16 protein-coding genes, 11 tRNA genes and 2 rRNA genes (1 of these 29 only partly in view) are annotated in these 42,687 nt (G+C 50.9%); 27 read left to right on the top strand and 2 right to left on the bottom strand.

Annotated features, from left to right (window positions below):
• The 20 genes from MMB75_RS19785 to glmS form a co-directional block, all read left to right on the top strand.
• A 23S ribosomal RNA gene (locus MMB75_RS19785) occupies window positions 1–126 on the top strand; the annotation flags it as partial.
• 150 nt (window positions 127–276) lie between these two features.
• Window positions 277–393: ribosomal RNA gene (gene rrf, locus MMB75_RS19780) — 5S ribosomal RNA — on the top strand.
• A gap of 18 nt (window positions 394–411) precedes the next feature.
• Window positions 412–487: transfer RNA gene (locus tag MMB75_RS19775), tRNA-Asn, on the top strand.
• Between the two features lie 3 nt (window positions 488–490).
• A tRNA-Thr gene (locus MMB75_RS19770) sits at window positions 491–563 on the top strand.
• An 11-nt stretch (window positions 564–574) separates the two neighbouring features.
• Window positions 575–646 (top strand) — tRNA-Glu (locus MMB75_RS19765).
• Window positions 647–657: 11 nt separating this feature from the next.
• A tRNA-Val gene (locus MMB75_RS19760) sits at window positions 658–733 on the top strand.
• A 55-nt stretch (window positions 734–788) separates the two neighbouring features.
• Window positions 789–863: transfer RNA gene (locus MMB75_RS19755), tRNA-Gln, on the top strand.
• A 4-nt stretch (window positions 864–867) separates the two neighbouring features.
• A tRNA-Lys gene (locus MMB75_RS19750) sits at window positions 868–943 on the top strand.
• 12 nt (window positions 944–955) lie between these two features.
• Window positions 956–1,036: transfer RNA gene (locus tag MMB75_RS19745), tRNA-Leu, on the top strand.
• Window positions 1,037–1,046: 10 nt separating this feature from the next.
• A tRNA-Gly gene (locus MMB75_RS19740) sits at window positions 1,047–1,121 on the top strand.
• Window positions 1,122–1,125: 4 nt separating this feature from the next.
• Window positions 1,126–1,202: transfer RNA gene (locus MMB75_RS19735), tRNA-Arg, on the top strand.
• Window positions 1,203–1,224: 22 nt separating this feature from the next.
• A tRNA-Pro gene (locus MMB75_RS19730) sits at window positions 1,225–1,298 on the top strand.
• 9 nt (window positions 1,299–1,307) lie between these two features.
• Window positions 1,308–1,378: transfer RNA gene (locus MMB75_RS19725), tRNA-Gly, on the top strand.
• Between the two features lie 727 nt (window positions 1,379–2,105).
• On the top strand, window positions 2,106–4,898 hold the full coding sequence (gene ppc / locus MMB75_RS19720) for a phosphoenolpyruvate carboxylase (protein WP_045245419.1): 2,793 nt from the start codon (window positions 2,106–2,108) through the stop codon (window positions 4,896–4,898).
• 190 nt (window positions 4,899–5,088) lie between these two features.
• On the top strand, window positions 5,089–5,655 hold the full coding sequence (gene sigW, locus MMB75_RS19715; RefSeq protein ID WP_013373239.1) for an RNA polymerase sigma factor SigW: 567 nt from the start codon (window positions 5,089–5,091) through the stop codon (window positions 5,653–5,655).
• A gap of 150 nt (window positions 5,656–5,805) precedes the next feature.
• Window positions 5,806–6,429: an anti-sigma factor gene (locus MMB75_RS19710; RefSeq protein WP_045245420.1), complete on the top strand. Its 624-nt coding sequence runs from the start codon at window positions 5,806–5,808 to the stop codon at window positions 6,427–6,429.
• Window positions 6,430–6,650: 221 nt separating this feature from the next.
• On the top strand, window positions 6,651–7,484 hold the full coding sequence (gene cdaA / locus MMB75_RS19705; RefSeq protein ID WP_013373237.1) for a diadenylate cyclase CdaA: 834 nt from the start codon (window positions 6,651–6,653) through the stop codon (window positions 7,482–7,484).
• The gene (locus tag MMB75_RS19700; RefSeq protein ID WP_025365925.1) at window positions 7,481–8,950 is read left to right on the top strand and encodes a CdaR family protein; all 1,470 of its coding nucleotides are present in this window, start codon (window positions 7,481–7,483) and stop codon (window positions 8,948–8,950) included. Before cdaA ends, MMB75_RS19700 begins: the two co-directional genes overlap by 4 nt.
• A gap of 59 nt (window positions 8,951–9,009) precedes the next feature.
• The gene (gene glmM / locus MMB75_RS19695) at window positions 9,010–10,350 is read left to right on the top strand and encodes a phosphoglucosamine mutase (RefSeq protein WP_045245421.1); all 1,341 of its coding nucleotides are present in this window, start codon (window positions 9,010–9,012) and stop codon (window positions 10,348–10,350) included.
• A 631-nt stretch (window positions 10,351–10,981) separates the two neighbouring features.
• On the top strand, window positions 10,982–12,814 hold the full coding sequence (glmS, locus tag MMB75_RS19690) for a glutamine--fructose-6-phosphate transaminase (isomerizing) (protein WP_016818743.1): 1,833 nt from the start codon (window positions 10,982–10,984) through the stop codon (window positions 12,812–12,814).
• Between the two features lie 1,553 nt (window positions 12,815–14,367).
• Here glmS and MMB75_RS19685 read toward each other — a convergent pair.
• A complete protein-coding gene (locus MMB75_RS19685) occupies window positions 14,368–15,246 on the bottom strand; it encodes a hypothetical protein (protein ID WP_016818710.1) in 879 nt (292 codons plus the stop codon).
• Between the two features lie 121 nt (window positions 15,247–15,367).
• Between MMB75_RS19685 and MMB75_RS19680 the strand changes: the two genes are divergently transcribed.
• Window positions 15,368–16,309 carry a zinc-binding dehydrogenase gene (locus tag MMB75_RS19680; RefSeq protein ID WP_045245422.1) on the top strand — a complete coding sequence of 314 codons (942 nt, stop codon included), beginning with the start codon at window positions 15,368–15,370 and terminating at the stop codon, window positions 16,307–16,309.
• Between the two features lie 376 nt (window positions 16,310–16,685).
• On the opposite strand, the gene MMB75_RS19675 is transcribed toward MMB75_RS19680, so the two are convergent.
• Window positions 16,686–16,988, bottom strand: a complete 303-nt coding sequence (locus tag MMB75_RS19675) for a helix-turn-helix domain-containing protein (protein WP_052679254.1) — start codon at window positions 16,986–16,988, stop codon at window positions 16,686–16,688.
• Window positions 16,989–18,361: 1,373 nt separating this feature from the next.
• Between MMB75_RS19675 and MMB75_RS19665 the strand changes: the two genes are divergently transcribed.
• The 6 genes from MMB75_RS19665 to MMB75_RS19640 all read left to right on the top strand — a co-directional run.
• Window positions 18,362–18,790, top strand: a complete 429-nt coding sequence (locus MMB75_RS19665) for a hypothetical protein (RefSeq protein ID WP_123797684.1) — start codon at window positions 18,362–18,364, stop codon at window positions 18,788–18,790.
• A gap of 140 nt (window positions 18,791–18,930) precedes the next feature.
• Window positions 18,931–33,912, top strand: coding sequence for a non-ribosomal peptide synthetase (locus MMB75_RS19660; RefSeq protein ID WP_103042597.1), 14,982 nt, complete (start codon window positions 18,931–18,933; stop codon window positions 33,910–33,912).
• Window positions 33,913–34,066: 154 nt separating this feature from the next.
• On the top strand, window positions 34,067–37,375 hold the full coding sequence (locus MMB75_RS19655) for a non-ribosomal peptide synthetase (protein ID WP_103042596.1): 3,309 nt from the start codon (window positions 34,067–34,069) through the stop codon (window positions 37,373–37,375).
• On the top strand, window positions 37,365–39,191 hold the full coding sequence (locus MMB75_RS19650) for an ABC transporter ATP-binding protein (RefSeq protein ID WP_045245424.1): 1,827 nt from the start codon (window positions 37,365–37,367) through the stop codon (window positions 39,189–39,191). Before MMB75_RS19655 ends, MMB75_RS19650 begins: the two co-directional genes overlap by 11 nt.
• Window positions 39,188–40,921: an ABC transporter ATP-binding protein gene (locus MMB75_RS19645; protein ID WP_277509964.1), complete on the top strand. Its 1,734-nt coding sequence runs from the start codon at window positions 39,188–39,190 to the stop codon at window positions 40,919–40,921. Before MMB75_RS19650 ends, MMB75_RS19645 begins: the two co-directional genes overlap by 4 nt.
• 230 nt (window positions 40,922–41,151) lie before the next feature.
• Window positions 41,152–42,687 carry the 5' portion of a non-ribosomal peptide synthetase gene (locus tag MMB75_RS19640; protein ID WP_277509962.1) on the top strand. 15,801 nt of this gene lie beyond the right edge of the window, so the window shows 1,536 of its 17,337 coding nt (coding positions 1–1,536); it begins with the start codon at window positions 41,152–41,154; the stop codon falls past the right edge of the window.

Below are 42,687 nucleotides of genomic sequence, written 5' to 3'. Positions count from 1 at the left end.
GCCCCCCTCAAGATGAGATTTCCCAATTAGTAAGACCCCTTGAAGACGACGAGGTAGATAGGTTGGGGGTGGAAGTGCAGTAATGCATGGAGCTGACCAATACTAATCGGTCGAGGGCTTATCCTAAGATAAGACGCAATGAAGTTTCGGATCCAGTTTTCAGGGTGTAACCTTGAAAGTATGTAGAAGTACATACAACAAGCGTATGGTGATTCATTCACAGAATCTGTGATGAACCGAATAACCTTACGAAGGAATTTGCGAGGCAAATTCATGTTTGGTGGCGATAGCGGAGGGGTTCCACACGTACCCATCCCGAACACGACCGTTAAGCCCTCCAGCGCCGATGGTACTTGGACCGCAGGGTCCTGGGAGAGTAGGACGCCGCCAAGCGAGTTTTATAATTATTATTCCCTGATAGCTCAGTTGGTAGAGCACTCGACTGTTAATCGAGTTGTCACAGGTTCGAGTCCTGTTCGGGGAGCCATTTGCTCTCATAGCTCAGTAGGTAGAGTGCATCCATGGTAAGGATGAGGTCACCGGTTCGATCCCGGTTGAGAGCTTGTTACAGGATGGCCCGTTGGTCAAGGGGTTAAGACACCTCCCTTTCACGGAGGTAACAGGGGTTCGAATCCCCTACGGGTCATAGGATAGTATGGAGGCTTAGCTCAGCTGGGAGAGCATCTGCCTTACAAGCAGAGGGTCGGGGGTTCGATCCCCTCAGCCTCCACCATATTTTGTTCTCTTACATGGATGAAATATAGGGGAATTGTGAATCATATGCATATTGGGGATTAGCCAAGCGGTAAGGCAACGGACTTTGACTCCGTCATGCATAGGTTCAAATCCTATATCCCCAGCCATTAAGAGCCATTAGCTCAGTTGGTAGAGCACCTGACTTTTAATCAGGGTGTCGAAGGTTCGAGTCCTTCATGGCTCACCATTATCATTGTATGCGCGTGTGGCGGAATTGGCAGACGCACTAGACTTAGGATCTAGCGTCTTTGACGTGGGGGTTCAAGTCCCTCCACGCGCATCTTGTTTTTGCGGACGTGGCTCAGCGGTAGAGCATCGCCTTGCCAAGGCGAGGGTCGCGGGTTCGATTCCCGTCGTCCGCTCCAATTTGCGCCCTTAGCTCAGCTGGATAGAGCGTTTGACTACGAATCAAAAGGCCGGGAGTTCGAATCTCTCAGGGCGCGCCATATTTTTAAAAAAATATAATATCGGGATGTAGCTCAGCTTGGTAGAGCACCTGGTTTGGGACCAGGGGGTCGCATGTTCAAATCGTGTCATCCCGATACTGATTTGCGGGTGTAGTTCAATGGTAGAACTTCAGCCTTCCAAGCTGATAGCGTGGGTTCGATTCCCATCACCCGCTTACCGATTACCTAGAAGCCGAAAGGCTTCTTTTTATTTTGTCCACAATATATTAACTTCTATGTATATAGACCATTAAATGATGTCTCTTGTCATGCACGGTTGGGGATGACTTGTGCATATCCTACATAGGCATTTATCACCTAGACCCGAATTTCCCCTCTTACGGCCCCCTTTTTCCTGTAGTAAGGCTAAATTCGTGATCAAATCCATTGAAAATAGGAATCCTATAATTATTATGTTACGAAATTCATGGGGATAACTTTACACCTGCTCCTTTTGTTCTACACACTCTGCTTTATTTATGTGGGTAACACGTAGGGATTAATGAGTAAACAGATTTAGAATACTGAGATTATGGCTTATTTGTGTATATCTTTGTGGATAGAGCGCAATGAATTTCACTTTGTCAACAAATAATAAACATATACACATCATGACACAAGAATTTGTACCTTTGGAAACACGCTTTTTAAAAGAGACTGTGCATAATGTTTCGCGCATTTTTAGCGTCTAAAATCAGTTTTATTTATTAATTTCATTTTTATGTATAAGTGACCAATATATTCTCCAAAAAAGTATTTCAAAAGCATGATTTTTTCCTGTAAATTTTGCAGCTTTTCATACGTTTTTATTGTATGATGTTAAGAAAGTGTCAAATTTCGTGTGTATACGTACCTTTGCTACAACTGAATATGGTGTGGAACAGATCAGATGGGGGGAAAAGCATGACTGAGCTTACGTTAACCGCTAACAAAAACCAATCCAACAATCTGCTGCGGCGGGACGTTCGTTTTCTAGGAAATATTCTTGGTGAGGTTTTGGTTCATCAAGGTGGCAACGAACTTTTGGATATCGTGGAGAAAATACGTGAGGCAAGTAAATCGTTACGTGCCGGGTATCAGCCGGAGTTATACGAGAATTTTAAACAAATGGTCAGTGGACTGGATACGGATATTCGTCACCAGGTTATTCGCGCGTTTGCGATTTACTTTCAGTTGGTGAATATCGCTGAGCAAAACCATCGTATTCGTCGTAAGCGGGATTATGAGCATTCCGCTGGTGAAGAGGTTCAACCCGGTTCTATCGAAAGTTCCGTTCAGGAGCTTAAACAAGGAGGCTTCTCCGCTGAGGACGTTAGCAACATGCTGAATGAACTCTCCTTGGAGCTGGTCATGACTGCACATCCTACAGAAGCAACACGACGAGTAATTCTGGATATCCACAAACGTATTTCTGAAGACGTCATGCTGCTGGATAATCCGATGCTTACCTTGCGTGAGCGAGAACAGGTACGGGAAAATCTGCTTAATGAAGTAATTACACTGTGGCAGACGGATGAACTGCGTGATCGAAAGCCAACTGTATTAGATGAAGTAAGAAATGGAATGTATTATTTTCATGAGACCTTGTTTCATGTATTGCCAGATGTATACCAAGAATTGGAGCGATGTTTGGATAAATATTATCCTGAGCAAAAATGGCACATTCCAACTTATTTGAGATTTGGTTCTTGGATCGGTGGAGACCGGGACGGGAATCCATCTGTTACAGCTCATGTGACTTGGGAAACGTTGTGTATGCAACGCAAGCTGGCTTTGAGAGAGTATCAGCACACGCTGAAGGAACTCATGGGTTACTTGAGCTTTAGTACCAGCATTGTGCGAGTTTCTGATGATTTGTTGGCTTCTATTGAAGAAGATCGCGCCCACATCACACTTAAAAAAATGGAAGTATGGCATAACGAAAAAGAGCCTTATCGCATCAAACTAGCATATATGATTGCTAAGGTGAATAACGTTTTGGATGAGAGCAAACAGGGTACTAAGGAACGCTATAGCTCCGCAGAAGAGCTTATTGCAGATCTGAATGTGATTGCCAGCAGCCTGCGTCATCATTTTGCTGATTATGTGGCAGACACGTATATTCAAAAGATGATTCGTCAGGTAGAGCTATTCGGCTTTCATACAGCTACGCTGGATGTACGTCAGCACAGTCAGGAGCATGAAAATGCGATGACTGAAATTCTTTCTAAAATGAATATTGTGTCAGATTACAGTAAGCTGTCAGAGGAAGAAAAAATAGATCTGCTGGAACAGCTGCTAAATGAACCCCGTCCGATTACTTCGCCATATTTGAAATATAGCGATAGCACACAGGAATGTCTTGATGTATATCGTACGATTTATTTGGCTCAGGAGGAATTTGGCAAGCAATCCATTACAAGCTACTTGATCAGTATGACTCAGGGTGCCAGTGATTTGCTTGAGGTTATGGTATTAGCCAAAGAGGTAGGCCTGTTCCGCATTGAGAAGGATGGCACTGTCATTAGTACGCTGCAATCCGTTCCTTTGTTTGAAACGATAGATGATTTGCATGCTGCACCTGATATTATGAGAAGATTGATGAACCTGCCTGTATATCGACAATCTGTAGCCGCGATGGATGAGCTTCAGGAGATCATGCTTGGCTACTCGGATAGTAATAAGGATGGCGGTGTGGTTACAGCGAACTGGGAACTTCGGGTCGCTATGAATAGCATTACGGAAGTAGTGAACGAGTATGGCGCAAAAGTGAAGTTTTTCCACGGACGTGGAGGAGCGCTGGGGCGCGGAGGAATGCCACTTAACCGCAGTATTCTAGCTCAGCCTCCTCATACCATTGGTGGAGGAATTAAGATTACGGAGCAAGGCGAAGTGCTATCATCCCGCTACTCGCTCAAGGGGATTGCATATCGGAGCTTGGAGCAGGCGACATCAGCGTTAATTACGGCTGCTGCGTATCATCGCTCAGGAAAGAAAGAAGTGTTCGAGGAAAGCTGGGAGGAGATTATTGCCCGTATTTCCGAAGTATCACTGGAGAAGTATCAGGATTTGATTTTCCGAGATCCAGATTTCTTCACTTTCTTTAAAGAATCTACACCGTTGCCTGAGGTAGGCGAGCTGAATATAGGCTCTCGTCCGTCCAAGCGTAAGAACAGTGAACGTTTTGAGGATTTGCGCGCTATTCCATGGGTCTTTGCGTGGACACAAAGTCGTTATTTGCTACCTGCTTGGTATGCGGCAGGAACAGGTTTGCAAAGCTACTATCAAAACAATGAAGATAACCTTAAAGTGCTGCAAACGATGTTTAGAGACTCTGCCTTCTTCCGGTCGCTTATTGATACACTCCAAATGGCAATCGCTAAAGCGGATTTGCTGATTGCAGAGGAGTATGCTGGTATGTCGGATAACGAAGAAGCACGGCAACGTATATTCGGGCAGATTTCTGCAGAGTTCAAGCTGACATCTGAATTGATTTTGAAAATAACCGGACAATCTGAGATTTTGGACGATGTACCTGTTATTCAGGAATCTATCCGGTTGCGTAATCCTTATGTCGATCCGTTAAGTTATTTGCAGGTTCAATTGCTGAGTGAGCTACGCGAGCTGCGTAATCAGAACGGTGATGACGCTGAAATGCTGCGTGAGGTACTGTTGACGATTAACGGAATTGCCGCAGGCTTGAGAAACACAGGCTGATATAGTTTGGCCGTATGATACAGGCAATCGGGTACTCATGGAGTGCCCGATTGTGCTGTGTTTATAGTAATGAAGCGCGAGTTTATTACTTGTGTCCACACTTCAGTTGATTTCTGGATAAAATTAAACTACGATGAATAATCATAAACATGTAATAAGTAACCCATCAGCAAGTCTGGGGGAGTATAGAGTGGATAATATGGAAAGCCGCTTGGTTAGGCTGGTGCAGAAAGGTGATCAGCGAGCTTTTGCGGAGTTAGTCGAGTTATATAAAGATCGGATTTTTCATCTTTCCTACCGGATGCTAGGTAATCGTCATGAGGCGGAGGATTTGGTGCAGGAAACTTTTTTGCGTGTGTATCGTAACCTGGAAAAGTATGACCATGGACAGAAGTTCTCAACCTGGATTTATCGGATTGCTACAAATCTGTGCATTGATCGTCTGCGAAGGAGAAAACCTACATACTCACTTGATGCTGAAATGAATGATCAAGAAGGTGTTGATGGGTACGCCATGCTTGCTAGTGAAGAGCTTACCCCTGAAGGGAGTACGCTGTTGTCGGAAACGCAAGCTTTAATTCATGACGCCATTGACAGCCTTCCGGATAAATACAAGACGATTATGGTTCTACGATATTTGCAGGAGCTTTCCTTACAGGAAATTAGCGATGTGCTCAATCTCCCAGTTACCACAATTAAGACAAGAGTACACAGGGGACGGGATTTTCTACGCAAAAAACTGGAGCACAAGCTATAAATGCTGTGCATACATTCTAGGAAAAGAGCCTGCGTAGATGTTTTTATGAAACATAATGTTCGTTGTAACGTATGTAAGATGAGCAAAGTTTCTAAGCCGGAGCATGTTATGTTGAGAAACACGGAAGAATATTAGAAAGGATTGGCTCATATGGATTGCAAACAAGCCGTCTCTTTTATGCATGACTATCTAGATGGCGACCTGTCTGAGCAGGACAAACATGAGTTGGAACAACACTTGTTAGTCTGCCCGGAATGCCGCATGCGTTTTAAAGAGCTGGAGCGGACGGATGCGATGCTTTACGGTACACGCTATCATCAAGTGCCGTGTGTATCGGATGAGCTGACATTTCGCATTATGAATGCTTTGCCGCCGCATAAACGACAGCCTGCGGTGCCTATGCTAGCTTGGGTGAAGAGGCATCCCGCTGTAACAGCCGCCGCCTTCTTCCTTATTGTGATATGCTCAAGTATGGCCAGCTTTTCTAGCACGGACCATCAATTAGTAGTCAAAGGAAGCAATCTAGATCAAGTTGTTATTCAGGGCGATACTGTAATTGTACCTGAAGGGAAATCCATTGCCGGAGATTTAACAGTACAGAATGGTGAGGCACGTGTATACGGTGATGTAGAAGGAAATCTTACTGTGATTGACGGCTCGTACTATCAAGCTTCAACCGCCCATATTGCAGGACAGGTTAAAAGTATCGATCAAACCTTGGACTGGATTTGGTACAAGGTTACCGATTTGTTCGGGGGACCGTCTTCTCGATAAAAGAAGCTTGAAATGGCAAGAACGATATCGAGCGCCTTTTTCCGCTGGAAAAGGCGTTTTTTTGTATCTAGGTCTGGCGAATTGTACTGTATTTTACTGATTTTGGCGATTCTTTTGTCGCACAGCTTGCAACGCGAGCCTGATCGTTATAACCTAGATAGAGAGAGCATACTGTGTACATATTACACCCACTCACTACAGAAAATTGCGGGGGCATGCGCATGTTGGATTATTTTGCGGACCTGACTTGGAAAGAGTCCATTAAAGATATTATCGACATTTTAATCGTAACCTATATTATGTATCAGCTTATTTTACTTGTTCGCGGAACGCGAGCAGTTCAATTGTTAAAAGGGATTCTGTTCCTGGTTGTTATTTGGGCGGTTAGTACCTGGTTTGATTTGTACACGCTCAAGTGGTTGATGAATCAGATGTTCACCTTTGGTGTAGTGGCTATTTTTATTATTTTTCAGCCTGAGTTACGTCGTGCTCTAGAGCAGTTGGGGCGTGGTAAACTATTTGGGCGTTCGTCAGTAGATGATGAAGAGATCAATAAGTTAATTGGAGAAATGATTAAGGCGCTGAATTATTTATCACGTAGAAAAATAGGAGCATTGGTCGTATTTGAGCGCGAGACAGGACTGAACGAATATACGGAGTCTGGTATCAAGACACAGGCCGTAGTTAGTTCTGAACTGCTAATTAACATCTTTATTCCCAATACGCCTTTGCATGATGGTGCAGTGATTATACAAAATAAACAGATTGCCTCTGCGGCCTGCTATTTGCCATTATCGGAAAATCCCTTCATTAGCAAGGAGTTGGGAACCCGTCATCGGGCTGCAATTGGGGTGAGTGAGGTAACGGATGCCGTAACTGTCGTGGTATCGGAGGAAACAGGGCAAATTTCGTTGGCTATCAATGGTCAGGTCGTGCGTGACATTAAGGAAGAATCCCTAATCTCCAAGCTGTATGAGGAGTTGCGGCCAACACCGTCTTTGAAGGAAAAACGCGGCTCATTCTGGAATCGGAGGGGAGGCCGTGGAAATTCATGATGGACAAATGGATTAACAATAATACGATTTCCAAGATATTGGCGCTTGCGGTTGCTATAATGCTGTGGGGAATGGTTCATCTGGATACAGGTACTCCTTCGTCTACATTGACCGTTTCCTACAATAATAAAATAATTGATAATGTGGCCATTCAGGCCAGTGGTCTGGATGATTCAAAATATGTGCTGTCTACGATGGACACTGATCATGTAAAGATGGAGGTCAGAGGACAGCGCTCTGTCCTGACTACTTTTTTCGCGGATAATTATCAGGCAAAATTAAACTTAAGCGGCTTAGGAGCAGGCACTAAAACATTGTCACTTGAACCGGATTTACCGGATGGGGTGGAATTGGTATCCATGACTCCTAACCGTGTTACAGTAACAATTGAGGAAAAACAAACGAAATCATTTAATGTATCTATAGTACCTAAGGGTAGTCCAGATGCGGGGCTACAGCTCGGTAAGCCTGTGATTGCTCCTCAAACAGTAAAGGTTACTTTACCCAAAAGCCAGCTGAATACCGTTACTGCGGTGCAAGGGGCTGTTAACACGGATGGCATCTCAGAAAAGTTTGAACAGAAACGGGTAAAGCTGAAGGCCTATAACAAAAAGGGGCAGGAACTCACAGGTGCGGTCATTGAGCCATCCACTGTGTCAGTTGAAATCCCGGTCACTCAGCAGGCGAAGTCTGTGCCTGTCAAAATAGTCTATTCCGGAGAGCTGCCAGACGGATTGGCGCTTTCTAAAGTAAACGCAAATGTGAAGGAAGCAGCGGTATATGCATCACAGGATGTATTAAGCAGCCTGAGCTCTTATGTCACGGCTACACTCGATCTGAGTCAATTTACAGAAGCGGGAACCCGTACAGTTCAAGCTAATTTGGCAGCTCCCTCAGGTTCTGATAAAATCGAGCCAGGGTTAATACAAATTCAGGTGACCGTCGTTCCTTCCAATGAAGTTACAGATACGGAACGGACGCTGTCAGGCATCCCAATCGTTTTACAAGGTGCAGGAGATGGAGCTAACGCGACTATTATAGCACCCGCAGGCAAGACGATGGATGTTACTGTGAAGGGCCCGCAGGATTTGGTAAACAATTTAACCAATGATGACGTTAGTTTGGTGGCAAATGTAAGTGGCCTCGCGACTGGTCAACACGAGGTTACCCTAAAAGTAGGCTTGCCTAAATACATTACGCAAGCCGGGAATGCCGGCCAACTAAAGGCAACGGTAAACATTGAGAGCCCTTCTACACCTGCTGTAACGAATCCGAATAGTGAGAATGAATCAAACCCCTCTGGTAGTGGTGATAAGGGGCAGGAGAGGCCACAGGAGGGGCAAGGCAATCAAGGTGGCAACTCTGACGCAAATACCGGGGACAACGCAGCTGCGGAGGATAAAACAAGTCCTCATAACGGCGCAGAATCTTCTGCGAATGGAACCTCGGAGAACGGTCAGCCATAACATGTTTTATCTGTAGTAAATGATCAAGATTATTAGACAAAAAAAGGGAGTCATTTTACATGGGGAAATATTTTGGTACAGATGGTGTACGAGGCGTTGCTAATCAGGAACTAACAGCCGAACTGGCATATAGCATTGGCCGCTGCGGCGGATATGTTTTAGCAGGTAATGTAGAGAAACCGACAGTTGTTATTGGTATGGATACACGGATATCTGGACTGATGTTGGAATCGGCACTGGTAGCCGGCTTGTTGTCTATTGGGGCTAATGTGGTTCGCCTAGGTATTGTTTCGACGCCTGGAGTGGCATATCTCACACGACAATTGAAAGCGGACGCTGGTGTCATGATCTCAGCATCTCACAATCCTGTTGAGGACAACGGGATTAAGTTTTTTGGCGGCGATGGGTTTAAATTAACCGATGAAACTGAATTGAAAATTGAAGAGCTCATGGATGCAAAAGAAGACCAATTGCCTCGTCCGATTGGCAGCGGGTTGGGTACGGTTGTTGTAGACGAGCATTCCCGCTACGATTATCTGGAATTTTTGAAAACAACAATTACTCATTCTTTTGAAGGTCTAAAAATTGTGCTGGACTGTGCAAACGGAGCAGCTTATGAGCTGGCGCCGAAGCTTTTTGCAGATTTGGGAGCTGAAGTGCACACGATCGGCGCGGAGCCAAACGGATTGAATATCAATGATCATTGCGGCTCGACTCATCCTGAAAAGCTGAAAGAGGAAGTGCGCCGCTTGAAAGCGGACATTGGTCTTGCCTTTGACGGCGATGCCGATCGCCTAATCGCAATTGATGAGAACGGGGAAGAGGTTGATGGAGACTACATTCTCTGTATTTGCGGAGATGCAATGAACCGGGCTGGAAAACTCAAGGACAGCACTATTGTGTCGACAGTAATGAGTAATATCGGTTTTTATAAAGCTACTGAAAAGCTAGCTCTCAAGACTGCAAAAACTGCGGTTGGAGACCGTTATGTGATGGAAGAAATGCGTCGGGGTGGATTTAATCTGGGTGGTGAGCAGTCTGGTCATGTTATTTTCCTTGATCACAATACGACAGGCGATGGCATGCTGACGGGGATTCAACTGGTAGATACCCTGAAAGCTTCTGGCAAGAAGATGAGCGAACTAAAATCGCTTATGAAACAATATCCACAAGTTCTTGTAAATGTACGTGTGCAGGACAAACGTAATTACGAGGGGAACCCTGCGATTGCAGAAGCGATTGAACAGGTGGAACAACAATTGGGCGATAATGGGCGTGTATTGGTCCGTGCTTCAGGTACAGAGTCACTTATTCGTGTGATGGCCGAAGGCCCGGATAAGGATGAGCTGGAGCAATTTGTCGGACAGATCGTAGATGTCGTGAAAAAAGAATTAGTTTAAAATTTTGTAAACGTGGGTTGCCTGTTAAACACAAGCAGGCAACCGCGTTTGCGGTTATTCACTAATGCTTTAATGCCTTTAGGGTGTAATTATGAATAAAGTGTCATTGCCAAATGATGCTCTGCTGAATATAATATAGGGATGCTGTGACTCAGATAGAGAAAGCGAGGGTTGTGAGGTAACGTATTACAAGCGCCAGAGCTTGATTTTGTGCGGGGGAACTTGGTGGAGAAGCAATAGATTCCGTTGAGATGATGTTGCTTGCAATCGGTTCACGACAAAGCAAGCTGACGAGGTGAAGGTGTTCGAAACATTCGGCGGGGACCTTCCGGTGAAGCATCAACCCGTAAACCGGCAGCGGAAAATGAACAGGCAACTGTTTACACAACGCACCGGTAGATGCCCTAATTATTTTATAACCTAAATTATAAGATTCATTTCATGAATGTGCGGCCATCATCATTGGCGTGCGCGGTTTGGGAATTTCGTTACATTCGTGAAGAGATGCCTGTAAATTCTATAGTTATCATTGACAACTTCATAGATGAATGAACTTTATTCCACAATCTACCGCACACGTTAGTCCTGTGATGAGTCGTCTTGTGAAATGATGATCGGGAGGATAACGAATATGTGTGGCATTGTAGGATATATTGGTAATCAGAATACGCAAGAGGTATTGATTGACGGACTGAAGAAGCTGGAGTACCGCGGGTATGACTCTGCGGGTATTGCCGTGTTTACAGATTCAGGACTGCAAGTAGCCAAGGCAAAAGGTCGTCTGGCGAACCTAGAAGCTAAACTGGATGGTACACCGTTGGTAGGTCATGCAGGCATCGGACATACACGTTGGGCAACGCATGGTAAGCCTTCTGATGAAAACTCCCATCCGCATTTGGATGAGAGCCAAAAGTTCTCTGTAGTTCACAACGGAATTATTGAGAACTATCTGGAACTGAAGGAACAGCTGATCAGCGAAGGTCATACCTTTATTTCCGAAACGGATACAGAAATCATTTCCCATCTGGTTGCGCGTGAGTATGAAGGAGATATTGTTAAAGCAGTACAAAAAGCAATTACCTTTATGCGCGGTGCTTTTGCACTGGGAGTGCTGACCGAGCACGAGCCTAATAAGCTGGTAGCTGTTCGTCAAGCAAGTCCGTTGGTTATTGGTGTGGGAGAAGGCGAGAACTTTATCGGTTCCGACATTCCGGCTATTCTGAAATATACACGCAATGTATTTATTTTGAACGATGGCGAAATGGCTGTTCTGACTAGTGATGCTGTCGAATTAATGACAATCGAAGGCCAATTTATTTCTCGGGAAATGATTCATGTCGAATGGGATGCTGTTACAGCGGAAAAAGGCGGCTATGAGCATTTCATGTTGAAAGAAATTCACGAACAGCCTAAGGCTTACCGTGACACGATGTTGGGTCGTATCGATAAAGATACTAAAAAAGTTGTTCTTCCAGAGCTGAAGCTGACAGAAGAACAAATTAAAAATATCCGCAACATTCAAATTGTAGCGTGTGGTACAGCTTACAATGCTGGTTTGATTGGCCGTACGGTTATTGAAAGTATGGCTCGTATTCCGGTAGAAAACGATGTAGCTTCCGAGTACCGCTACCGTTCTCCTATCGTAACACCAGAGACATTGGTGATCGTGGTGAGTCAATCCGGTGAAACTGCTGATACATTGGCAGCACTGCGTGAAGCACAAGCAAACGGGGCTCATGTACTGGCGATTACAAATGTAGTCGGCAGCTCTATCGCCCGTGATGCAGATGATGTGTTGGTTACACTGGCAGGACCGGAAATTGCCGTAGCCTCCACCAAAGCGTATTCTTCCCAGTTGATTGCATTTTATCTGTTGGGTCTGTATCTGGCTCAAGTACGTGGCACACAAACGGATGAGCAAGTAGCTCATGTGCTGGCTGCTATGGAATCACTGCCAGAGCAAGTAGAAGAGATGTTGGGTAAAGCAGATGCGATCAAAGCCTATGCTGAGCAAATTGCTAGCAACAAGCACTTATTCTTTATTGGTCGTGGTCAAGACTATGCTGTAGTACAGGAAGGTTCCCTGAAGCTCAAGGAAATCTCCTACATTCATTCCGAGGCATATGCTGCGGGTGAACTGAAGCATGGTACACTGGCATTGATCGAAGAGGGAATTCCAGTTATCGCTTTGGTAACACAGGAATCCGTGTTGGAAAAAACCGTGAGCAACATTAAGGAAGTCAAAGCTCGTGGCGGTGACGTGCTTGCAATCACATATGAAGAGCATGCTGTCGAGCTGTTGAAATCCGTAGATCAAGTATTTGCAATTCCAAAAACACTTCCGATTCTGTCGGCTGCCATTTCAGTTATAGCTCTCCAACTGTTGGCTTACTACGCATCGCTTGCACTAGGTCATGATGTTGATAAACCACGTAACCTGGCGAAAAGTGTTACTGTAGAATAAGCTTTAGTAAAATTCTAAATTCATTGTCTGGTGATAAAAAAAGTGTGGAACCAGTAAAAAAAGTCTGGAACTAGTCATTTTACAAACATCAAGAAAGATCCCGATGATATATCGGGATCTTTTTAGTTTAGGAGGGCAATTATGTCTACAATAGGCCAACGAATTCGAACGATTAGAAAAACAAACAACTTAAATCAAATAAAGTTTGCAAATATGATTTTGAATTTTTCAAGGAACGTTGAGTGAGCTGGAGCAAGATAAATACAGACCCTCTCTTGATATAATTATAGCAATTAAAGAAAACTTCAATTCCCATATAGAGTGGTTAATCGTTGGAGATACGCCTGTATCAAAGAACACTATTTTTAATTTAGCCATTGAAGCTCAGGAATTAGAACTTATTCTTTGTTTCGAAAACTTACTAAAGAAGATAGAGATGAAATTATTGATTTTATAAAACTGAAGATTGTTCGGTACTAATCTTTTACGGGAGTTCCTTAATAATATGTCTTAGAAATACTCATTTTAATCTTGGTACATAAAAGTCACGAATTATCCGTATACCAATTATTCCTGGCATTTATATATAAAAAAATTAACAATGACTATAATATGAATAGAGAAAGGAGTGTAATAATTCATATCCCTAAATTCACTTAGCATATTGCTTTTGTAACACCCCACGGTTTCTGTTTCAGCAGTTTTTTTATACTTGCTCAAGAGCCGTACGTGAGAAATGGTTAGAAAGAGCTTTGAAAGAAGGCGGTTCGAATCTCAGCATTAGATATATCCCAACTGATCTAAAATCAATTTACATAAGAAATGAATTTGAAGATTATGAAGAATGTAGATTGGTGGTAAAAGAATCATCAGCTATCACATAGTTAATTAAATTGTAAAAGAAGGTGTGAGGCGCTACTTCTTTAAGTGAACTAATGGGTACTAAAATTTTCCATTTACTATATCTTTTCTTTAAAGGAGAGACAGAAAATGCTCTATTAAAAAGGGTAATATTTTTACCGATTAGATTCAAATCTTGTTGTTCTAATACTGCTCATTTAATTCAATTCGAAAACCAGAATTTAGAAATGCTGTCTACAGACAATAAAGTTATATACTAAACAATAAAGTTGTGTACTAAATATTAAGGAAACATAATAAAAGAAATCACTTTTAGTAAAATCAAAAGCCTGATGAACAAGTGTCATCAGGCTTTGTTAAAATCAGGACAGCTGCTTTGGTTTAAATAGAGACCGATATTATGGTAAAGAAATATTAGAAAAGTTAATGACAGGTGTTCGGTGAAAATAAAGTATTAGACTAGAGTTGTTGATTTAGCGAGGTTTTTGAACTGAAGAATCGTCAGCTTTTGAAAAATGAGTTTTAGACTGAACAATTAATATAAAGCAGCGGCAGACCAAGACTTGATAAATAAAGCCTTAGACTGCCGCTGTTGTCATTCAACTAACGTTCCCCAATAGTTTAATAAACCACCTATTCTGAATTATCAGCTACCAATAACTTTTCGTTTCCATCTTCTTGTAAGTATCGGATTAGACAAATGTACAATCAGCTGGACATCCCAGGTTCTCGAAAACTGTGCGGGCGGCAGAATCTACCGGCAGGAAAACCTCAATTTGCGGATATAAGCGGCCGCCTGCGGAAATCGAAACCTGTCTGTAGCGTACGGGAATAAGGTCTCCGGAGCTTTCTATTCTGGCTAGAATTGTTTGTATTTGATCAACATTTCCCCCTACATCCGGCACACTTAGATATTCGCACGCGTTATATTTCTGAACTCTATCCAGCAATTTTTGATACCACGCATCATAACGCGAGAGCATGTGCTCACTCTTAAAGGCTTGTATTCCGTTTATGATGTGCTCCTCCCACTGCTTAAACGACGCCTTGTCAAACGTGGAGCGGGACCGGATAGGAAAACCAGAATTAAAATGTAAATCGACCCTATTCATTAAACCGTCATATGAACGGTCGAGAGGGATTTCGAACAATTGATGAAACGGCTCATTTAATCCCTTGATGTCCTGAGTATGTGTTACGACCATGGCGGGAAAAGGGATACTCCTCATCGTTTGCTGAGCCCACTCTAATGCACGCTCCAACGACCGTCCATACAATTCGGTCTGAATTGGAAGAAAGCCGGCTGCCAAAAGCAAATCGTTACGCTCGTCGGATGTACACTCAAGATATTCTGCAATATTTATTATCGTCTGGCGGGTCGGTATGCGGCGGGTACGTCCAACCAGCAGATTTTTATACGAAGGAAAAGCCTCGTCGTTCAGCTCTTGTTGAGTAAATCGTTTCAAGGAGGGTTGAGGTCGATCGACAAGCTTTTGCTGGCGTTTTATCCGCAGGGCTTCAATTTCTCCCATTACGATTCTATGTCTGGAATTCTCCGTATCTATATCCATCTTCTCTTCCCTTCTCTTATGAAGTGTAGTTCTGCACTTGGGCCGAACCTTTATTTAAAGTATACTCCTCATTGAAATGAAGGTCATCTAATGACCATAACCAACATGGAGGAAAACCGATATGATTCGTACTATTGTTGTTGATCCGCATGCCCCGTCTCATTTGGCCTTCAAGGAAGTTGACGCCCCGCAGCCTAAGCCATGGGAAGCGCTTGTGCAAGTGAAGGCCGTCTCACTCAACCGCGGTGAAGTGAGTGACGCTAAAAATCAGGAAATATCTAGCCGTCCTGGCTGGGATTTCGCCGGGATTGTCATCGAGCCGGCAGAGAACGGCGCAGGACCGCAAAAAGGGGCTAGGGTTGTTGGTTTGCTCCCGATGGGAGCCTGGAGCGAGCAAGTGGCTGCTCCCGTATCGTTGTTGGCCGAAATCCCAGACAAACTCACTTTTACGGAGGCGGCTACCCTCCCCGTAGCAGGGCTCACGGCTCTTTATGCACTTCGAAAAGGCGGCATGCTGCTTGGCAAACGGATTTTCATTACAGGCTCTAGCGGCGGAGTTGGGCTATTCGCCCATCAGCTTGCAGTCCAATCCGGCGCATACGTTGTAGGTACGGCAAGCACGGAAGAGAAGGCTGAGCTTGTTCGGGAGGTCGGATCCGACGAAGTGATCATTGGATATTCCGCAATTTCATCAGCCAGCAAATTTGGGCCGTACGATCTGATCATCGATTCAGTAGGCGGCAATGCACTGGCGGCGTTGCTGCCGCAGCTAGCGCCCCAAGGGATTTGCGTTGCGGTAGGATTTTCCTCTTCAAATACCGCAATGATCGATATGAAGAATATGGTGACCAGCGGAGGAAGAACCTTGTACAGCTTCTTTTTAGGTGAGGAACTCACTCGTCAATCAGCCGCGGACGATCTGAGTTTGCTGGCCCGGCTGGTCACAGATGACCGGTTAATCCCACGTATCCAAGTGGAGGCGCCTTGGACCGAAATTGACACCGTTGCCCGTAATCTTATGGAACGGAAATTCTCGGGCAAAGCCGTGCTTCACTTAGATTGATTATATAAGTTTGCAACTATAATCCCAGGAATCTAAAAACGAATCTGAAAAAGAAACGGCAGTAGTACACCCTTACTCGTTTTAGTGGGAGTACCGCTGCCTTTCAATGAACCCGGCTATTTGACCTTTATATTTCGTATAGTAATCCATCCAGCTTTAATAGCAACACAGTTATTCCTCTACCCTCAGTGGCACCGCTTTAAGAATGTTCATTTTCTCTCACTATTCTGCCAGTTGGCTTAATGAAGTGCTCACCAGTCTAATACTTTATTTTCTTCGGACAACAGGACAACATATTTATAAGGAATTAACGTTCATATTTTTAGAATTTTAATAAAAAATATAAATCACATATATTGGATTTTTGTACACAACTTTATTGTCCGAAGAGAAATGCTAAAAGATCAAAGGATTTTATGATTTTCTCGTTATTAAGGTCCGAATGAATTGTATCAATTGAGTCCACACAGTAGGGGAACGGCATTTGATTAGCAATACAGGGTAAATAATCGGTTGTAACATCAAAAACCTCTGCTAAAGATATTAAGTGATTAATTTCAGGCCGTGCTACATTTCGCTCCCAATTAGAAACAACCTGTTTAGTTACCCCGATTTTATTAGCAAGTTCCTCTTGTGTCCATTTATGGAGTAGTCTTAAATTTCTACATTGGTGTCCCAAAGTATTTATGAGTTCACCTCTATTGAGAATATCAAATAGGTTTTAACCCGACCCATATGCTTACTAATTTTGCCTACTTAATAGCCCATATTATAGCTTATTCATACCCTACGAGTAGCCTATGAATAGGCTACGAAGTAAAATATAGCTAAAAAATATTACTATGCTATTGTATAAAGCTGTGAGTTGTTATATTCTACATTTGTATTTTGAAGTAAACCTAAAATATATCTTAGGAGTAGATCTATAGCATCTATTCAACGGAAAATCAAAGAAGGAAGAGGTCAAGGCCACTTTTTGGAATATAAACCTTGGTTGACTGTACATGATGTACCTTCAATAGGGATAGTTACTCGAATTCTTGGTTGAAAAAGTGGTCGACTTCACCATTATCTGTCTAAACACTTTGAATTGACACATCATTACCAAATGGAGTGGTCAGAGCAAGTGATTGATATTCGCGAACAATTCCTTTATTACCCCTAGATAAAACCCTCTATATTGCACAAAAGTTAGGCATTAAACATCCAACTGACCCCAAGAATAAGCTTCCCATCATTATGAATACAGATATGTTACTTACAATAAAACAAGAAGAAAGTATAAAATTTATTGCATATTTTTTGCGAAAGTTACAAGAGAACAAGATGAATTATTTGGTTTACCAAGTGGGTACTGCATGCAAATCGTGAAATATTTAATAGCGAAGCGCTATTGGGTAGTGGATATGACTCATCTAATACAGCCTACTCTACAATCCATGATTATTTTAGAAAATGGCTTCCCATCGGGAGGTATCTCTTTTATCTGACGGAAGATACCTTGCGGGATTTTTCGCGGATTTTCCAGCAGAATATCTAGCTGACATCCAGTCACGTTTTCAGCTAGGCTTCCAGAAATTTGTTAGGTAATCATGTTAAGTTATCGCAAAGTGCAAGGATTCGGAGCACCGGCAGAGAATATCTACAGGGAAGATCTCCCAAATCGGCCGGCACCCCGTCTGAATGTCGACATTCGTCGAATTCCTCATTGATGGCAAACCATTCCCAGCGTTTCCTCTCCATTCGCTCTTTTTAGGCAAAATATTAACATCTTATGTTGGACAGACCAAATTTAACTGAAGTTTTACTATACATTCTTGGAAATTTTGATATAATTCTACATAGGTCAACTTTCCAATTATGATAGAAAATAGAATTTGATGGTTTTTATACCTATCCAAGCTGTGCGCGAGAGACCAGTCCACTGGCTACCCAGCAAGCCGGCATGCGGGGACCGACAATTGTGGAAAATGACAGCCGAGAGTATGTTGCTCCATGACGTCGGAAGGTTCAGAAAGGACAAATCCAACCTTATCCCAATTCCGATGGAGGATGAAGCGCGTGATCATTTTTGAAAAGCTGGAATTCTCCGCCAATCCAAGGGCTGTCCGGTTCATGCCATACGGAGCATTCTTTGAGCCTCATGCAGCACCATCGTCACATCTAATCGTCAGGAAAAGCTCACTACCCCGCAGCCGATCTTTACTTATCCACACCAGGCGGGGGAATACACAAATCGTACATAGAGTGTATCAATATCCCTTAAACATAGGCTTCGACAAAGGCAGCTCCGGTGCCGAATCCGGAGGTACGGCCGACTTCCTGCTGGCCAGCCGGAACCCTACAGCAAGCCTTACATCGATGGGAGGAACATCCCTTGTCCAACCCCCGAATCCAATTCCGAACCCATTGTTAAACCAAAGACCGTCTTCGGGCGGCTCGTCCGCAGCAAGCATAATGAAGCAGAGGAGCCGGAAGTAGCGCTTCTCTTGCGTAGAACGATGCTCTTTGTTGTCTTTCACGCATGGGAGCCGAGCAGCTGCTAGACAGAGGATTGCCGCATGCGATCAACCGGGCAAGCGAAGCGGTGACCTGGCGAAAGCCATTGACATTGTTGGCACATGTTTGAAAAGGCGGAGAGCGAGGCTGGAGCGTTGCTGCTGCATATGCTCCGCCGGATTGCTTTTACCGATGAAGAGAGGGGAACGATCCAGATGGCTTTTGAAAAAGAAACGTTGTTTTGGAACGAAAAATTCGGTAGCGACGATTATACCTTGACGCGGCTACCTTACAGCAAAGCTCCAAGCTCCCTGACGCCCATTATGACAACCGTCGGCGGGACGCTTTCGGAGGAAGTGGCGCAGCGCGTCCTTCAAATGAGCAAGGGCGCTCCGCTGGCCACTTTTATGATTTTGCTCGCAGGTGTTCAGTCACTCTTGTATAAATATACAGGCGCTTCTGACATTCTGGTCGGCATGCCGGTTGTACGGAAACCGAAGGAGACGCGCCGATCCGTTAATCATACGATCATTTTGAAAAACTCGCTTTCGGCGGGTGCGACTTTTAAAACGCTTCTGAGCGAGCTGAGGACTTCCTTGCCGGAAGCGATTCAGCATCAACATATTCCGTTCTTGAAAATGACGGAGAAGCTGGATCTGCAATATGCAGACGGGATACCCGTCGTCCATACGCTAGTATCCCTTAAGGAGCTGCACCTGGACGAAATTGGGCAAAACGTGGTCACGGATTGTTCCTTTGAATTCAGCTTAACGGGCGGGACGATACAGATAGCGTTGTCATATAACGAGCACTTATATGACTCCGAGTTCATGACTCGGGTCGTTGGCCATCTGAATCGCCTGTTGTCCGTGGGGCTTCACGAGTTGGAGCTGGAGATCGTGCGGGCGGACATGCTATCGGAGGAAGAGAAATTTCAATTGTTGCAAAGCTTTAACGATACCGAGAAGGACTATCCCCGTGATCGGACGATTCATCAACTCGTGGAGGAGCAGGCGAAGCGGGTGCCCGAAGCGACGGCGGTTGTCTTTGAGGGTCGGCGGCTTTCGTACGCGGAGTTGAACGAACGGGCGAACCGGCTGGCGCGGACGCTGCGATCGGTCGGTGTGCTGCCCAATCAGCTGGTAGGCTTGATGGCCAGGAGATCACTGGAGACGGTCGTTGGCATTCTGGCGGTTCTGAAAGCTGGCGGTGCCTACGTGCCGATCGACCCGGAATACCCGGAAGAACGCATCCGCTACATTCTGGAGAACTCGAACGCGCAGCTGCTGCTGACTCAAAGGGAGCTGCTGCAGCAGGTGCCGTTCGAAGGAACCGTGTTGGCGCTGGATGACGAGCAGGCCTACAACGACAATGGCTCGAACTTGGAGCCGGCCAGCGGTCCGAATGATCTGGCTTATGTCATCTATACGTCAGGTACAACGGGCAAACCCAAAGGGGTCATGCTGGAGCATCGCGGTTTGGTCAGCTTGAAGCTGATGTTCGCGGACAGGCTGGGCATCACGGAGCATGACCGGATCGTTCAATTCGCCAGCCTGTCGTTCGACGCGTCCTGCTGGGAAATGTTCAAAGCGCTCTATTTTGGCGCGGCTTTGTACATCCCGACGGCCGAGACGATTCTCGACACCCGCTTGTTCGAGAGTTATATGAACGAGCATGCGATTACGGCGGCGATTTTGCCTCCAACGTACAGCGCTTATTTGAACCCGGACCGCCTTCCCAGCTTAACGAAGCTCGTAACGGGAGGCTCTGCGGTATCGGCTGAATTCGTGCAGCAGTGGAAACCGAAGGTCCACTATTTCAATGCTTACGGCCCTACCGAAGCTTCGATTGTTACGACGCTTTGGGATGCGGATGAGGAGCAGTCGGAGCGCAGAGTTATTCCGATCGGGCGCCCGCTGGCCAATCACCAGATTTTTATTTTGGATGCCCACCTGCAGCTTGTGCCTCCGGGAGTGGACGGCGAGCTGTGCGTGGCAGGCGTGGGGCTTGCGAGAGGTTACCTGAACCATCCGGAGCTGACGGCAGAGAAGTTCGTGGAACATCCGTTTGCGCCGGGAGAACGCCTTTACCGGACGGGAGATCTCGCCCGCTGGCTGTCGGACGGAAATATTGAGTACTTGGGCCGGATCGATCATCAGGTGAAAATCCGTGGATTCCGGATCGAGATCGGCGAGATTGAAGAGCAGCTTCTGAAGATCGACTCCGTGCAGGAGACGATCGTAATCGCGCGGGAAGGCAAAAGTGGACAAGAACTGTGCGCTTACCTGGTCGCGGGCCACCCGCTTACGCTCGGCGAGTTGAGAAGCGCGCTGGCGCAAAAATTGCCGAATTACATGATTCCGGCGCATTTTGTTCAGCTTCCGCGGATGCCGCTCACGCCGAACGACAAAATCGACCGCAAGGCTTTGCCCGTCCCGGAAGGAAACGCACTGACCGGCGGCGCGTACGTAGCTCCCCGCAATGAAGCCGAGCGGACGCTTGCCGATGTGTGGCAGGCGGTATTGAACGCCGATCGCGTTGGGGTAACGGATCATTTCTTCGAGCTGGGCGGAGACTCGATCAAGTCCATTCAAGTATCTTCGCGGCTTCATCAAGCTGGGTACAAGCTGGAAATCCGGGATTTGTTCAAATATCCGACTATCTCACAGCTCAGCCTGCATGTGAAACCGATCGGACGTACCATCGATCAAGGCGAAATAACGGGTGAAACGGCGCTGACGCCGATTCAGCATTGGTTTTTCGAGAGCTCCTTTGCGGACCCGCATCATTTCAACCAGTCGGTGATACTGTACCGGAAGGAACGCTTCGACGAAGAGACGGTGCGTCAGGTGCTGCAAAAGCTGGCCGAGCATCATGACGCCTTGCGGATGGTGTTCCGCAAAACGGAACAAGGGTTTAGCGCGCGGAACCGTGCGATTCAAGAAGGCGGGCTGTTCACGCTGGACGTGTTCGACTTCAAGGATGCAGAGAATACCGCGCAGGCTGTGGAAGCGAAGGCAACGGACATTCAAGCGGGCATCGATCTGGAGAACGGGCCCCTCGTGAAGGCAGGACTGTTCCGATGCGCGGACGGCGATCATTTGCTGCTCGCGGTTCATCATGCCGTGGTGGACGGCGTGTCTTGGCGTATTTTGATGGAGGATTTCGCCCTGGGTTACGAGCAGGCCGGCAAAAGTGAGGAAATTCGTTTCCCGGCGAAAACGGATGCGTACCGCACTTGGTCCGAGCAGTTGGCCGCTTACGTGCAAAGCCCGGAGATGGCGAAGGAACGGGCCTATTGGCAGGCCGTGGAACAAATTGCGGTTCCGGCCGTGCCGAAGGATCTGGAGGCGGACGTTACGACGCAGCAGGACAGCGAATCGCTGTTCGTCTGTTTGACTCCCGAAGAAACGGAACTGCTGCTGAAGCGGGTTCACCGGGCCTACAACACCGAAATGAACGATATTTTGGTAACGGCGCTCGGCATAGCCATTCGCAAGTGGACGGGACACGAACGGGTGCGGATCAATCTCGAAGGACACGGACGCGAATCGATCGGAACGGATATCGACATCACGCGCACAGTCGGCTGGTTTACGACCAAGTTTCCGGTCGTCTTGGAGCCGGAAACCGACCGGGATTTGGCCTATCAGATTAAACAGGTTAAGGAAAGCTTGCGCCGCATTCCGAACAAAGGGCTTGGGTACGGCGTATGCCGCTATCTCTCCAAATCGGAGGATGGCTTTGTTTGGGGTGCAGAGCCGGAAATTAATTTTAACTACCTCGGCCAGTTCGACGATGATGTCAACCAGGACGAGATCGGCATATCTTCTTATTCCAGCGGCAGCCCGGCCAGCGACCGGCAGGCCCGCAGCTTTGTGCTGGATATCAACGGCATGGTGCTGGACGGCGCTTTATCGCTCGATCTCAGCTACAGCCGGAAGCAGTATCGCAAGGAAACGATGGAAGCCTTCGCTCAGCGGCTTGAGCAAAGTCTCCGAGAGCTCATTACCCACTGCGCAGGCAAAGAAAACACCGAATTGACGCCGAGCGACGTGCAATTTAAAGGCTTGACCATCGCAGAATTGGAGCAAATCGCTCAGCGCTCAGACCATCTCGAGGAAATCGAAAATATTTACTCGCTTACGCCGATGCAGAAGGGCATGTGGTTCCACAGCGCGCTTGACCGGCAGACGGCCGCTTACTTCGAGCAAACGCGGTTTACGATGCGGGGAGCACTCGACGTCCAGCTTTTCGAGAGGAGCTGGATGGAGCTTGCGAAACGTCACCTGGTGCTGCGGGCAAATTTTGTGAAAGGACCGGCGGGCGAGCCGCTGCAAATCATATACCGCGACAAGCCGGTCGGCTTTGAATATGAAGAGCTGCTCCATTTGCAGGCGGACGAGAAACAAGCGTATTTGGATAAAAAGGCCGAGGATGACAAGCTTCGCGGCTTCGACCTGGAACATGACGCGCTCGTTCGGGTTACGATCCTGCGCACCGAAGAGCAAAGCTATCATGTGCTGTGGAGTTTCCAGCATATTTTGATGGACGGCTGGTGCCTGCCGCAGCTGACGCAGGAGCTGTTTGAGACGTATTCGGCCTTGGCATCCGACAAGCAGCCAGCGGGAGATAAGGGATCGGATTATGGCGCTTATATCGAATGGTTGGAGAAACAGGACGATCAGGCGGCATCCGGCTATTGGACGGCATTCCTGGCAGGTTATGAAGGGCAAACCGTACTCCCAGGACAAAAGGAACCGGCGCCAAACGGCAGATTTACGGCTGATCACGTCACCGCCGAGCTCGGCAAGGACTTGAGCGAGCGAATGGACCGGGTGGCGAAACAGCGCCTGGTTACGGTCAATACGCTGCTGCAAGCCGCTTGGGGCGTGATGCTGCAAAAATATAACGGGACAAACGATGCCGTATTCGGCAGCGTCGTAGCCGGAAGACCGGCGGAAATCCCGGGCATCGAGTCCATGATCGGGCTGTTCATCAATACGGTGCCGGTCCGCGTCACGAGCGAAGCGGACACCGTGTTCGCCGACCTGATGGTGAAGCTCCAAGAGCGGGCGCTGGAGTCTGGGCGTTATGATTACTATCCGCTGTATGAAATTCAAGCCCGCAGCGTGCAAAAGCAGAACCTGATCAACCATATCATCGCTTTCGAGAACTATCCGGTGGACGAGCAGATGGAGCAGGCGGGCGACCAGCAGCACGGCGACCTGACGATCGCTGACGTTCAGATGGAGGAGCAGACGAACTATAACTTCAACGTGACCGTGGTGCCGGGAGACGAGATCGAAATTCGGTTCGACTTTAACGCAGAGGTGTTCGATAAAGACAGCATCGAGCGGCTCAAGGGGCATCTGGTCCATCTGCTGGAGCAGGTGACGGATAACCCGGAAATTACAGTAGGCGAGCTGGAACTTGTGACGGAGGCGGAAAAGGCCGACCTTCTCGGACGTTTTAACGACACTACCACGGAATTTCCGCGCGGGAAGACGCTCATTCAATTGTTCGAAGAGCAGGCGGAGCGCATCCCGGATGCAGCTGCCATCTCCTTGAATGAGCAAGAGCTGACCTACCGCGAGCTGAACGAACGCGTCAATCGCCTTGCCCGTACCTTGCGTAGCCACGGGATATCCAAAGGCCGTCTGGTCGCCATTATGGCTGAGCGTTCCATCGAAATGGTGGTGGGTATGCTGGCGGCACACAAAGCCGGAGCGGCTTACGTACCGATTGACCCGGAATATCCCGAGGAGCGTATCCGTTTCTTGATCGAGGATTCGGGAGCGCAGGTCATGCTGACGCAAAGCCGCTTGCGCGAGCGCCTAGCGGGTTCGGACTCCGTGATCTTACTGGATGACGAGTCCTTCTATCACGAGGACGGCACAAATCTTAATCCGGGCACCGAAGCGACAGATCTGGCCTGCGTCATCTATACGTCAGGTACAACGGGCAAGCCGAAAGGCAACCTTGTTTCGCACCGCAACATCGTGCGGATCGTGCGAAATACGAATTATATCGACATCACCGAGCGGGATCATGTCCTCCAGCTTTCAAGCTATTCGTTCGACGGAGCGATTTTCGATATTTTCGGCGCTTTGACCAATGGGGCGCGGCTGGTGCTGGTTCCCCGCGAGACTTTGCTGGAAATCGGCCGGCTGGCGGATCTCATCCAGCACGAGCGCATCTCGGTCATGCTGATTACGACGGCTTACTTCAACGTCCTTGTAGATGTGAACGTCGACTGCCTGCGGGATGTCCGGGCGATTTTGTTTGGAGGAGAGCGCGTGTCGGTCGGCCATGTGCGTCGAGCGCTCGCCCATATCGGACCGGGCAGGCTTAACCACCTGTACGGCCCGTCGGAAAGCACGGTTTATACCACGTACCTTCCGGTCGACTTTGTCGATGAGTCGGCGGTTACCGTACCCATCGGACGGCCGATCAGCAATACGACGGTGTATATCGTCGACAGCCGGAATAAGCTTCTGCCGATCGGCGTGGCTGGAGAGCTTTGCGTCGGCGGAGAAGGTTTGGTACGGGGCTACAACAACCGGCCGGAGTTGACGGCGGAGAAATTTGTCGACAATCCGTTTGTACCGGGAGAGCGCATGTACCGAACGGGGGATTTGGCCAAATGGCTGCCGGACGGCACGATCGAATACGTGGGACGGACGGACGACCAAGTGAAAATCCGCGGCTTCCGTATTGAACTGGGCGAGATCGAAGCTCAGCTTCAGAAAGTGGAGGGAATTCGGAAAACGACGGTATTCGCGAGGGAAAACGCCTTCGGCGAGAAGCAGCTTTGCGCCTATTATGAAGCGGACCGCGAGCTTCCAGCGGCCGAGTTGAAGAACGTGATTTCCCAGGAACTGCCGGCCTACATGATCCCGGCGTACCTGATCCAGTTGGAGCGGCTCCCGCTGACGGCGAACGGCAAGGTCGACCGCCGATCCCTTCCGACGCCGGAGGAGAGCTTGCAGCCGGGCGAAGGACGTACTCCGCCTCGGACTCCGCTGGAAGCCAGCTTGGCCGGAATTTGGAAAAGCGTACTCGGATTGGAGCACATCGGCGTTCATGACAACTTCTTCGACCTGGGCGGCCATTCCCTGCGGGCGACGACACTGGTGAGCAAGGTGCATCAGGAGCTGAACGTCGAGCTGCCTCTGCGCGACGTATTCCGCTACTCGACGATCGAAGAGATGGCTCTCGCCATCACCCGGATCGGAGAGCAGTCATTCTCGTCGATTCCGCTGGCAGGCGTAAGAGAATATTATCCGCTTTCCTCAGCTCAGAAGCGGCTGTTTATCCTGAATCAGCTAGAAGGGTCCGATCAGAGCTACAACATGCCGGGCGTGCTGCTGCTGGAAGGATCGATTGACCGGAGCCTGCTGGAGAAGGCTTTCCGCGGACTGATCGTACGGCACGAAACGCTACGAACCGGCTTTGAGATCGTACAAGGCGAAGCAGTACAGCGCATTTACGAGAGCGTCGACTTTGCCGTCGAGTACCGTCATGCGAGCGAGGAAGAAGCGCCTGAAGTCGTGCAGGCCTTCATCCGACCTTTCGACTTGGCGAAGCCTCCGCTGCTGCGGGTGGAGCTCGTAGAGCTCGCAACCGAACGTTATTTGCTGATGTTCGACATGCACCATATCGTCTCCGACGGGGTTTCGATGGACGTGTTAGTCGAGGAACTCGTTCGTCTGTACGGTGGCGAGTCATTAGAGCCTTTGCGCATTCAATACAAGGACTATGCGGTATGGCAGCAGTCGGACGAGCAAAAAGCGCAGTTGAAACGCGAGGAAGCTTACTGGCTGGACCGTTACCGGGGTGAACTGCCGGTTCTGGAAATGCCGACGGACTATCCGCGTCCTGCCGTGCAGAGCTTTGAGGGACAAACGCTGACGTCCTTCGTGGACGAGGCAACGAACGAAGGCTTGAAGCAACTGGCCGCTCAAAGAGGAACGACGCTGTATATGGTGCTGCTTGCGGCATATACCGTGCTTTTGCATAAATACACAGGTCAGGACGATTTGATCGTCGGAACGTCGATTGCGGGCAGAACGCACGGAGACACGCAGCCTTTGATCGGAATGTTCGTCAATACGCTGGCGCTCCGCAATTATCCGGCTTCGGAGAAGACCTTCCTGTCGTATCTGGAAGAAGTGAAAGAAACGACCTTAGGTGCTTACGAGCATCAGAATTATCCGTTCGAAGAGCTCGTCGATAAAGTGCAGGTCAGCCGGGATTTGAGCCGCAATCCGCTGTTTGACACGATGTTCTCCCTGCAAAACTTGGAGGATAAAGAGTTTGAGCTGGAAGGGCTGAAATTGTCCCCGTACCCTAGCGAATACGGTACGGCCAAGTTCGACCTGAGTGTGGATGTTACGGAAGAAAACGGCGGCCTGGAGTGCAGCTTTGAATTCGCAACGGCTCTTTATAAAGAAAGCACGATCCGGCGGTTGTCGACTCATTTCGGACATTTGCTTGCGGCGATCGTAAGCTGTCCGGATGCGAAGATTGCCGAGCTGAACTTGCTGACGGCAGAGGAAAAAGAACAAATTCTCGGCGCGTTTAACCCGGCGCAGCCGGAAGTGGCTCCTGCGGCCGCGTTCCACCGGCTGTTTGAGGAACAGGCGGAGCGCACGCCGGAAGAGACGGCCGTCGTGTACGAGAACGACCGGCTGACGTATGCGAAGCTGAACGAGCGGGCGAACCGCTTGGCGGCCACGCTGCGCGCAAGCGGCATCGGCCGGGAGACGATCGTCGGCATTCTCGCCGAGCGTTCGGTGGACTTGCTGGTGGCCGTGCTGGCCGTCTGGAAAGCAGGCGGGGCGTATGTGCCGCTTGACCCGGATTACCCGGCGGAGCGCGTGCGGTTCATGCTCGAAGACAGCGGAGCGAAGGTGCTGCTGACGCAAACGGCGCTGCGAGAGCGTGCCGAAGCCTGGCTCGGCGAAGAGGAGCTGGCGCTAGCGGCGGTGCTGTACCTGGACGACGAAGCGTCGTACAGCGAGGAGCGGGCGAATGCGCCGATTGTCTCCGGCATTTCCAGCAAGCTGACGGATGCTGTGGACGACGGTGATGAGAGCCCTCAGAATGTTGGCACCGACAGCTTCCATGAAGCCCGTCCGGAGGATCTGGCTTACGTAATCTACACGTCGGGAACGACGGGCAAGCCGAAGGGCGTGATGATCGAACACCGCAGCCTGGTGAACACGGCGGCGGGCTACCGGCGGGAATACCGGTTGGATCAGTTCCCAGTGCGGCTGCTGCAGCTCGCAAGCTTCTCGTTCGACGTGTTCGTGGGAGATATCGCGCGGACGCTGTACAACGGAGGCACGATGGTGATTGTGCCGAAGGACGACCGGATCGATCCGTCTCGTCTGCACCACTGGATTGAGCGGGAGCGGGTCACCATCTTCGAATCGACGCCAGCGCTGATCGTGCCGTTCATGGAGTACGTGCACGAGCAGCGGCTGGATATGAGCGGGATGGAGCTGTTGATCACGAGCTCGGACAGCTGCAGCGTGGGGGATTACCGGACCTTGAAGGAACGCTTCGGCTCGTTGTTCCGGATCATCAACGCATACGGCGTGACGGAAGCGGCGATCGACTCCAGCTTCTACGACGAGGAGCTAGCGAAGCTGCCGCAGACAGGCCATGTGCCGATCGGCAAAGCATGGCTGAACGCCAAGTTCTACATCGTGGACGTGCATCTGAACCCGGTGCCGGTCGGGGTGCTGGGCGAGCTGGTTATCGGCGGAGTCGGAGTGGCGCGCGGGTACTTGAACCGTCCGGAGTTGACGGAAGAGAAGTTCGTAGACAGCCCGTTCGCCGCGGGCGAGCGGTTGTACCGCACGGGAGACTTGGCGCGGTGGATGGAAGACGGCAACGTGGACTTCATCGGCCGGATCGACAACCAGGCGAAAATCCGGGGGTACCGGATCGAGACGGGCGAGATCGAGTCGCAGCTGCTGCGGGTGGAAGGCGTACGCGAAGCGGTGGTGCTGGTTCGAAGTGACGCGAACGGGCAGAAGGCGCTATGCGCGTATTACACGCCGGATACCGGAGCGGAGCTGGCAGTAAACGATCTGCGCAGCGCGCTGGCGCAGGAGTTGCCGGGGTACATGATCCCGTCGTACTTCGTGGAGCTGGAGCGCCTGCCTCTGACGCCGAACGGAAAGATTGACCGGAAGGCGCTGCCAGCGCCGGAAGGGGAAGCGGGAAGCGGAACGGAGTACGTCGCACCGCGCAATGAGCTGGAAACAAAGCTGGCGGCGATTTGGCAGGAGGTGCTGGGGCTTGCGAAGGAGATTGGCGTTCACGACAATTTCTTCGACATCGGCGGCCACTCCCTGCGGGCGACGACGCTGGTCAGCAAGATTCATAAAGAGTTGAACGTGGATCTGCCGCTGCGCGACGTGTTCCGCCATTCCACCATCGAGAGCATGGCGGCCGCCATTTCCCGGCTGGATGAGCAGACATTCGTTTCCATTCCGGTGGCGGATGACCGAGAGGTGTACCCGCAATCTTTTGCTCAAAAACGTCTCTTTATCCTGAATCAACTGGAAGGCGCGGAGCTTAGCTACAACATGCCGGAAGCGATGCTGCTGGAGGGTGCTTTGGACCGGGCAAGGTTCGAAGAAGCGTTCCGTAAGCTCGTGACGCGGCATGAAACGCTGCGCACCGGGTTCGAAATGGTGGATGGCGAAGCATCGCAGCGGATTTATCAGGACGTGAATGTTGCCGTGGAGTTTTATCGAGCGGATAAGCAAGAGGCCGAAGAGACGGTTCGTCGTTTCGTCCGTCCGTTTGACTTGGCGAAGCCTCCGCTGCTGAGGGTAGGCCTTGTCGAGCTGGCTCCGGAACGCCATATTCTAATGTACGACATGCATCATATTATTTCCGACGGCGTATCGATGGAAATCTTTGTTGAAGAATTCGTCCGCTTGTACGGCGGCGAGCAATTGGAGCCTCTGCGCATTCAGTACAAAGACTACACCGTTTGGCAGCATTCGCAGGAGCAGAAGGAACGGCTTCAGCGCCAGGAGGCATACTGGCTGGACATGTTCCAAGGCGAGCTTCCGGTGCTGGAAATGCCGACCGACTATCCGCGTCCGGCCGTGCAGAGCTACGAAGGCCAAACGCTGGAGTTTTTCTTCGACGCTTCGAAAACCGACGGCCTGAAGCAGCTGGCCTCGGAAACGGGCACGACGCTGTTTATGGTGCTGCTTGCGGCGTATAACGTCCTTTTGCATAAATATTCAGGTCAGGAAGACGTGATCGTCGGTACACCGATTGCTGGAAGGAATCATGGAGATGTACAGCCGTTGATCGGGATTTTCTTAAACACGCTGGCTATCCGCAGTTATCCGGCTTCGGAGAAGACATTCCTGTCATACCTGAACGAAGTCAAAGAAACGACCCTCCACGCCTTCGAGCATCAAAACTATCCGTTCGAAGAATTGGTGGACAAGGTGCAAGTCACCCGTGATTTAAGCCGCAATCCGCTCTTCGACACGCTGTTTACGATGCAGAATACGGAGAACGAGGAATTTGAGCTGGAAGGGCTTCGCCTGATTCCTTATCCGAGCGCACTGGATACCGCGAAGTTTGATATCAGCTTGGATGTGGGCGAGGAGAACGGCGGCTTGGATTACAGCTTCGAATATGCGACGGCTCTCTACAAAAGGGAGACGATCGAACGGCTGGCGAAACATTACGAACAGCTGCTCGTAACGATCGTAAGCCGTCCGGATGCGAAGATCGCCGAGCTGAACTTGCTGACGGCAGAGGAAAAAGAACAAATTCTCGGCGCGTTTAACCCGGCGCAGCCGGAAGTGGCTCCTGCGGCCGCGTTCCATCGGCTGTTCGAAGAACAAGCGGAGCGCACGCCGGAAGAGACGGCCGTTGTGTACGAGAACGACCGGCTGACGTATGCGGAGCTGAACGAGCGGGCAAACCGCTTGGCGACCACGGTGCGCGCAAGCGGCATCGGCCGGGAGACGATCGTCGGCATTCTCGCCGAGCGTTCGGTGGACTTGCTGGTGGCCGTGCTGGCCGTCTGGAAAGCGGGCGGGGCGTATGTGCCGCTCGACCCGGATTACCCGGCGGAGCGCGTGCGGTTCATGCTTGAAGACAGCGGAGCGAAGGTGCTGCTGACGCAAACGGCGCTGCGAGAGCGTGCCGAAGCCTGGCTCGGCGAAGAGGAGCTGGCGCTAGCGGCGGTGCTGTACCTGGACGACGAAGCGTCGTACAGCGAGGAGCGGGCGAATGCGCCGATGGTCTCCGGCAAGCTGACGGATGCTGTGGACGACGGCGATGAGAGCCCTCAGAATGTTGGCACCAACAGCTTCCATGAAGCCCGTCCGGAGGATCTGGCGTACGTGATCTACACGTCGGGAACGACGGGCAAGCCAAAGGGCGTGATGATCGAGCACCGCAGCCTGGTGAACACGGCGGCGGGCTACTGGCGGGAATACCAGTTGGATCAGTTTCCGGTTCGGCTGCTGCAGCTCGCAAGCTTCTCGTTTGACGTGTTCGTGGGAGATATCGCGCGGACGCTGTACAACGGAGGCACGATGGTGATTGTGCCGAAGGACGACCGGATTGATCCGTCTCGTCTGCACCACTGGATTGAGCAGGAGCGGGTCACCATCTTCGAATCGACGCCGGCGCTGATTGTGCCGTTCCTGGAGTACGTGCACGAGCAGCAACTGGATATGAGCCGGATGGAGCTGTTGATCACGAGCTCGGACAACTGCAGCGTGGGGGATTACCGGACCTTGCAGGAGCGCTTCGGCTCGTTGTTCCGGATCATCAACGCATACGGCGTGACGGAAGCGGCGATCGACTCCAGTTTCTACGACGAGGAGCTAGCGAAGCTGCCGCAGACAGGCAATGTGCCGATCGGCAAAGCGTGGCTGAATGCGAAATTCTACATCGTGGATGCGCATCTGAATCCGGTGCCGGTCGGGGTGTTGGGCGAGCTGGTCATCGGCGGAGTCGGAGTGGCGCGCGGGTACTTGAACCGTCCGGAGTTGACGGAAGAGAAGTTCGTAGACAGCCCGTTCGCCGCGGGCGAGCGGTTGTACCGCACGGGAGACTTGGCGCGGTGGATGGAAGACGGCAACGTGGACTTCATCGGCCGGATCGACAACCAGGCGAAAATCCGGGGGTACCGGATTGAGACGGGCGAGATCGAGTCGCAGCTGCTGCGGGTGAAAGGCGTGCGCGAAGCGGTGGTGCTGGTTCGAAGTGACGCGAACGGGCAGAAGGCGCTATGCGCGTATTACACGCTGGATACCGGAGCGGAGCTGGCGGTGAACGATTTGCGCAGCGCGCTGGCGCAGGAGCTGCCGGGGTACATGATCCCGTCGTACTTCGTGGAGCTGGAGCGCCTGCCTCTGACGCCGAACGGAAAGATTGACCGGAAGGCGCTGCCGGCGCCGGAAGGGGAAGCGGGAAGCGGAACGGAGTACGTCGCACCGCGCAATGAGCTGGAAACGAAGCTGGCGGCGATTTGGCAAGAGGTGCTGGGGCTTGCGAAGGAGATTGGCGTTCACGACAACTTCTTCGACATCGGCGGCCACTCCCTGCGGGCGACGACGCTGGCGGGCAAGGTATTTAAGGAATTAAACGTCAACCTGCCGCTGCGCGACGTATTCCGTCACTCGACGATTGCGGCGATGGCTGAGGCGATCGCCCGGATGGAACGGCGGGAGCATGAGGCCATTCCTCAAGCGGAGGAGAGAGAGTACTACCCTCTGTCCTCCGCGCAGAAACGGCTGTTCATTCAGCACACGCTGGATGGAGCGGATCAGCTTTACAACATGCCGGAGCTGGTGCAGGTGGAAGGCGAGTTTGATTTAGACCGGTTGGAAGCCGCCTTGCGGAAATTGATAACACGGCATGAATCGCTGCGCACCGGTTTTGAAATCGTGAAGGGCGAAGTGGTTCAGCGGATTTACCCGCAGGTCGGTTTTGCTATCGAGCATCATCAAGCGGATAAAGAGGATGCGGCTCAAATCGAGCAGATCGTCCGCAGCTTCATTCGACCGTTTGATCTCGGCAAGCCGCCGCTGCTGCGCGCCGGGGTCATCGAGCTGGAGCCGAACCTGCATATTCTCCTTTTCGACATGCACCATATGGTGTCTGACGGCGTATCGATGGCGATTGTGATCGATGAGTTCTCAAGTTTCTACGCCGGGGAAGAACTGCCGCCACTGCGCATTCAATACAAGGATTATGCCGTTTGGCAGCAGTCGAAGGCCCACCGAGAGCGGATCGGGCGGCAGGAAGCGTACTGGCTGCAAACCTTCGAAGGCGAGCTGCCGACGGCGGACCTGCCGATCGACTACGAACGGTCCGCGGCTCGCAGCTACGAAGGCGCGCATCTGGAGTTCAACGTCGAAGCTTCTCTCTCTGCGCGGCTGCGCGAATTGGCGGCCGAGCGTGAAAGCACACTGTTCATGGTGCTGCTTGCGGCTTATACCGTGCTGCTGTCCAAGTACAGCGGGCAGGAGGACTTGATCGTGGGCACCCCGGTGGCGGGAAGAACGAACGCCGATTTGGAACCGGTCATCGGGATGTTTGTCAATACGCTGGCGATCCGCAATCGTCCTTCGGGCGACAAGACGTTCTTGTCCTACCTGGAAGAAGTGAAGGAAACGGCTTTGGGTGCTTTCGAGAACCAGGATTATCCATTCGAGGAGCTCGTGGAGCGTTTGAATGTGAAGCGGGAGCCGGGCCGCTTCCCGCTGTTCGATGCCGTTTTCGACTTGCAAAATATCGAAGAACGAGACGCCGAGCTGGAAGGGGTCAGCCTGAAGACTTACGAGCTTGACCATTTAGAAGAAGCGAAGTTCGATCTGACACTGTTTATGTATGAAAACAACGGGGCGCTGAGTGGGGGCTTCTTCTACGCCACCAAGCTGTTCAAAGAAGCGATGATCCGCACCTTGACCGAGGATTACCTGCGGGTACTGTCTCAAATTGCGAAAAATCCACAACTCGAGCTAAGCCGGATTGAATGCCATAAACCGGCGGCAGGCGCAAAGAGTGCCGTCGATACGATCGAATTCGCGTTCTAATCCTACAAGCGCGCCTCCGCCGTCAAACGAAAGCGGCGCGCATCCCAAGGAAGACGGCGAACAACGTCCAAGCCCGTAAACGCGCAGGCCGAAAGCAAGCTTTTTCGGACCTGCGCCGGGGCATGCGGTCACTTCATTTTTAGGGGAGGTACGAATGAAATCTTTGTTTGAAAAGGAAGAACGGTACTGGAGCGGCAAGTTTGACGCCGATGACAGCCTGAGCTTCCTTCCCTACAGTCAATCCTCCAAATTATCGGCCGACGGGGAAGCTGCGGCCGAGCCGGGTTTGCTTCACCGTACTCTGCCGAGCGAAATCTCGGAGAGAATCATTTGCCTTGCCAACGGTTCGGATTTGGCTTTGTACATGATTGTTTTAGCAGGAGTAAAAAGCCTGCTGTTCAAATATACCGGGCGGGACCAAGTGCTGGTCGGGATGCCTTCTTATAGCGCAGACCCCGACGGGACTCCGCCGCCGCATGACATCTTGGTGATCAAGACGTCCGTAAGCCGCGAGACTACGCTTAGAACGCTGCTCGGGGGCATCAAAGCCTCCATCGGCGAGGCGCTGGAGCATCAGCACCTGCCTTTTCGGAAAATGGTGGAGCCGCTCCATCTGGACTATACGGGGGACGGTCTCCCGGTCGTCAACACCGTCGCATCCTTCGCCCCGATTCATCCGGAACCGCTGGGTAACCGGGTGGCGGCCGATACGGTTTTTCGCTTCGACCGCCAAAACCACTCCATCGAGCTGGAAATAAGCTTTGACGGGCAGCGGTACGAGCGGGCATTTGTAGAACAGGCGGCCGACCATCTTGTTCGGCTGCTGTCCGTGCTTTTATTTCAGCCGGATCTGGAGCTTGGACAAGCCGATGTGCTGTCCCCAGACGAGAGGGAGACGCTGCTGAAGCGATTTAATGACACCGAAACCGGGTTCGAGCGGGGGAAAACGATTTACGGCTTGTTCGAAGAACAGGCGGAGCTTTACCCGGACAACGTGGCCGCCGTCATGAACGAGCGGCAGCTGACCTACCGCGAGCTGAACGAGCGATCCAACCGCCTTGCGCGGAAGCTGCGGGAGACGGGAGTAGAAGCGGACCAGCTGGTAGCGATTCTGGCCGAACGCTCGCTCGATATGGTCGTCGGCATTCTGGCGATTCTCAAAGCGGGCGGAGCATACGTGCCTGTCGATCCCGACTACCCGGAGGAGCGCATCCGCTTCATGATCGAGGATTCGGGTGCGCCGTTATTGCTGATTCAAAAGCATCTGCACGAGAAGACCGACTTCGCAGGAACGCGCCTCGAATTGGACGATTTCGTTTGGGGCGACAGAGGGGCGGACTCCGAAGGTGCGCTGGACGCTTCGAACCTAGAGCCGATTTCCGGGCCGCTCAACCTGGCTTATGTCATCTACACGTCGGGAACGACCGGCAGACCGAAAGGAACGCTGATTGAGCATAAGAACGTCGTGCGCCTCCTGTTCAACGACAAGAATCTGTTCGACTTCGGGCCGTCCGACACGTGGACGCTGTTCCACTCGTTCTGCTTCGATTTCTCCGTCTGGGAAATGTACGGAGCGCTGCTGAACGGAGGCAAGCTGGTCATCGTACCGCCGCTCACAGCGAAAAATCCAGCCGATTTCCTGGCGCTGCTGGGCCGCGAACAGGTCACGATTTTGAACCAGACGCCAACGTACTTCTACCAGCTGCTGCGTAAGGTCTTGGCGGACCATCCGTACGATCTGCGGATTCGCAACGTCATCTTCGGGGGCGAAGCGCTGAGTCCGCTGCTGCTCAAGGGCTTCAAGACGAAGTACCCGGAGACGAAGCTGATCAATATGTACGGCATTACCGAGACGACGGTTCACGTTACATATAAGGAAATCACGTGGGTCGAAATGGAGGCGGCGAAAAGCAATATCGGCAAGCCGATCCCGACGCTGAGGGTGTACGTCCTTGATGAAAGCCGCCGCCCTGTGCCGATCGGTGTAGCGGGCGAAATGTACGTGGCCGGGGAAGGCCTTGCGAGAGGATACCTGAACCGTCCGGATCTGACGGCGGAGAAGTTCGTCGATTCCCCGTTTGCGGAGGGGGAGAAACTGTACCGCTCGGGCGACTTGGCGGCTTGGCTGCCGGACGGCAACATCGAATACCTGGGCCGGATCGATCATCAGGTGAAAATCCGCGGGTACCGGATCGAGCTGGACGAAATCGAGACGCAGTTGCTGAAGATCGCCGCCGTGCAAGAAGCCAAGGTGCTCGACCGCGACGACGCGAACGGCCAAAAGCAGCTTGTCGCTTACTACGTTGCGGAAACGAGGCTGGCGGTGCATGAACTCAAGGAGGAGCTCGCCAAGCAGCTTCCCGGGTATATGATTCCTTCGCACCTCGTGCAGCTTTCGCGGATGCCGCTGACGCCGAATGGGAAAATCGACCGCAAAGCGCTGCCCGCGCCGGAGGAAGCCGCGGCCCGAGGAACGGAATATGTCGCGCCGAGAACGCTGCTCGAAATGAAGATCGCCCGCGTCTGGCAGGATACGCTTGGCGTTCCGCAGGTCGGCGTAAAGGATAACTTTTTTGAGTTGGGTGGCAATTCGTTAAGTCTGATGAGGCTCGTTCAAGCCGTTTACGATGAAACGGGCATCGAGATACCGCTGAACCGCCAATTCCACAATGTAACAGTTGAAGCCATGGCTTTCGGAGAGGGGGATCTGGGCCTGGATAAAGGGGGAGACTCCTTCATTAAGCTGAATAAAGTAGGAAATCTGAACGTGTTCTGCTTCCCTCCGGGCAGCGGCTTCGGCATCGGTTACCGAGAGCTCGCAAGCAGGCTCGACGGTCGGTCCGTGCTCTACGGCATTGATTTTATCGACGATGCCGTCGATTACGAGGCCATGCTGAACCGTTATGTGGACGAGATCGTCCGCATCCAGCCGGAAGGACCTTACGTGCTGCTCGGCTACTGCTTCGGAGGAAACCTGACGTTCGAGGTAGCCAAAACGATGGAGAAAAGAGGGTATTCCGTAACAGACGTGCTTATGGTGGACTCGTGGATTAAGCACACGCTGACGCCTTCCGAAACGTCGGAGAAAGAGCTTGAAGAAACGCTTGCCGATTTCGACGAAGAAGAGAAGGAATTAATGAGCAACCCGCTCGTGCGGGAGCGGGTTCATCGGAAGGTCAAAGCGACCTTGGCGTACGAAGCGCAGCTCATTAATTCCGGCACGATCCCGGCCAGGATTTACGAACTGATTGCGAAGGACAGCGAAGCGTTCCGCCTGGAGCACCAATTGCCTTCCTGGCGGGGGGCAACGACGCAAGCTTACGCCGATTACCGGCTGGAGGGTGCGCACGAGGAATTGCTGGAACTCGCGCGCGTGGACGAAACGGCCGTCGTCATCCGGGACATCTTAGAGCAAGTCAAGCGGCAGATCGAAGCGGAGGCCGGGGTACTGCATGGAAGCTGACCGACAGCCGTCTGTTCAAGAACAAGGCACAGCGGCGCCTTTCAAGCGCCAAACCGCTTACGCCGCCTGGAAAGCGTTCCGCTGGCTGATGTCCTATGTAAGCCGTCACAAAGGCTGGATGATCGTCGGTGTCTTGTCCGCGATTGCCGCCGCCGTTATTGAGATATGGACGGGAAGTTTGATCGAGCAGCTGACCACCCAGGCCGAGAAGGGGGCGGGGCCAATCGTTCTGCAAATCGTGTACGCGGTCTTTGTGGTCATCTTGATCGGTGTGCCGGCGAAGTTTTTCATGAGCTTCGGCGTGGAGCGAAGCAGCGCCTCTGCGGTGCAGGATATCCGCAACCATGTCATGCGTCATATCGGTAAACTCCCGGTCTCCTATTTAGAAAAGCAGCACTCCGGCGACGTATTGTCGCGGATCAACAACGACCTGCAGCTCATCCAGCAGTTTATGATTCGGGACCTCGCCCAGTGGTTTTATCATCCGCTGTTGTTCATCGGCTGTTTCGCTTATTTGCTCTACCTCCAATGGGAGCTGATGCTGTACAGCCTGCTGTTATTTCCCGTAGCGCTGCTGGTTTCCCAATGGATCGGCAAGCAGTTGGAGCGGTTGACGGAGGAAGCCCAGGCGAACATGGGCCGAATGAACGTCAACCTCCAGGATACGCTTGGGGGCATGCCTATTGTAAAAAGCTACCTGCTATCCGGCATGTTATCTCGCTCCTACCAAGTGCTGCTGCAATTGACGGCCCAAAAAAAGCTGGCCGTGAAAAAGCGGGAAGCCTGGGTCAACCCGCTGCTTTCCACGTTGATGATCAGCCCGATCATTTTCGCCGTCAGTTACGGAAGCTATTTGATCTACAAAGGGCAGCTAGGAGCGGGAGAGCTGATCGCCTTCCTGTACTTGCTGAATCTGTGTCTGGAACCGCTGGAGCATATTCCCGAGCTCATCACGCGGACGTTCGAAATGACCGGTGCCCTGAGAAGGGTCTCCGAAATCGTCGAGCAGCCGACCGAAATGGAAAATGGTCGTTCGCTTCCGAAAGCGAGCGCCGCCCCCATCGAGTTTCAGAACGTAACCTTCGGGTATGAGGAGAGCTCCCCGATCCTGCGGAATGTTAGCTTCTCGGTGCCGGAAGGGAAGACGATCGCGCTTGTCGGAGCGAGCGGCGGAGGGAAGAGCACGGTATTTAAGCTTGTATGCGGCTTTTATCCGCTTGCGGAGGACCAGGGCGAGATCCGCGTGTTCGGCAGCCTGATCCACGGCGCCGATCCGGAGCAGCTTCGGTCGCATTTTTCCGTGGTAACCCAGGATTCATATTTGTTTAGCGGCACGATCGCTGAAAATATCGGCTACGGGCGGGAAGTAGCGTCGATGGACGAGATTATCGAAGCCGCCAAAGCCGCTCAGGCGCATTCCTTCATTATGCAGCTTCCCGACGGCTACCAGACGTATGTCGGAGAGCGCGGAGGCTTTTTGTCCGGCGGGCAGCGCCAGCGCATTGCAATGGCCCGGGCTTTTCTGAAGGATGCTCCCGTTCTGCTACTGGACGAGCCAACGTCGGCTCTTGATCCGGAGTCGGAAAGCGCGGTTCAGGAAGCGCTGGGCGTATTGATGAAGCAGAGAACGACGATGATTATTGCCCACCGGCTTTCTACAGTACAAAACGCCGACGAAATTTGGGTCATGGAACAGGGGAGTATTGTTGAAAAGGGCACTCATGAACAATTGCTGAAGATGAAGGGACTGTACGCCCAGTCGTACTATCAGGAATTTACCGAGTCTGCCGAACGCAGGGAGGTGGCGTACACATGAAAAAGGGCGGATGGCTCTCGCAAGTGAAAGAACTAAGCTACTTGCTGATGTTTATGAACCGCAAGCGCAAAACCCAGTACGCCATTGGCCTGGCAGTGACGGCGCTCACCCAGACATTGTTCCTGATCGCCTTCAGCTTGGTCGTACATAACTTGGTTGATTTCGCCGTGTCCCGAGATACGTCCCTGATAGTGGAAGCCTTTATTATTTTGGGCGCGGCCTTGTTCCTGGAAAATGTGATTTCTCCCTGGTTCATTTACTTATACCAGCGTAGTGTCGAGCTGACTGTGCTGAATATCCGCGAACGTCTTTATGAAAAGCTGTGCCGGGTGCGGCCGAGATTCCTGGAGCAGACGCACCATGGGGACTTGCTGTCGCGGGTGAACAATGACGTAACGACCGTTGAGTTTACATTCTCGCAGGTTTACTTTGTTTTGCTGCTTCAAGTTGTCTTTTGCATCGGCTCCATTGTCTCCATGGTGTTGATCGATTGGCGGTTTGCCGGTGTATCCTTCGTCATTCTGCTGCTGTCCTCCGTGGTCAGCCTGAAATTTGCGCGGGATATTCGCGCCTTGTCCGAACAAGGCTTGCAAACGCTCGGTAAAATGACCGAAAAATTCAAAGATTTTATGGGCGGCATTCAAATTGTGAAGCTGTTCCGCATCCGCACGATTTACGGCCAGTACGAGGCGTTGAACGAACAAATGACGCAGACGCTTCGGCAAACCGCGCAGAAGAACGGCATGCAGGCTGCGGTGAATCATTTTATCAGCTACGTCACGTTCTGCGGCATCATCGTCATCGGCAGTCTTCTTTATGCCTACGGACTGATGGGAATGGGAAGCGTCGCCGCCCTGGCGGTTCTGCAAGTGAATCTGACGCACGCCTTGTTGAACTTGGGGACGGTTCTGTCGATGACCCAAAATTCGCTCGCGGGCGCTCACCGGATTCAAGAAGTACTAAGAGAGGAAGAGGAACCGGAGCGTTTGGGATCTCCTCACAGCGAGCTCGTGTCGGAGGCTGCGGTGGAGTTTCGCGATGTGGAATTTTCCTATCAGGCGGATAAAAAGGTGCTTGTCGACATCTCCATGCAGGTGTTTCCCGGACAGGTCGCCGCTATCGTGGGGGCCAGCGGCAGCGGCAAAAGTACGCTGATCAAGCTGCTGCTCGGCTTTTATCCTGTGGACAGCGGAGAAATCCTGATCCAAGGCAAACCGTTCGGCCATTACACGCTGGACGAAATCCGCAGGCAGATTGCATACGTTCCGCAGGAGCCGTTCTTGTTTACCGGCACAATTGAGGAAAACATCCGCTACGGCAACCTGGATGCAACGGATGAAGAAGTGATCGAAGCGGCCAAAGCGGCGTACGCTCATCATTTCATTCAGGAACTTCCTGAACAGTATAAAACGCCGGTGGGAGAGAGAGGAGCGTCGTTGTCGGGCGGACAAAGGCAGCGAATTGCGATCGCACGGGCGATTCTCAAAAATGCCCCGATTCTGCTGCTGGACGAAGCGACTTCCGCGCTGGATAACGAATCCCAGCATTGGGTACAGCAGGCCCTGAACGTATTGATGAAAGGGCGCACCACCATCCTGATCGCCCACCGTCTCAGCACCGTGGAACATGCGGATTTGATTACCGTCATGAACCAAGGGACGGTCGTCGAGCGGGGCTGCCATCAGGACCTGATTGCGCTCGGAGGTTATTACGCCCGGCTGTACGGCTAGACCCGCTTTACGGCGGGCGGCTTCTTGCTCGCGAATGCGACAGAGTCTTTTAGCAATCCAAGGTATTACTTTATAACCGGTAGTTACCAGAAAACGCAGACACGAAAAAGGAGGAAGAGTCCGAAGGAGCCGTTCCGGGAATGGCCTGCGCGGTTCTTCTAAGAGTGACTAAGTGACATCTAGGTACAAAGCCTATCTATAAAGAATCTCTAAACCGGGAGTGTGTCGATGTGAGAGAGGATACCAACGAGCAATATGGATTAACGCAAGCCCAGCGCCGAATATGGTTCATGGAAATTATGAATCCGGGAACGTCCATCACGATGCTTTCCGCGACCTACCAGATTACGGGCGAGATCAACACACAGCTTCTGAAGCAAGCGGCGGCAGAGATCGTCAAAACCTATGACGTTTTCCGAATCCGCATTAGCGGGGATTTGCAAAATCCAACGCAGTGGTTCGAAGAGCCGGAGAATGTCCAAGCTAGGATAAGCCGCCTCGAAATAGGCACAACCGAACAATTCTATGCTTGGGTGAAAGAAGTAAGCGAAAAACCGGCCAGCGTGTTCGACGAACACCTCTACCAATTTACGATTATCCATTTTGCGAACGGCCAAGTATGGCTCAATTTGACGGTAAATCATATTATTGCCGACGGCTTGTCCGTCAATGCTTTGCTGCATGCGGTGATGGAAAAATACCTGGAACTGCGCAAAGGCATCTCCAGCAGTTACCAGCCCCCTTCCTATCTAGATTATATTTCCTCGGAGCGTGAATATGAGCAATCGCAGCGTTATCAAAAAGGCAAGGAATACTGGCTGACAAAGTACAACACTTTGCCTGAAACGACCGGCATTAAATCGTATCCGCCATTCTCGATCGGCAGCGAATCCAATAAACTGTCCATCACTTTGGACGGTTCCCGGTATGAACGCATTCTGGCCTTCAGCGAACAATATCAGGTCAGCTTATATACGTTATTTCTGTCCGCCATGTACGCCTTATTGTACAAGCTGACCGACAGCACCGATGTTCCGGTCGGCACGGTTTTCGCCAATCGCACCAGCAAGAAGGAAAAAGAAACGATCGGCATGTTCGTCAGCACCGTGGCTACGCGGATTCGTCTGAATCCAGACAGGAACGTGCTTTCCTTGATCCAAACGGTTTCCAAGGAAAATACGGCGGATCTGCGGTATCAGAAATACCCTTATAACCAATTGATCCAGGATTTACGCGAACAACACGGCCGCAACGATCTTTCGGGGCTGTTCCGCACGTCTCTGGAATATCTGCCTTTGAAAATCGTGGAGTACGAAGAAATCAAGGTACGCCTGGAGGCTCACTTCGCTAGGCACGAGATGGACGATTTGCTGCTGCGCTTCGACCATATGCTGAATGAAGGCCATGTAATTCTCCATGCTTCCTATCGTACGGGTCTGTTCGAGACGGCCGAGATTGATCGGATTATGGAACAGTATGTAACCGTTCTGGACCAGTTTCTTCAGAGTCCCGAACTGCCGGTACGCGAGATTTCTCTGCTGAGCGATGAGGAGAGACACCGCATTCTCAATGTTTTTAACCCGCCGGTGGCAGGGCTGAGCGAGGGAGAAGCGTTTCATCGGTATGTTGAAAATTTTGCTCGGGAAATTCCAGATCATCCGGCAGTCGTCTACATGGACAAACAGCTGACCTACGGCGAATTGAACGAACGCGCCGAGCGGCTGGCTTCTCTCCTTCGCGAACAGGGCGTGGGAAGGGAGACGATT

Origin of the sequence: Paenibacillus sp. P2(2022) (assembly GCF_029522175.1) — a bacterium.
In the GTDB taxonomy this organism is placed as follows: Bacteria; Bacillota; Bacilli; order Paenibacillales; family Paenibacillaceae; genus Paenibacillus; species Paenibacillus polymyxa.
Note: the sequence above shows the minus strand (reverse complement) of the source record. Positions and strands in the feature narration are given on the sequence as shown.

Coding starts and splice junctions, on each gene's coding strand:
- MMB75_RS19710 (WP_045245420.1), top strand. CDS start 5,806: ATGGATTGCAAACAAGCCGTCTCTTTTATGCATGACTATCTAGATGGC.
- MMB75_RS19660 (WP_103042597.1), top strand. CDS start 18,931: ATGTTTGAAAAGGCGGAGAGCGAGGCTGGAGCGTTGCTGCTGCATATG.
- MMB75_RS19655 (WP_103042596.1), top strand. CDS start 34,067: ATGAAATCTTTGTTTGAAAAGGAAGAACGGTACTGGAGCGGCAAGTTT.
- MMB75_RS19700 (WP_025365925.1), top strand. CDS start 7,481: ATGATGGACAAATGGATTAACAATAATACGATTTCCAAGATATTGGCG.
- MMB75_RS19665 (WP_123797684.1), top strand. CDS start 18,362: ATGAAGCGCGTGATCATTTTTGAAAAGCTGGAATTCTCCGCCAATCCA.
- glmM (WP_045245421.1), top strand. CDS start 9,010: ATGGGGAAATATTTTGGTACAGATGGTGTACGAGGCGTTGCTAATCAG.
- glmS (WP_016818743.1), top strand. CDS start 10,982: ATGTGTGGCATTGTAGGATATATTGGTAATCAGAATACGCAAGAGGTA.
- MMB75_RS19680 (WP_045245422.1), top strand. CDS start 15,368: ATGATTCGTACTATTGTTGTTGATCCGCATGCCCCGTCTCATTTGGCC.
- MMB75_RS19645 (WP_277509964.1), top strand. CDS start 39,188: ATGAAAAAGGGCGGATGGCTCTCGCAAGTGAAAGAACTAAGCTACTTG.
- ppc (WP_045245419.1), top strand. CDS start 2,106: ATGACTGAGCTTACGTTAACCGCTAACAAAAACCAATCCAACAATCTG.
- MMB75_RS19650 (WP_045245424.1), top strand. CDS start 37,365: ATGGAAGCTGACCGACAGCCGTCTGTTCAAGAACAAGGCACAGCGGCG.
- MMB75_RS19685 (WP_016818710.1), bottom strand. CDS start 15,246: ATGGATATAGATACGGAGAATTCCAGACATAGAATCGTAATGGGAGAA.
- cdaA (WP_013373237.1), top strand. CDS start 6,651: ATGTTGGATTATTTTGCGGACCTGACTTGGAAAGAGTCCATTAAAGAT.